This window comes from Micromonospora sp. WMMD729, assembly GCF_049315225.1.
Classification (GTDB): domain Bacteria; phylum Actinomycetota; class Actinomycetes; order Mycobacteriales; family Micromonosporaceae; genus Micromonospora.
In genome coordinates, this window is record NZ_CP186059.1 from 6,404,635 (window position 1) to 6,462,165 (window position 57,531).

The 57,531-nt window shown below is 71.3% G+C and carries 52 protein-coding genes (2 of these 52 cut by a window edge); 27 read left to right on the forward strand and 25 right to left on the reverse strand.

Features of this window, described 5'->3' with window-relative positions; all coding sequences use genetic code 11:
* From ACN263_RS29595 to ACN263_RS29605, 3 genes are all read right to left on the reverse strand, one after another.
* A protein-coding gene (locus ACN263_RS29595) for an AIM24 family protein (protein WP_357131467.1) crosses the window boundary here: on the reverse strand, positions 1-161 show its 5' portion. It extends 562 nt beyond the left edge of the window; 161 of the gene's 723 nt are visible here — the first part of the coding sequence; it begins with the start codon at positions 159-161; its stop codon lies beyond the left edge, outside the window.
* Positions 162-264: 103 nt separating this feature from the next.
* Positions 265-612, reverse strand: a complete 348-nt coding sequence (locus ACN263_RS29600) for a metallopeptidase family protein (protein WP_422740871.1) — start codon at positions 610-612, stop codon at positions 265-267.
* Between the two features lie 256 nt (positions 613-868).
* Positions 869-1,300 carry an OsmC family protein gene (locus ACN263_RS29605; protein ID WP_422737488.1) on the reverse strand — a complete coding sequence of 144 codons (432 nt, stop codon included), beginning with the start codon at positions 1,298-1,300 and terminating at the stop codon, positions 869-871.
* A gap of 173 nt (positions 1,301-1,473) precedes the next feature.
* Between ACN263_RS29605 and ACN263_RS29610 the strand changes: the two genes are divergently transcribed.
* From ACN263_RS29610 to ACN263_RS29620, 3 genes are all read left to right on the forward strand, one after another.
* Positions 1,474-2,214 (forward strand): hypothetical protein, encoded by a 741-nt coding sequence (locus tag ACN263_RS29610; protein WP_422737489.1) that lies wholly within the window; start codon positions 1,474-1,476, stop codon positions 2,212-2,214.
* Between the two features lie 298 nt (positions 2,215-2,512).
* Entirely contained in the window at positions 2,513-3,334 is an 822-nt protein-coding gene (locus ACN263_RS29615) for an HAD family hydrolase (RefSeq protein ID WP_422737490.1), read from the forward strand.
* The gene (locus ACN263_RS29620; protein ID WP_422737491.1) at positions 3,334-4,146 is read left to right on the forward strand and encodes a Cof-type HAD-IIB family hydrolase; all 813 of its coding nucleotides are present in this window, start codon (positions 3,334-3,336) and stop codon (positions 4,144-4,146) included. Before ACN263_RS29615 ends, ACN263_RS29620 begins: the two co-directional genes overlap by 1 nt.
* Before the next feature lie 4 nt (positions 4,147-4,150).
* Here ACN263_RS29620 and ACN263_RS29625 read toward each other — a convergent pair whose 3' ends face one another.
* A complete protein-coding gene (locus ACN263_RS29625; RefSeq protein WP_422737492.1) occupies positions 4,151-4,753 on the reverse strand; it encodes a bacterial proteasome activator family protein in 603 nt (200 codons plus the stop codon).
* 83 nt (positions 4,754-4,836) lie between these two features.
* On the opposite strand from ACN263_RS29625, the gene ACN263_RS29630 reads away from it, so the two are divergent.
* Positions 4,837-5,634, forward strand: a complete 798-nt coding sequence (locus tag ACN263_RS29630) for an alpha/beta hydrolase family protein (RefSeq protein ID WP_422737493.1) — start codon at positions 4,837-4,839, stop codon at positions 5,632-5,634.
* An 80-nt stretch (positions 5,635-5,714) separates the two neighbouring features.
* Entirely contained in the window at positions 5,715-6,902 is a 1,188-nt protein-coding gene (locus ACN263_RS29635; protein WP_422737494.1) for an ABC transporter substrate-binding protein, read from the forward strand.
* Positions 6,903-6,977: 75 nt separating this feature from the next.
* Here ACN263_RS29635 and ddaH read toward each other — a convergent pair whose 3' ends face one another.
* Positions 6,978-7,811, reverse strand: a complete 834-nt coding sequence (gene ddaH / locus ACN263_RS29640) for a dimethylargininase (protein ID WP_422737495.1) — start codon at positions 7,809-7,811, stop codon at positions 6,978-6,980.
* 59 nt (positions 7,812-7,870) lie between these two features.
* Between ddaH and ACN263_RS29645 the strand changes: the two genes are divergently transcribed.
* Complete coding sequence (locus ACN263_RS29645; RefSeq protein ID WP_007453771.1) at positions 7,871-8,332, forward strand: Lrp/AsnC family transcriptional regulator; 462 nt, start codon at positions 7,871-7,873, stop codon at positions 8,330-8,332.
* Between the two features lie 60 nt (positions 8,333-8,392).
* Positions 8,393-9,355, forward strand: coding sequence for a zinc-binding dehydrogenase (locus ACN263_RS29650; RefSeq protein ID WP_422737496.1), 963 nt, complete (start codon positions 8,393-8,395; stop codon positions 9,353-9,355).
* Here ACN263_RS29650 and ACN263_RS29655 read toward each other — a convergent pair.
* The 3 genes from ACN263_RS29655 to mobA all read right to left on the reverse strand — a co-directional run bounded on the left by ACN263_RS29655 (position 9,352) and on the right by mobA (position 11,498).
* A complete protein-coding gene (locus ACN263_RS29655; protein WP_422737497.1) occupies positions 9,352-10,446 on the reverse strand; it encodes a T3SS (YopN, CesT) and YbjN peptide-binding chaperone 1 in 1,095 nt (364 codons plus the stop codon). The genes ACN263_RS29650 and ACN263_RS29655 overlap by 4 nt on opposite strands.
* A 120-nt stretch (positions 10,447-10,566) precedes the next feature.
* Entirely contained in the window at positions 10,567-10,830 is a 264-nt protein-coding gene (locus tag ACN263_RS29660) for a DUF6457 domain-containing protein (RefSeq protein WP_422737498.1), read from the reverse strand.
* Entirely contained in the window at positions 10,827-11,498 is a 672-nt protein-coding gene (mobA, locus tag ACN263_RS29665; protein ID WP_422737499.1) for a molybdenum cofactor guanylyltransferase, read from the reverse strand. The genes ACN263_RS29660 and mobA overlap by 4 nt, the downstream gene beginning before the upstream one ends.
* 169 nt (positions 11,499-11,667) lie before the next feature.
* On the opposite strand from mobA, the gene fdhD reads away from it, so the two are divergent.
* The gene (gene fdhD / locus ACN263_RS29670) at positions 11,668-12,546 is read left to right on the forward strand and encodes a formate dehydrogenase accessory sulfurtransferase FdhD (protein ID WP_422737500.1); all 879 of its coding nucleotides are present in this window, start codon (positions 11,668-11,670) and stop codon (positions 12,544-12,546) included.
* A gap of 90 nt (positions 12,547-12,636) precedes the next feature.
* On the opposite strand, the gene ACN263_RS29675 is transcribed toward fdhD, so the two are convergent.
* Positions 12,637-13,683 (reverse strand): DUF4192 domain-containing protein, encoded by a 1,047-nt coding sequence (locus ACN263_RS29675; protein ID WP_422737501.1) that lies wholly within the window; start codon positions 13,681-13,683, stop codon positions 12,637-12,639.
* 152 nt (positions 13,684-13,835) lie between these two features.
* On the opposite strand from ACN263_RS29675, the gene ACN263_RS29680 reads away from it, so the two are divergent.
* From ACN263_RS29680 to ACN263_RS29700, 5 genes are all read left to right on the forward strand, one after another.
* On the forward strand, positions 13,836-14,750 hold the full coding sequence (locus ACN263_RS29680; protein ID WP_422737502.1) for a fructosamine kinase family protein: 915 nt from the start codon (positions 13,836-13,838) through the stop codon (positions 14,748-14,750).
* Entirely contained in the window at positions 14,747-15,760 is a 1,014-nt protein-coding gene (gene moaA, locus ACN263_RS29685; RefSeq protein WP_422737503.1) for a GTP 3',8-cyclase MoaA, read from the forward strand. The genes ACN263_RS29680 and moaA overlap by 4 nt, the downstream gene beginning before the upstream one ends.
* 3 nt (positions 15,761-15,763) lie before the next feature.
* Complete coding sequence (locus ACN263_RS29690) at positions 15,764-16,018, forward strand: MoaD/ThiS family protein (RefSeq protein ID WP_422737504.1); 255 nt, start codon at positions 15,764-15,766, stop codon at positions 16,016-16,018.
* A gap of 13 nt (positions 16,019-16,031) precedes the next feature.
* Entirely contained in the window at positions 16,032-17,282 is a 1,251-nt protein-coding gene (locus ACN263_RS29695; protein ID WP_422737505.1) for a metallophosphoesterase, read from the forward strand.
* A 61-nt stretch (positions 17,283-17,343) separates the two neighbouring features.
* Positions 17,344-20,544: a UvrD-helicase domain-containing protein gene (locus ACN263_RS29700; RefSeq protein ID WP_422737506.1), complete on the forward strand. Its 3,201-nt coding sequence runs from the start codon at positions 17,344-17,346 to the stop codon at positions 20,542-20,544.
* Positions 20,545-20,694: 150 nt separating this feature from the next.
* On the opposite strand, the gene ACN263_RS29705 is transcribed toward ACN263_RS29700, so the two are convergent.
* Both ACN263_RS29705 and ACN263_RS29710 read right to left on the reverse strand, forming a co-directional pair.
* Positions 20,695-21,324 (reverse strand): prepilin peptidase, encoded by a 630-nt coding sequence (locus ACN263_RS29705; RefSeq protein WP_422737507.1) that lies wholly within the window; start codon positions 21,322-21,324, stop codon positions 20,695-20,697.
* Positions 21,325-21,334: 10 nt separating this feature from the next.
* The gene (locus ACN263_RS29710; protein ID WP_422737508.1) at positions 21,335-22,339 is read right to left on the reverse strand and encodes an EamA family transporter; all 1,005 of its coding nucleotides are present in this window, start codon (positions 22,337-22,339) and stop codon (positions 21,335-21,337) included.
* Between the two features lie 528 nt (positions 22,340-22,867).
* Between ACN263_RS29710 and ACN263_RS29715 the strand changes: the two genes are divergently transcribed.
* The 3 genes from ACN263_RS29715 (at position 22,868) to ACN263_RS29725 (ending at position 25,539) form a co-directional block, all read left to right on the forward strand.
* Positions 22,868-23,308, forward strand: a complete 441-nt coding sequence (locus tag ACN263_RS29715; protein ID WP_422740872.1) for an LppU/SCO3897 family protein — start codon at positions 22,868-22,870, stop codon at positions 23,306-23,308.
* A gap of 447 nt (positions 23,309-23,755) precedes the next feature.
* Positions 23,756-24,166: an LppU/SCO3897 family protein gene (locus ACN263_RS29720; RefSeq protein ID WP_422740873.1), complete on the forward strand. Its 411-nt coding sequence runs from the start codon at positions 23,756-23,758 to the stop codon at positions 24,164-24,166.
* A gap of 134 nt (positions 24,167-24,300) precedes the next feature.
* Positions 24,301-25,539 (forward strand): AAA family ATPase, encoded by a 1,239-nt coding sequence (locus tag ACN263_RS29725; RefSeq protein ID WP_422737509.1) that lies wholly within the window; start codon positions 24,301-24,303, stop codon positions 25,537-25,539.
* Between the two features lie 28 nt (positions 25,540-25,567).
* Here ACN263_RS29725 and ACN263_RS29730 read toward each other — a convergent pair whose 3' ends face one another.
* Positions 25,568-26,116: a GNAT family N-acetyltransferase gene (locus tag ACN263_RS29730; RefSeq protein ID WP_422737510.1), complete on the reverse strand. Its 549-nt coding sequence runs from the start codon at positions 26,114-26,116 to the stop codon at positions 25,568-25,570.
* Positions 26,117-26,250: 134 nt separating this feature from the next.
* On the opposite strand from ACN263_RS29730, the gene ACN263_RS29735 reads away from it, so the two are divergent.
* Both ACN263_RS29735 and ACN263_RS29740 read left to right on the forward strand, forming a co-directional pair.
* Entirely contained in the window at positions 26,251-26,796 is a 546-nt protein-coding gene (locus ACN263_RS29735) for a DoxX family protein (protein ID WP_422737511.1), read from the forward strand.
* A 215-nt stretch (positions 26,797-27,011) separates the two neighbouring features.
* Positions 27,012-28,457 (forward strand): glycosyltransferase 87 family protein, encoded by a 1,446-nt coding sequence (locus ACN263_RS29740; RefSeq protein WP_422737512.1) that lies wholly within the window; start codon positions 27,012-27,014, stop codon positions 28,455-28,457.
* 7 nt (positions 28,458-28,464) lie between these two features.
* Here ACN263_RS29740 and ACN263_RS29745 read toward each other — a convergent pair whose 3' ends face one another.
* From ACN263_RS29745 to ACN263_RS29765, 5 genes are all read right to left on the reverse strand, one after another.
* Entirely contained in the window at positions 28,465-28,893 is a 429-nt protein-coding gene (locus tag ACN263_RS29745) for a molybdenum cofactor biosynthesis protein MoaE (RefSeq protein ID WP_422737513.1), read from the reverse strand.
* Positions 28,890-30,146 carry a molybdopterin molybdotransferase MoeA gene (locus ACN263_RS29750; RefSeq protein WP_422737514.1) on the reverse strand — a complete coding sequence of 419 codons (1,257 nt, stop codon included), beginning with the start codon at positions 30,144-30,146 and terminating at the stop codon, positions 28,890-28,892. Before ACN263_RS29750 ends, ACN263_RS29745 begins: the two co-directional genes overlap by 4 nt.
* Positions 30,147-30,199: 53 nt before the next feature.
* Positions 30,200-30,670, reverse strand: a complete 471-nt coding sequence (locus ACN263_RS29755) for a MogA/MoaB family molybdenum cofactor biosynthesis protein (protein WP_422737515.1) — start codon at positions 30,668-30,670, stop codon at positions 30,200-30,202.
* Positions 30,667-31,158 carry a cyclic pyranopterin monophosphate synthase MoaC gene (gene moaC / locus ACN263_RS29760; RefSeq protein ID WP_422737516.1) on the reverse strand — a complete coding sequence of 164 codons (492 nt, stop codon included), beginning with the start codon at positions 31,156-31,158 and terminating at the stop codon, positions 30,667-30,669. The genes ACN263_RS29755 and moaC overlap by 4 nt, the downstream gene beginning before the upstream one ends.
* Positions 31,159-31,423: 265 nt before the next feature.
* Complete coding sequence (locus ACN263_RS29765; RefSeq protein WP_422737517.1) at positions 31,424-34,213, reverse strand: ATP-binding protein; 2,790 nt, start codon at positions 34,211-34,213, stop codon at positions 31,424-31,426.
* Between the two features lie 958 nt (positions 34,214-35,171).
* Here ACN263_RS29765 and ACN263_RS29770 point away from each other — a divergent pair.
* The 5 genes from ACN263_RS29770 (at position 35,172) to ACN263_RS29790 (ending at position 40,955) form a co-directional block, all read left to right on the forward strand.
* A complete protein-coding gene (locus ACN263_RS29770; protein WP_422737518.1) occupies positions 35,172-37,691 on the forward strand; it encodes a putative bifunctional diguanylate cyclase/phosphodiesterase in 2,520 nt (839 codons plus the stop codon).
* Positions 37,692-37,769: 78 nt separating this feature from the next.
* Positions 37,770-39,092 (forward strand): glycosyltransferase 87 family protein, encoded by a 1,323-nt coding sequence (locus ACN263_RS29775; protein ID WP_422737519.1) that lies wholly within the window; start codon positions 37,770-37,772, stop codon positions 39,090-39,092.
* Positions 39,093-39,133: 41 nt separating this feature from the next.
* Complete coding sequence (locus ACN263_RS29780; protein ID WP_422737520.1) at positions 39,134-39,766, forward strand: phosphoribosyltransferase; 633 nt, start codon at positions 39,134-39,136, stop codon at positions 39,764-39,766.
* A gap of 22 nt (positions 39,767-39,788) precedes the next feature.
* Positions 39,789-40,178: a zf-TFIIB domain-containing protein gene (locus tag ACN263_RS29785; RefSeq protein WP_422737521.1), complete on the forward strand. Its 390-nt coding sequence runs from the start codon at positions 39,789-39,791 to the stop codon at positions 40,176-40,178.
* Between the two features lie 99 nt (positions 40,179-40,277).
* On the forward strand, positions 40,278-40,955 hold the full coding sequence (locus tag ACN263_RS29790) for a maleylpyruvate isomerase N-terminal domain-containing protein (RefSeq protein ID WP_422737522.1): 678 nt from the start codon (positions 40,278-40,280) through the stop codon (positions 40,953-40,955).
* A gap of 15 nt (positions 40,956-40,970) precedes the next feature.
* Here ACN263_RS29790 and ACN263_RS29795 read toward each other — a convergent pair whose 3' ends face one another.
* Positions 40,971-45,053: a replicative DNA helicase gene (locus tag ACN263_RS29795; RefSeq protein ID WP_422740874.1), complete on the reverse strand. Its 4,083-nt coding sequence runs from the start codon at positions 45,051-45,053 to the stop codon at positions 40,971-40,973.
* 414 nt (positions 45,054-45,467) lie between these two features.
* On the opposite strand from ACN263_RS29795, the gene ACN263_RS29800 reads away from it, so the two are divergent.
* Positions 45,468-47,063: a hypothetical protein gene (locus ACN263_RS29800; RefSeq protein ID WP_422737523.1), complete on the forward strand. Its 1,596-nt coding sequence runs from the start codon at positions 45,468-45,470 to the stop codon at positions 47,061-47,063.
* An 85-nt stretch (positions 47,064-47,148) separates the two neighbouring features.
* Here the strand turns inward: ACN263_RS29800 and rplI are convergent, their stop codons facing one another.
* From rplI to rpsF, 4 genes are all read right to left on the reverse strand, one after another.
* Positions 47,149-47,595 carry a 50S ribosomal protein L9 gene (gene rplI, locus ACN263_RS29805; RefSeq protein WP_007453817.1) on the reverse strand — a complete coding sequence of 149 codons (447 nt, stop codon included), beginning with the start codon at positions 47,593-47,595 and terminating at the stop codon, positions 47,149-47,151.
* A 14-nt stretch (positions 47,596-47,609) separates the two neighbouring features.
* Positions 47,610-47,849, reverse strand: coding sequence for a 30S ribosomal protein S18 (rpsR, locus tag ACN263_RS29810; protein WP_007073789.1), 240 nt, complete (start codon positions 47,847-47,849; stop codon positions 47,610-47,612).
* A gap of 41 nt (positions 47,850-47,890) precedes the next feature.
* Complete coding sequence (locus tag ACN263_RS29815; protein ID WP_422737524.1) at positions 47,891-48,430, reverse strand: single-stranded DNA-binding protein; 540 nt, start codon at positions 48,428-48,430, stop codon at positions 47,891-47,893.
* Positions 48,431-48,520: 90 nt separating this feature from the next.
* A complete protein-coding gene (gene rpsF, locus ACN263_RS29820) occupies positions 48,521-48,811 on the reverse strand; it encodes a 30S ribosomal protein S6 (protein WP_007453836.1) in 291 nt (96 codons plus the stop codon).
* Positions 48,812-49,437: 626 nt separating this feature from the next.
* Between rpsF and ACN263_RS29825 the strand changes: the two genes are divergently transcribed.
* The 3 genes from ACN263_RS29825 to ACN263_RS29835 all read left to right on the forward strand — a co-directional run bounded on the left by ACN263_RS29825 (position 49,438) and on the right by ACN263_RS29835 (position 53,100).
* Positions 49,438-50,229 carry a deoxyribonuclease IV gene (locus ACN263_RS29825; RefSeq protein WP_422737525.1) on the forward strand — a complete coding sequence of 264 codons (792 nt, stop codon included), beginning with the start codon at positions 49,438-49,440 and terminating at the stop codon, positions 50,227-50,229.
* Positions 50,226-52,445, forward strand: a complete 2,220-nt coding sequence (locus ACN263_RS29830) for a hypothetical protein (protein WP_422737526.1) — start codon at positions 50,226-50,228, stop codon at positions 52,443-52,445. Before ACN263_RS29825 ends, ACN263_RS29830 begins: the two co-directional genes overlap by 4 nt.
* 181 nt (positions 52,446-52,626) lie before the next feature.
* The gene (locus ACN263_RS29835) at positions 52,627-53,100 is read left to right on the forward strand and encodes a hypothetical protein (protein ID WP_422737527.1); all 474 of its coding nucleotides are present in this window, start codon (positions 52,627-52,629) and stop codon (positions 53,098-53,100) included.
* Positions 53,101-53,155: 55 nt separating this feature from the next.
* Here ACN263_RS29835 and ACN263_RS29840 read toward each other — a convergent pair whose 3' ends face one another.
* From ACN263_RS29840 to ACN263_RS29850, 3 genes are all read right to left on the reverse strand, one after another.
* Entirely contained in the window at positions 53,156-54,664 is a 1,509-nt protein-coding gene (locus ACN263_RS29840; RefSeq protein WP_422737528.1) for a glycosyltransferase family 87 protein, read from the reverse strand.
* Between the two features lie 1,530 nt (positions 54,665-56,194).
* A complete protein-coding gene (locus ACN263_RS29845) occupies positions 56,195-57,061 on the reverse strand; it encodes an IS5 family transposase (protein ID WP_422737529.1) in 867 nt (288 codons plus the stop codon).
* Positions 57,062-57,262: 201 nt separating this feature from the next.
* Positions 57,263-57,531 carry the final stretch of a transglycosylase domain-containing protein gene (locus ACN263_RS29850; protein WP_422737530.1) on the reverse strand. 2,530 nt of this gene lie beyond the right edge of the window, so the window shows 269 of its 2,799 coding nt (coding positions 2,531-2,799); its start codon lies off the right edge, out of view; it ends in the stop codon at positions 57,263-57,265.

Sequence of the window (57,531 nt, forward strand, 5' to 3'; positions counted from 1 at the left end):
GCCTGGAACTGCACGTTGCCCTGGTAGGCGACCATCGAGCCGACCCGGGCCATCGCCTCGCCGTTGAGCTCGATCTTCAACATCTTGGAGTTCTGCAGACGCATGCCCGCCTGCGCCGACTCCTTCTCCAGATTCTCCGACGAGAACAGCTCGCTGCGCATGAAAGGTGCCTCCTGAAATGGTCGCGGTCGCTGCACCGACGGTAGGTGACCACGGCAACCAGGGGCGATCGGTTCAACGGTGCTCGCGCACGCGGCTCGCGCGTCAGCCCCAGCCCAGGTCGTGCAGCCGGTCGTCGTCGATGCCGAAGTGGTGGGCGATCTCGTGCACCACGGTCACCGCCACCTCGTCGACGACGTCCTCGTCGTTGTCGCAGATGCGCAGGATCGGGTGGCGGTAGATGAAGATCCGGTCCGGCAGTACGCCGGAGTAGTCCCAGCCCCGGTTGGTGAGCGCGTGCCCCTCGTAGAGGCCGAGCAGATCGGACTCGCCCGGTGGCGGGTCGTCCTCGACGAGGATCACCACGTTGTTCATCAGGCCGAGAAGTTCTTCGGGCACCTCGTCGAGGGCGTCAGCGACCAGTTCCTCGAAGCGCTCGCGGGTCATCTCCACCGGCACGACGTTCATTCTGCCCGACGCGGGACCGATCGGCCGGGTCGCGCACGGCGACCCGGGCCGGGGTCCACGGGTGCGGGTCGCCGGTCAGGGCGTGTGTCAACGTCATCGGTCGAGCCGAGGCGGAGTCCAGGCGGCGATCCGGCAAGGCGGAGATTGGCTCGGATACCGGTGTCGTATCCGGGCCAATCTCCGACGCGGCCGGTCGTCGTCTGGGCCCGTCGAAGGCCGGCCAGGGGCTTTGACAATCGCCCTAGGCGGCCAGGCGGGCGGTGAGGGTGATCTCGGCGCCCGGCGAGAGCAGGCGGGAGATCGGGCAGTTGGCCTTGGCGGCCTCGGCGAGCTTCTGGAAGTCCGCCTCGTCGACGCCGGGCACCTGGCCGACGGTCTCGAGGTCGATCCGGGTCACGCTGAACCCGGCGTCGGTCTTGTCCAGGTGGACCTTGGCGGTGGTCTCGACCGAGGTCGGCGTGGTGCCGGCGTCGGCGAGGGCCTTCGAGAACGCCATCGAGAAGCAGCCCGCGTGGGCGGCGGCGATCAACTCCTCCGGGTTGGTGCCCTCGCCCTCCTCGAAGCGCGACTTGAAGGAGTAGTTGCCGGACAGGCCGCCCTTACCGGTACGGACGGTGCCGGAACCCTCGGTGAGATTGCCCTGCCATTGTGCGGAAGCGGTACGGATAGGCATGTCCAGAACGCTAGCGGATACCTGACCCCCGAGCGACCGACCGGCACCGACGACCGCCCTGCGATTCCCGTCACCACGATCGGCGGTGGCCGTGGGCGGTGTCGACGGCAGCGCCACCACCACGGGCTGTGCCATGATGCGACGCAGGCCCGTGACCGGCGGAGGGATTGCCGATGCCCGAGGATCTGCCCGTTCCGCGCCAGGGCGACCCACCCGACGCGCCGGCCGTGATCGAGTGGGGCGCCGACGAGCCCACCCGGCCCCGCCGTTTCGGTAACCCGCTGGTCGGTCTGACCCGGGATCCTCGCCTGCCACTGCTGCTGGCCGGCCTCGGCGCGGTCGCCGGAGTCGCGTCGATGATCGGTGAGTGGGTGCTGACCACCATGCCCAGTGGCGGTCCCGACGGGCCCACCACGATCGAGGTGCGCGCCAGCGTGTCCGAGATCGGCGGGTACGGGGTCGCCTACCTCGCCGGCCTGCTCGCCCTGGCCTGCGCCGTGGCCCTGGCGCTGGGGGGCACGGCGGCGGTCCGGGCGAACGCGCGACTGGCCGGGCTCACGCTGTCCGGCGCGCTGCTGGCGTTACTGGTGGCCGCCACCGCGACGCTCGACAACGCCGGGGAACGGCAGCTCTTCTACGCGACCGAGGACGAGTTCCGGGTCGAGTACGGCCGCGGTCTCGTGCTGGCGTTCGTCACCTGCGTCCTCTTCGCCGCCGCACTGCGACTGGCGTGGGCCGTACCGACCGGTGCGCCCACGGAGCCGGCTGACGACGGCACCCGCGCCGACGTACCCGCGATGCGTTCCTGGCGCCGCCGTGCGGAGCCGGGCCCCCTCGACGACGGCCCACCCGCCCCAGCCGACCTGACGGTCCAGCCCACCACCCCCTTCGCCCGCCCCGAAAACCCCACCTAAGCCCCCCGCCCCACCCCGACCGCGCCCCGCGCCCGCCCCACCACCGCGCCGATCTTGCGGTTTCTGTCGTCACATAAGGCGCAAAAGCCCTCGAATCAGCAACCGAAAGTGCAAGATCGACGCCAGCGGGGGTGGGGCGCGGGTTGGACACCTTCAGGGCGCTGGGGGTTGGTGCCCGATTCGCCGGGAAGCCATGGTTGCGACCCATTCCGCGAGGTACGGTTGCTGCCCGCCGTCACGCCGGGTCTCGGCAAGGACCGCACGGCTGGCTGCGACGGCGGTGGGCGAAGGAGGAACGATGACCCGCCCGGGACTGCCCAAGCTGATCGCGACCGACCTCGACGGAACGCTCGTCCGCAGCGACGACACCGTCTCCGCGTACACCCACGGGGTGCTCGACCGGGTGCGGGCCGCCGGAATCCCGGTGGTCGGCGCCACCGGACGCGGCCCCCGCCTGACCGAGTTGACCCGCAACGACATCCGCGCCGCCGATTTCCTGGTGATGGCCGGCGGCGGGCGGGTGGTCGACCAGAGCGACCCGGCGGGCCCGGTGGTGCTCCGGGACGAGCGCCTGCCCGCCGAGGTGCTGGCCCGGTTGCTCGCCGACCTGGAGGCCGAGGTCGGCCCGCTGACCGTGATGGTCGAGGCGTCCGACGAGCACGACGCCCCGCTCTGGGGTGACTACCACCCCAGTTGGCCCTACCAGGACCGGTTCGAGGCGCGCAGCCGCGCCGAGTGCCTCTCCTGCGACGTGCTCAAGGCGTTCGCCAGGACCGCAGACCACCACGTGGACGAACTGCTGGCGGTGGCCCGGCGGATCGTCGACCCGCAGGTCGCCACGCTCACCCAGGCTGGGCTCGGGTTCATCGAGATCTGCCCGCCGGGGGTGGACAAGGCGACCGGGCTGACCGTCGTGGCGCAGACCCTCGGTGTCGACCCGGCCGACGTGCTGGTCTTCGGCGACATGCCCAACGACCTGCCGATGTTCGAGTGGGCCGGCTGGTCGCGGGTGGCGGTCGCCAACGCGCACCCGGAGGTCCGCGCGGTCGCCGACGAGGTGACCCTGCGTAATGACGACGACGGGGTGGCCGTGTACCTGGACCGACTACTGTCCCGGTGATGGGAGAGACGCCCCGGCTCATCGCCACGGACATCGACGGCACGCTGATCCGCGACGACCACACGGTCAGCCCGCACACCGCCGACGTGCTCGCGCGGATCTCCGCGCGAGGCACGCCGGTCGTGCTGGTCACCGGCCGCCCGGTCCGCTGGCTCAAGATGGTGTACGACCAGCTGGCCGAGCCGCTGCCGGCGGTCTGCGCCAACGGCGCCGTGGTCTACGACCCGTTCAACGACGAGGTGCTCCGGGCCGACCCGCTCGCGCCGCAGCACCTGGCGGAGGTGGCCCGGCGGTTGCGCGCCGAGGTGCCCGACATCAGCTTCGCCGTGGAGATCCTGGACAGCCGGGAGATGCGCCACGAGGCGCACTACCCGCTGCGCTGGGACGCCGACGCCGACGGCATCCGGCCGATCGAGACGCCGGAGGAACTGCTTTCCGTCCCGGCGGTGAAGCTCCTCGCCCGGGCCGGCGAGCAGGATCCGGACGTGTTCGCGGCGCTGATCTCCAACGCGCTGCGAGGGCTGGCCGAGGCGACCCACTCGTCGTCCTCCGGCCTGGTGGAGATCTCCGCGGCCGGGGTGACCAAGGCTGCCGGACTCGACTGGTACTGCGACCGGCTCGGCGTGGCCGCGGCGGATGTGCTCGCCTTCGGTGACATGCCGAACGACGTACCGATGCTGAGCTGGGCCGGACGCGGGGTGGCGGTGGCCAACGCGCACCCCGCCGTCCTCGCGGTCGCCGACGAGGTGACCGGTACGAACTCCGAGGACGGCGTGGCCGCGTACCTGGAGAAGGTCTTCGGGGTGGAGTGACCGGTCAGAGGTACTGGCCGGTGTTGTGACCCTCACCGCCGCCGGGCTGGCCGAGACCCGGCATGCCCGGGACGACCCCGCCGGGGCCGCTGGGCAGTGCCTGCCGGCCGCCGCGCATCTGCTCCAACTGGACCCGGGCGGCCATCTGCTGCGCGACCAGGGCGGCCTGGATGCCGTGGAACAGGCCCTCCAGCCAGCCGACGAGCTGGGCGTGCGCGATGCGCAGCTCACTCTCGCTGGGTGCCTTGTCCTCGGTGAAGGGCAGCGAGATCCGCTCCAACTCGTCGCGCAGCTCGGGTGCGAGTCCTTCCTTCAGCTCGACGATCGAGCGCTCGTGGATCTCCCGCATCCGGTGCCGGCTGGCGTCGTCCAGCGGAGCGGCCTTGACCTCCTCCAGCAGTTGCTTGATCATGCTGCCGATCCGCATCACCTTGGCCGGCTGCTCGACCAGGCGGGTCGGGTCCTCGCCGTGGCCCTCCTCGGTCTGCACGGTGCCGATCGGCCGGCCGTCCGGACCGACCACCACCACGGTGCCGGAGTGGCCGGAGTCATCGGGGCCGGGCTGGTCGTTCTGCTCAGCGGAGCGCGCTTCGGTCATGGGGTCCATCTTTACCCAGGAGCCGTGGCCCATGCCGCCCGGGACCAACTCCCTGTGCCGAACCACCCGGGTGGGCGCGCTACCGTCGCGCCATGCCTGCCGACCCCCGCGCCGTGCTGACCCGGCCCGCGCCCGCGCCGGACCGCACGGTGGCGTACGGCGACCATCCCGACCAGGTCGCCGACCTACGCCGCCCGGCCGGTTCCGGGCCGGCCCGACCGTTGGTCGTCGTGGTGCACGGGGGCTTCTGGCGGGCCGAGTACGACCGGCGGCACACCGGGCCGCTGGCCGCCGCGCTGGCGGCCGACGGGTATCCGGTGGCGCAGTTGGAGTACCGACGTACCGGGCAACCGGGCGGCGGCTGGCCGGGCACGTTGACCGACACCCTGGCCGGGATCGCGGCACTGCCGGAGCTGGCCGCGCGGGCGCTGCCCGACCGGGTGCGCCGGGCCGCGCCGATCCTGGTCGGTCATTCCGCCGGTGGCCACCTGGCCCTGTACGCGGCGGCCACCGCACCGTCGACGGTCGCGGGAGTGCTGGCCCTGGCACCGGTGGCCGACCTCGCCGAGGCGTACCGGCGGGACCTGGACTCCGGCGCGGTGGCCGCGCTGCTCGGCGGTGGTCCGGGGGACGTGCCGGACCGGTACGCGATGGTCGATCCACGATCATTGGTACCGGTACCGACACGGACAGTAGTGATGCATGGCTCACTCGACGAGCAGGTGCCGGTGTCGATGAGCCGGGATTTCGTGGCGACGGCTCGTAGCGCGGGATCCGATATCTCCCTTGTTGAGCTGCCCGGATGCGAACATTTCGGGCTGATCGATCCGGAGTCGTCGGCCTGGCCCCGGGTGCGGGATGTGTTGCGGTCCCTGCACGATGATCAATAGCCATTGACGCAGCGTCGCCGACCAGGTAGAACGCCGGAGGGGCGCTGTTCCGCCCTGCAACGCTTTTGGGAAGGAACTCGGTGTCGCAGATGAACCGCAGGCGGGCGCTCCAACTGTTGGCCGCGCTCGGTACGACCGGATTCGCCACCGCGTGTGGCTCCGACACCGCCGACCAGCCGACCGCCCCCAAGAGCCCGATCAAGATCGGTTTGATCGCACCGAAGGCCGGCGGCTTCAAGTCCATCGGTGACGACATCACCAACGGCTTCCAGCTCTTCCTCGACCTGCACAACCAGCAGTTGGGCGGGCACCCGGTCGAGCTGCTCACCGCCGACGAGGGCGAGACCGCCAAGACCGGCAAGGCCGCCGTCGACCAGCTCCTCAAGCAGAACGTGCTGGCGCTCACCGGCGTGGTCAACTCGTCGGTGATGGTGGGCATCCGCGACACCGTCGAGGAGGCCCGGGTCCCGCTGATCGGGTCGAACGCCTCGCCGAGCAGCCTGCAGAGCGTCGTCTACATCTGGCGTACGTCCTACGTGCTGGACGAGGCCGGCCGGGCACTCGGCCTCTACCTGCGCGACCAGCTACCGGCGAACGGCCGGATCGCGATCATCGTGCCGGAGAACGTGGGCAGTCCGGACGTCGTACGGGGGTTCAAGCAGGGCTTCGGCGTCACCGACCCGCGGATCTCCGACCCGGTGACCAACACCAACCCCACCCCGAACCCCGGCAAGACCACCTACGTGGCGGACATCGAGAAGGCACTGCGCAAGAAGCCGACCGCCGTCTTCTGCTTCTTCGCCGGCGCGGCCGGCGTGGAGTTCATCAAGCAGCTGCGCGACCAGTTCTCCGGGCCTGTCTACGCCCCCGGCTTCCTCACCGAGGGCACCGTGCTGGAGAGCCTGGACCGGGACGCGTTGGGCATCCAGACCGCCCTGAACTACTCGGCCGACCTCAACAACACGTCGAACCGGGTCTTCGCCTCGGCGTACCGCAAGAAGCACCAGAGCACGCCGACGACCTACGCGATGGCGTCGTACGACGCGGCGCAGGTGCTCGACCAGGCGATCCAGCTGACCGGCGGAACGCCCTCCCCGCAGCAGGTCAACCTGGCGCTGGGCAAGCTCGGCCAGATCGACAGCCCGCGCGGCATCTGGCAGTTCAACCAGCCACGTACGCCGCAGCAGAAGTGGTACCTGCGGGAGGTCCAGCGCGACGGTCAGATCATGTCGAACGTGCTGACCAACGAGCTGGCCACGCTGGGCTGACCGCCCCACCGGACGCAACAGGGGCCGGTCTCCCGAGCGGGAGGCCGGCCCCTGCCGTACGCGGCAGTGTTCGGGTCAGTGCCGCAGTTCGGCGATGCAGCACTTCACGCTGCCGCCGCCCTTCTTCAGCTCGGCCAACTCGACCGGGACCGGGGTGTAACCGGCGGCCTTGAGCTTGCCCGCCAGGCGGGTGGCCTCGCTGTTGAGCACCACGTTCGCGCCGTCGCTGACCAGGTTGAGTCCGAACGCCATGGCGTCCTCGTCGTCGGCGATCACCGCGTCCGGGAAGAGCTGCGTGAGGACCCGCTGACTGGCCGCGGAGAACGCGCCCGGGAAGTAGACGACGTTCGTGTCATCGAGGGCGGCGAGCGCCACGTCCAGGTGGTAGAACCGCGGGTCGATCAGCCGCAACGACACCACCGGCCGACCCAGCGCCTCCTGCGCCTCGGCGTGCGCCGGGATCTCGGTCCGGAAGCCGTGCCCGGCCAGGATGAGTCCGCCGTGCGCCTCCGGCAGGTACGCGAAGTCACCCTCGCCCTCGTTGGTCTCGCTCGGCGCGACGAACCGCCAGCCCTGCTGCTCGTAGAACGCGTGGTGCGCGGCCGCCTCGGCGGTCCGCTGCTCGTGCTTGAACCGCGCGCCGTAGACGCTGCCGTCGACCACGAAGGCACCGTTGGCCGCGAACACCATGTCCGGCAGCCCCGGCTCCGGCGTGAGCAGGTGCACCTCGTGGCCGAGACCGACGAGCGTCTCGCGCAGTCGGTCCCACTGCTTGACGGCCAGGTCCCGGTCCACCGGGGTGGTCACGTCCATCCACGGATTGATCGCGTACTCGACCGCGAAATGCTCGGGCGAGCACATGAGATATGTCCGCTTTCGCGGGACTCGCTGCTGGTTCACGGTCACCAAGAGTAGGTACCGTTGAACTTTGGTAACAGCCACAACCGTTGCTTCCCAGAGGCGGAACGTTGCAGATAGACGCCGTTGACCAGCGGATCATTGCGTTGCTCGTCGCCGACGCCCGAGCGTCGTACGCCGACATCGGCACCCGGGTGTCACTCTCCGCCCCGGCGGTCAAGCGCCGGGTCGACAGGCTGCGCGCAACCGGCGTCATCCGGGGATTCACCGCCGTCGTCGACCCGGCGGCCGTCGGCTGGACCACCGAGGCGTTCGTCGAGCTGTTCTGTGCCGGCCGGACTACCCCGGCGCAGATCGGCGTGGCCGCCCGCCGACACCCGGAGGTGGTCGGCGCGTACACCGTCTCCGGCGAGGCGGACGCGCTGGTGCACCTACGCGCCGCCGACATCGCCCACCTCGAGGCGGCCCTCGAACGGCTGCGCGCCGAGTCGTTCGTGACGTCCACCCGCAGCACCATCGTGCTGTCCCGGCTGGTCGAGTCCCCGGGCGTCGGCCCGTCCACCAGGGCTTGACCTCAAGTCTGGTTCAGGTGTTGGACTCGTGGCGGCCTGGCACGACACGAGGGGGACCGCATGCGGGCGATCTGGTTACGTGAGTTCGGCGGTCCCGGGGTACTGACGCCCGGCCCGGCACCCGACCCGACACCCGGCCCCGGCCAGGTGCTGATCGACGTCGCGCACGCGAACGTCACCTTCGTCGAGACGCAGCAACGCGCGGGGCGTCCCGGGCCGAACCGGTACGTCCCTCCGCTGATCCCCGGCAACGGGGTCGGCGGAGTGATCACCGCCGTCGGGCCGGACGTCGACCCGGTCCGCGTCGGGCAACGGGTGGTCACCGCCACCGGCGGCGCCGGCGGGTACGCCGAACGGGTCGTGGTGGACGCGTCCGCACCCGTCGAGGTGCCGGCCGGGTTGGCGCTGGACGCGGCCGTGGCGCTGCTCGCCGACGGTCGTACCGCCACCATGCTCGTCGAGGCGGTCGGCGTCCGTCCCGGTGACCGCGTGCTGGTCGAAGCGGCGGCGGGCGGGGTGGGGAGCATGCTCGTCCAGATCGCGACGCGGGCCGGCGCGCGCGTGATCGGCGTGGCCGGTGGACCGCGCAAGGTCGCCCTGCTGCCCGAACTGGGTGCCGAGGTGGCGGTCGACTACCTACAGCCGGACTGGGTCGATCGCGTCCGCGACGCGGTGGGCGGGGTCGACGTGGTCTTCGACGGCGTCGGCGGTGCGGTGGCCGAGGCGGCGTTCGAGCTGCTGACCCCGGGCGGCCGGATGATCAGTTACGGGTTGGCGAGCGGCGAGTGGTCCCCCGTGACACCGGAGACGGCCGCCGAACGCCGGATCACGCTGGTCCGGCCGGACGTGACGCCCGCGCGGCTGCGGGCGTACACCATCGGGGCGCTGGCGGCCGCGACGGCCGGGCAGCTCCGGCCGCTGATCGGCCAGCGCTTCCCGCTGGAATGCGCCGCCGACGCGCACGCCGCCATCGAGGCGCGCGCCACCGTCGGCAAGACCCTGTTGGACGTGGCCGTCAGCTAGAGATACATGCCGGTGCGGTGCTGGGAGTCGTCATCGCGGACCGACTTGTCGCCCTCGCCGAAGAAACGCTTGCCGCCGAACTCACCGTGCAGACGATCGTCCAACTCGTCGGCGAGACCGGTCATCACCTGCACCGCCAGCATGAGATGGGTGGCCTGGAAGTTGCGGCCGAAGACCGGGATGGAGGCCCAGACCGTGTCGTCGGCACAGTAGAGGCGACCGATCGGCATCCGGTTGGTCAGCTCCGACAGCTTGACGTAGAGCCGTTCGGTCGGCTCGACCTCGGTGAGGACCGGCGAGAAGACGTCCACCAGCGGCGGGTTGTCGCGCACCCGGACGAAGACCATCGCCGAGCCGGCCCGGATGGTGATGTCGCCGTCCGAGTCGATCTGCAACCGCTCGGCGTCGGACTTCAACATCGTCGACACCACGGTACGGACGCGTTCCGGCAGGTCCAGCACGTCGTCCCGGTCGGCGGCCGCCTCGGCCAGCGCCTCCTGAAGGTCCCCCTCCACGTCGGCGTCCGGCCCGAACTCGCTGCGCGCGGTCCCCAACGGCCCGACGGCCAACGGCTCCCCCTCGGCGTCGTGCACCAGGTAGACGAGGAAGGCCGGGTGCGGTGCGCCGTACACGTCGCGCAGCGTCCGGGACAGCAGCGGGGCGATCCGGTTGGCGTCCGCCACCGTCGCGTCCAACCCGAACGCGCCGCCGGAGCCGGCCACCACGCCGGGCGGGGACCAGCCGAGCGCCACCATGTCCGCCACGGCGGCGCGGTCCAGCCGGTAGCCCTGCGGCAGCGCCGCGTTGCCGACCGCCCGCGCGGAGAGCCCGCCGTCCTCGGTCGCGTCCACGCTGATCGAGTAGACGGCGTCGCCCGTACCGGAGGCGGTGGGGTCGAGGGTCAGTTCGAGGTGCGCGCCGGCCGGCAACTCCCGCAGCCGTAGGGCGAGCATCCGGGCGAACTCCTGCCACGCCTCCGTCACCTTGGCCCGCAGGTCCGTGGTGCTGGGGCCGTCGAGCAGGATCGACTCCGCCGGCTCGGATGTACCGCCGGGCTCCGCATCCGACGCCGAGGGGTGGTCAGCCGTCATGATCGCCTCCGTCCGTTCCGATCACCCTACCCACGGTCCACGGACGCCGAATCAGCCCGGACCGGGATCGGACACCCGCCGTCGTCCATGCGTCGTGACGCCCCGCACGCGGCGCGGCGGTCAGGAGGTGGGGTCGGCGAGTTCGGCGTCGAGTCCGACCGGCCAGTCGGCCGCGAGGGCGCTGAGCCGGGCCGCGGCGTCCGCCGGATCGGCACCGCGACCGACGGCCAGCCCCAGCAGGTACGCGGTGACCGGTGCCCCCGGTCGCACCACCTGGTGGGCGACGTCGCGGGCGAGGTCCAGCACCGCCGGCACCGGCACCTCGGCCGGATCGAGGCCCACCTCCGCGCAGGCCGCCGTGATCCAGTCGTCCAACACCGTCATCGCAGCAACTCCCTAGCCCGGCGTACGTCCTCGTCAGTGTCGCAGTCGAACCAGGGCGGTGGACCCGCGCCGGCCCACGGCACCTCCCGGACCACGAGCCGGGCCGTCAGCGCCCGTACCGCAGCGCCGGCCAGGCCGCCGTCCCGCTCGGCCGCCAGCCCGGCCAGCGCGGTCCGTAGCGCGTCGACCCGCCACACCCCGCACAGCGACTGCCGGCGGCCGTCCGCGTCGACGAAGCACACCCCGTCGACAGGTTCCGGGGCGCGGACAGCGCCGGCTCGCGGGCCGGACGGGCCGTCGGCTGGGGCGGCGAGCGCTGGACTCTCAGCGGCGGCGAGGTGGGTCAGCAGGTCGCCGATCGCCGCGCGGGTGAGCAGCGGCAGGTCGGCGGCGAGCAGCGCGACGACCGTCGTGTCGGGGTCGAGCAACGCCGACCCGGCCGCGGTCGCGGCGACCGGCCCACCGCCGGGCGGATCCTCCCGGGTCACCCGCACGTCGTCCGGCAGGCCGTCACCGGGACCGACCAGCACCCGGGGCGCGGCATCACCCACCGCCGCCAGGACCCGGTCGCGCATCGAACGGCCACCGACCGGGAGCGCGGGCTTGTCCACCCCACCCATCCGGCGGGCGGCCCCACCCGCGAGCACCACGGCGGCGTACGTCCCCACCCGGCCACGGTAGCCGTGTCGGCGCTCGACCGCCGGGCGCGGCGGGACGCCTGATGACCGGCGGCAGGGTGGCGCGCCCGATTTCCGGGACTCGACCCGCCGGGCGCGGCGGGACGCCTGATGACCGGCGGCCGTGCGGAGCGGCCGGGGCGAGGTGCAGGATGACGGGATGGGACGGGCGACTGACCGACGGGGCGTACTGCGGATCGACCTGAACGCGGCGGTCGACGGACGCGCGGCGGTCCGCCGGCCGGACACGCTCGCCGTGGAGGAGCCGCTGGAGATCCGGGTCGGCGCGGCCGGTCCGGGGCCGCGCAAACCGCTCGCCGTCACCATGCGTACCCCCGGCGACGACCTGGACCTGGCGATCGGCTTCCTGCTGACCGAGGGCCTGATCCGGTCGACCGACGACGTGCTGACCGCCCAGCTCTGCTCCGGTGTCGAGACTCCGAACACGTACAACGTGGTGGACGTGGTGCTCACCCCCGGGGTGCCGGAACCGACCACCGACCCGTCCCGGAACTTCTACACCACCAGCTCCTGCGGAGTCTGTGGCAAGGCCAGCATCGACGCGATCCGAACACGCTCGCTGTTCGACGTCACGGCGGACCCGATCGCCGTACCGGCCGCGCTCCTCGCCGAGCTACCCGACCGGTTGCGGGCGGCCCAGCGCGCCTTCGACCGCACCGGCGGGCTGCACGCGGCGGGGCTGTTCACCCCGGCCGGTGAGCTGGTGGTGCTCCGCGAGGACGTGGGCCGGCACAACGCCGTGGACAAGGTCATCGGTTGGGCGGTGCGGGAACGCCGACTGCCGTTGGCCGGGCACCTGCTGCTGGTGTCCGGACGGGCCAGTTTCGAGCTGACCCAGAAGGCGTGGATGGCGGGACTGCCGCTGCTGGCCGCCGTCTCCGCGCCGAGCACCCTCGCCGTCGAGCTGGCCGAGGAGGCGGGCATGACGCTCGTCGGCTTCCTGCGCGGCCAGACCATGAACGTGTACGCCGGCCCGCAGCGGATCACGGTCGAGCAGCCGGCCCGGCAGGACCGCTGATCGACACCACATCGCCGATGTCGGGCCATCCCGACGCCCGGACACCCCCACATCGCCGATCTGGGTGTCGATGAGCTGCGGCTCCTGGGGTCAACGGCGGCCACGGCGGCGTCGCTTGCGAGGGCGGACCACGCCGGGCATACCGACCGCGGGCCAGCCGTCCAGCTCGGAGGGGGGTACGCCGCGCCGGAGCAGGTCGTCCAGGAGCAGGGCGAGCGAGTAGTCGGGGTGCAGGCTCAGCGTGCGTTCCAACGCGACCGCCGCCAGCGCACCCTGCCCCGCCCGCCATGCCGCGAACGCCAGCAGCGCGCCGGGCGCGGCGGTCAACTCCGGCTCGGCCCGGCGCAGCACGTCGGTCCAGAGGTCGATGTCCCGGTCGCGGCCGTCGGTGCGTTCCCAGGCATGGTCGCGGACCGGCAGGTGACCGAGCAGCAGGCTGAGCCAGGCCACCTCGTCATCGTCGAGCCGCTCGCCGCGCCGCTGCCGGCGTTGCGCGTCCCGAACCGCGGCGACGCCGGCGGAGCGCACGGCCCGCCCGCCGAGGACGTCGCTGGCGGGCGCCTGCTCGATCAGCTCGACCAGTCGTCGTTCGGCCCGGGCGGTGGCGGCGTGCAGTGCCTCGCGGGCCGGGCCGGTCACCGGCGACACCTGCGCCACGAGAGCCGCCCGGTCGGGGAGTGCGACCTGACCGGCGAACACGGCCGACGCGGTCACCGCATTGGCCTGCGGGTCGTAGCGCCGACCCTCGGGTGGGCAGCAGTCCGCCTCGGTACACAGGTAGGACCACCACCGCCCGTCGGTCACCCGCAGCGCGTCGAGCACTTCCAGGCCGGCTGCCGTGAGGGCGGCGCGTACCGCGTCCACGCTCGGGGTCACCCGGTCGGGCGGGCCGTAGCCCACCACGGTGGCGGCCTGGGCGCCCTGCCGGTGGATCACGCCGGCCAGATGCCGGGCGCGGTCGACCAGGTCCGTGGAGGGATCGGGCAGGTCGGCGCGGGCGGCGAAGATGATCTGCCGGCCGCGCAGCGCCACCGCGACCACACTGTCGGCGGGGTGGAAGCCGAGCAGGTACGGCACGGCGGCGATCAGGTCGGCGGGCGAGCGGACGGAGAGCTTCGCACGTTCGGTCGAGGTCATGCAGGGAGGCTGCGCCCGAGCTGCGGCACCTTCCAGACCCTGTGGATGACACGCGGCTTATCCACAACTACGGAAAGTATTCATGCTGGTAGACGTCATTCGATGTGCTCACACGACACCACGCTGTCATGGGCAGCGGCTACCGTGCGCTGATGGACCTGGCGTACCTACGCGCGCACCCGGCACACCTGCCGACGTTCCGGACCCATCAGCGGCTCCGGGAGACGCCGGTCGCCGGGGGCGACATCTGCGCCGCCGCCCGGCTGACCCTGGACGACGGCCACTCGGTCTTCGCGAAGTCCTGGCCGGAGGGGGCCGACCGGCCAGCGCCCGAGGGCTTCTTCGCCGCCGAGGCCGCCGGGCTGCGTTGGCTGCGCGAGGCCGACGCGATCGGCGTACCCGAGGTGATCGTGGAGCTACCCGACCTGCTGGCGCTCGACTGGGTCGAGCCCGGCGAGCCCACGCCGCAGGCCGCCGACCGCTTCGGTCGGGAGTTGGCCGCCCTGCACCGGGCCGGCGCGCCCGCCTTCGGCGCACCCTGGGCGGGCTTCATCGGTGCGCTCGCCCAGGACAACACCCTCGACGACGGTCCCTGGTCGACGTGGTTCGCGCGGCGTCGACTCGTCCCCTACCTGCGCCTGTCCGTCGACGGCGGCGCGCTCACCAGCAGCGACGCCGCGCTCGTCGAGCGGGTGATCGCGGGGATCGACGAGTTCGGCGGGGACGAGCCGGCGGCCCGCGTCCACGGCGACCTGTGGCCGGGCAACGTGCTGTGGGGCACCGACGAGCGGGCCTGGCTGGTCGACCCGGCTGCGCACGGCGGCCACCGCGAGACCGACCTCGCCCAACTGGCGCTCTTCGGCGGGGTGGCGCACCTCGACCGGGTGCTGGCCGCGTACCGGGAGAGCTGGCCGCTGGCCGACGGTTGGCGCGACCGGGTGCCGCTGCATCAGCTGCATCTGCTGCTGGTGCACACCGCACTGTTCGGTGCCGGCTACCGCGATGCGGTTGTCCAGCTCGCCCGAGCCGCCCTGGGTGGCGTCGAGCGCGCTACGGTCGACCGGTGAGTGTCGACCGACGTACCGACGGCGTCCTCGTCGACCGGTACGGCCGTGTCGCGCGGGATCTGCGCGTGTCCCTCACCGACAAGTGCAACCTGCGGTGCACGTACTGCATGCCGGCCGAGGGGCTGCCCTGGTTGGCCGGCCCGCAGCTGCTCACCGACGACGAGATCGTCCGGCTGGTCCGGGTGGCCGTCGAACAGCTCGGTGTGACCGAGGTGCGGTTCACCGGCGGGGAACCGCTGATCCGGCCCGGGCTGGTCGGCATCGTGGGCGCGGTCGCCGCGCTCGATCCCCGCCCACGGATCTCGCTCACCACGAACGGCATCGGCCTGGACCGGCTGGCGCCCGCGCTGCGTACGGCTGGTCTGGACCGGGTGAACGTCTCGCTGGACACCCTGGACGCGGCCCGGTTCACGCAGCTCACCCGCCGTCCCCGCCTCGACGCGGTGCTGGCGGGGCTGGCCGGTGCGGCGGCCGCGGGTCTCGACCCCGTGAAAATCAACGCGGTGCTGATGCGCGGCGTCAACGAGGACGAGGCGCCGGCGCTCCTCCGCTTCGCGCTCGACCACGGCTACCACCTGCGGATCATCGAGCAGATGCCGTTGGACGCCCAGCACGGCTGGGACCGCAGCACGATGGTCACCGCCGAGGAGATCCTCGCCTCCCTGCGTACCCACTTCGACCTCAGCCCCGACCCGGCCGAGCGCGGCGCGGCGCCGGCCGAGACCTGGCTGGTCGACGGCGGCCCGGCCCGGGTCGGCGTGATCGCCAGCGTCACCCGGCCCTTCTGCGGCGACTGCGACCGCACCCGGCTGACCGCCGACGGCCAGGTCCGTGCCTGCCTGTTCGCCACCGAGGAGTCCGACCTGCGGTCGGCGCTGCGCGACGGCGCGACCGACAACGAGTTGGCGCGGCGGTGGCGTACCGCGATGTGGGGCAAGCGCGCCGGGCACGGCATCGACGACCCCACCTTCCTCCAGCCGACCCGGCCGATGTCCGCGATCGGAGGTTGAGTCGTGGAGCCGAGGCCGCTGACCGTCCGCTACTTCGCCGGGGCGCGGGCCGCCGCGGGCCGCGCCGAGGAGGTCACGCCCGCCGGTCGGTCTCTCGACGACCTGACCGCCGAACTGGCCCAGCGACACGGCGACCGGCTGGCCGCCGTGCTGCGGGTGGCCAGTTTTCTCGTGGACGGCGTCACCTGCCATGATCGTCGGGCACCCCTGCCGGGCGGGGCCACGATCGATGTCCTGCCCCCGTTCGCGGGCGGCTGAGGGGGGCGAACACATGTTGGCGGTTCTCGGGTTCCTGGGTGTCCTGGCGCTGGTCACCGGCCTGATCCACCTCTACCTGTGGAAGCGACTCGTCCGGGACACCACGACGCCGGGCCGCTGGCGTCGGATCGGCGGGATCGCCGCCCTCGTGCTGGCGTTGCTCGTACCGGCCACCCTGATCGGCACCCAGGCCGGCCTCTACTGGCTCGCGTGGCCGGGCTACCTGTGGCTGGCCGTGATGTTCTACCTGCTGGTCACGCTGGTCGTGCTGGAAGTGCCGATGCTGGTCACGCGACTGGTGCTGCGCCGCCGGGTGACCGCCGCCGAACCGACCGCCGCCGCCCCCGAGCCGGTACTGGTCGGGGCCGCCGGGTCCGCCGATCCGCCGGCCGCCGAGGCGGTCGCGGCACCCGACCACGACCCCGGCCGCCGCCTGCTGCTGGCCCGTGGGGCGGCCATCTTCGCCGGCCTCACCGCCACCGGCATCACGGGGTACGGCGTCCGCACGGCACTCGGCCCGCCGCACCTGGACCGGGTGCAGATCCCGCTCAGCAAGCTCCCGCGCAGCATGGACGGTCTGCGCATCGCCACCGTCTCCGACATCCACCTGGGCCCGCTGCGCGGCCGGGCGCACACCGAACGGATCGTCGCGGCGATCAACCGGCTCGACGCGGACCTGGTCGCGGTCGTCGGCGACCTGGTCGACGGCTCGGTCGCCGAGTTGGGCCCGGCCGCCGCGCCGCTGCGGAACCTGCGCTCCCGGTATGGCAACTTCTTCGTCACCGGCAACCACGAGTACTACTCGGGGGTCGAGGAGTGGGTCCAGGAGGTGGACCGGCTCGGCCTGCGGGTGCTGCAGAACCGTCGGCAGGAGATCCAGGCCCGGGGCGGTGTGCTCGACCTGGCCGGCGTCAACGACCTGGACGCGGATCCGGCGGGCACCGGCCTGGCCGCCGGCCCGGACTTCGACGCCGCCCTCGGCGACCGCGACCCGAGCCGCCCCGTCGTCCTGCTCGCACATCAGCCGCTCGCCGCCAGGCAGGCCGCCCGCTACGGCGTCGACCTGCAACTCTCCGGGCACACGCACGGTGGGCAGTTGATGCCGTTCAACCTGGCCGTACGCCTCCAGCAGCCGGTGGTCAGCGGGCTCGGCGAGGTGGACGGCACCAAGGTCTACGTGACCAACGGCGCCGGTTTCTGGGGCCCGCCGGTGCGGGTGGGCGCCGAGCCGCAGATCAGTCTCGTGGAGTTGCGCTCGGCATAGCGGACGTCACGTCCGCGCGTGGCGCAGGGCGGCCCGCGCGGCGGGCGTGACAGGATGCGGCGTGCCCCCGTTCAGCGCCGTACCCCCCGGTGGCCTCCCTCCCTTCGTCGCGGACCTGCACATCCACTCGAAGTACTCGCGCGCGTGCAGCCGCGACCTGACCCTGCCGACCCTCGGATGGTGGGCGCGGCGCAAGGGCATCGCCCTGCTCGGCACCGGCGACTTCACCCACCCCGCCTGGTACGACCACCTGGTGGATTCGCTGCGCCCGGCCGAGCCGGGGCTCTACCGGCTCAGCCCGGAGGCGGAGCGCGACATCGCCCGCCGGTTGCCGCCACGGCTCGCCGGTACGACCGACGCGGACGCGGTCCGGTTCATGCTGAGTGTGGAGATCTCCACGATCTACAAGCGGGACGACCGCACCCGCAAGGTGCACCACCTGATCTACCTGCCCGACCTGGCGGCGGTGGCCCGTTTCAACACCGCTCTCGGGCGGATCGGCAACCTCGGCTCCGACGGCCGACCGATCCTCGGCCTGGACTCGCGGGACCTGTTGGAGATCACCCTCGAAGCCAGCCCGGACGGCTATCTCGTGCCGGCGCACATCTGGACGCCGTGGTTCTCCGCGCTGGGCTCGAAGTCCGGCTTCGACGCGATCGCCGACTGCTACGCCGACCTGGCCGAGCACATCTTCGCCGTGGAGACCGGCCTCTCCTCCGACCCGGCGATGAACTGGCGGGTCGGCAGCCTGGACGGCTACCAACTGGTCTCCAACTCGGACGCGCACTCGCCGCCGGCGCTCGGGCGGGAGGCGACGGTGCTGACCGCCGAGCGGGACTACTTCGCCGTCCGGGAGGCCCTGCGTACCGGTGTCGGCCTGGCCGGCACCATCGAGTTCTTTCCCGAGGAGGGCAAGTACCACGCGGACGGGCACCGGCTGTGCGGGGTCAACTGGTCCCCGGAGCGGACCCGGGCGGCCGAGGGCCGCTGCCCCGAGTGCGGCAAGCCGCTCACCGTGGGTGTCCTCAGCCGCGTGGAGGAACTGGCCGACCGTCCCGAGGGGCACCGGCCGGCACACGCCCGGGACGTCACCCATCTGGTGCCGCTCGCCGAGATCCTTGGCGAGATCAACAAGGTGGGCCCCCGGTCGAAGAAGGTCGAGGGGCGACTCAACGAACTGCTCGCCGCGCTCGGCCCCGAGCTGGAGATCCTGACGACCACGCCGTTGGCAGACATCGCGCAGGCCGGTGGTGAGCTGCTCGCCGAGGGGATCGGGCGGCTGCGGCGAGGCGACGTACGCCGGGTACCGGGTTACGACGGCGAGTACGGGGTGATCACGCTGTTCGATCCGACGGAGCTGGGCAGGGGCGCGGGCACGGCACAGGAGACGCTGTTCGACGTACCCGTGTCGGTGCCGGCGCAGCGACGGCCGGCGGAGCCGGCGGCTCGCGCGACGGCCAAGCGCCCGGCGGCGGCCAAGGCCGAGCCGAAGCGCAAGTCGACCCCGCCTCCCGCACCACCGATCGCGCCGCCGCCGTCACCGCACGAACCGTTCGAGCCGATGCTCTCCGGCATGGAGGAGGTCGGCACCGGCCTGCTGGACCGCCTGGACGCGATGCAGCGGGTGGCGGCGTCCGCCCCCGGCGGGCCGCTGCTCATCGTGGCCGGACCGGGCACCGGCAAGACCCGGACGCTGACCCACCGGATCGCGTACCTCTGCGCGGAGCTGAACGTCTTTCCGGAGCACTGCCTGGCGATCACGTTCACCCGTCGCGCGGCCGAGGAGCTGCGGCACCGCCTCGACGGGCTGCTCGGTCCGGTCGCCGAGGACGTCACCGTGGGTACCTTCCACGCGCTGGGGTTGACCATCCTGCGGGAGAACGCCGACGCGGCGGGCCTGCCCGCCGGCTTCCGGATCGCCGACGACGCCGAGCGGGCGGCGGCCCGGTCGGAGGCCGGCGACGATGCCGCCGCTTACACGGCATTGCTGCGCAAGCAGGACCTGGTGGACCTGGACGAGTTGGTGACCCTGCCGGTGGAGCTGCTGCGGGCGGACCGGAAGCTGGTCGAGCGGTACCGGGACCGCTGGCGGTGGATCTTCGTCGACGAGTACCAGGACGTCGACGCGGTGCAGTACGAGCTGCTGCGGCTGCTCAGCCCCGCCGACGGCAACCTGTGCGCGATCGGTGACCCGGACCAGGCGATCTACTCCTTCCGGGGCGCCGACGTCGGCTACTTCCTGCGTTTCTCGCAGGACTTCACGGACGCCCGGTTGGTCCGACTGAACCGCAACTACCGCTCGTCGGCGCCGATCCTGGCCGCCGCCGTGCAGGCCATCGCGCCATCCTCGCTGGTCCAGGGACGGCGACTGGATCCGGCCCGGCTCGACCCGGAAGCCCCGCTGGTCGGTCGGTATCCGGCGTCGTCCGTGGCCGACGAGGCCGACTTCGTGGTCCGGACGGTCGACGAACTGGTCGGCGGGCTGTCGCACCGGTCGCTGGACTCGGGCCGGATCGACGGCCGCTCCACGACGTTGTCGTTCTCCGACATCGCCGTGCTGTACCGCACCGACGCGCAGGCCGCTCCGATCGTGGACGCGCTGACCCGGGCCAACATTCCGGTGCAGAAGCGCTCGCACGACCGCCTGCGGGACCGGCCCGGAGTGGCGGCCATCGCCCGCGAGCTGCGGCACGCCGACGGGCTGGCCGGGTCCCTGGCGGCCCGGGTGCGGCTGGCCGGTCAGGTGGTCGCCGAGCGGTTCGCGGTGCCCACGCTGGACGGCGGGGGCAGCGGGGTCCGCCCCGAGGACGTCCGCGCCGCGGTGGACCTGCTGACCCCGCTGGCCCATCGGTGCGGCGACGACGTGGAGGCGTTCCTGTCGCAGTTGGCCACCGGGGCCGAGGTGGACGCGCTCGACCCACGCGCGGAGGCGGTCACCCTGCTGACCCTGCACGCCGCGAAGGGTCTCGAGTTCCCGGTGGTCTTCCTGGTCGGTGCCGAGGACGGGCTGCTGCCGCTGCGCTGGCCCGGCGCGACGCCCGACGAGGACGCGGTCGCCGAGGAGCGCCGACTCTTCTTCGTCGGCCTGACCCGGGCCCAGGACCGGCTGTACGTCAGCCACGCCGCGCGGCGGACGCGGCACGGCGTGGAACGGGACTGTCCGCCCTCGCCGTTCCTCGCCGCGATCGACCCGGGCCTGTTCGAGCGGTTCGGCGAGACCGAACCCCGCCGCCCCAAGGACCGCCAACTCCGCCTGATCTGATCCCGCTGGGGAGCGCGGGGGCCAGCTGGCACGTTGAGCGTGATGACTCAGAGGCATCAAGATGACTCAGAGGCATCACGCTCTTTCGACAGGCGGCCGGGCCAGGTCCCAGCACGGGCGGCCGGCGCACGGCACGGGCGGGCCCCGACCTCAACCGAGGAGCACGCCGAGCCACGCGCCGGTGAGCAGGGCCGGACCGAGCGGGAGCAGGGTGTCGCGGCGTACCCGTCGCGTGGCGAGCAGCCCGAGCACCAGCCCACCCTGGAGCAGGTGCGCCAGCAGAAGCCCGGTGAGCAGGGCGTCCTGACCCAGCCAGCCGAGCGGCAGTCCGAGGACCGCGGCGAGCTTGACGTCCCCGAAGCCGAGCCGGGATCTCGGCAGCAGGGCGAGCAGCACGTGCGCCGCGCCGGCGAGAACCGCACCGACCACAGCACCGACCAGCCGCCCCGGAGTGCCGGCCAGCAACGCCGCCCCGGTCAGCCCGCCGAGTGCCAACGTGCCGGCGGCGACGACCAGCGCGTCGGGCAGCCGCAGGCACGCCAGGTCGACGAGGGCGAGCACCAACCCCACCACCGCCACCGCGACGAGGACCGGCAGCGCCGGGTCGTCGCGCCGCACGGTGGCGAGCCCCACGAACACCACGACCGCCAGTGGCGGACAGAGCCAGGCCGACCCGATCCGCCGGGCCGGCGGGTCGACGAACCGCCGGGCCAGCGAGGGTACGACGAGACCGACCAGCCCGCCGAGCAACGCCACCCCCACCAGCGCAGCCGCCGACATGGACCGGACGTTACCGGCGGCCCTCGGGCGGCGTGGCCCCCGAACGGGATCCCGCGCCCGGCCGTCGAGGACGTTCGGTGCTCACCACCAGGGCCACCCCGGCGACGATGACCGCCCCGCCGAGCAGCACCTGCGGCGTGATCGGCTCGGCCACGAGCAGCGCGCCGAGCGCCACCGCGACCGCCGGGTTCACGTACGCGTACGTCGACACCAGCGAGATCGGCGCGTTCTGCAGCAGCCAGACGTACGCGGTGAAGGCCACCAGCGAACCGGCCACCATGAGGTAGCCCAGCGCCAGCCAGGACCGGGCGCTGACCGTCGACGGGTGGAAGTCCCGCAGCTCGCCCCGGCCGGCGGCGACCACGGCCAGCGCCAGCGCGCCGGCCGCCATCTCGTACACGGTCGCCACGAACGGGTCGGCGGGCATCCGGATCCGTCCCGACAGGAACGACCCGACCGACCAGGCGGCGGCCCCCGCCACCACCGTCAGCGCGCCGACAAGCGGCACCGCCTTCGCGCTGCCGGCGGGCAACACCAGCAGCACCAGACCGGCGAAGCCCACGGTGACCCCGGCGAACGTCCAGAGCGGCGGCCGGTCGCCGGTGGCCGACCGCAGCAGCACCACGAGCAGCGGCACGGTCGCCACCAGCAGGGCGGCGACGCCGGAGGGCAGCGCCACGCCGGGCGGTCCGGACTCGGCGAGCACGACCAGGCCGTTGCCGCCGGCGAGCAGGAGCACACCGACCAGCGCGGCAGAGCCGAGCTGTCGACGCCCCACGCGGAGGGCGCCCGGCCCTCGGCGCAGCCGCAGCACCACCGCGAGCACCAGGCCCGCCACTGCGAACCGCAGGGCGGCGGACAGCAGCGGCGGCACCGTCTCCACCGTGATCCGGATGGCCAGGTAGGTGGAGCCCCACAGCAGGTAGACCACGATCAACGCGGTCCAGACCAGGCTCGGGGCGGTGTCGGCGCGGCGGCCGGATGCGGCGGCGGCGCTCGGTGGAGATGAGCTCATCGGTGGACCACGCTACGGTGACCTCGGAGTCGGCGTCGCGCATTGGTGGCCGGCCTCTCACCACTTGCGCAGGAGGGCGGCATGACGAACTACGGACCACCGGGTGAGGGCTACGGACGCCCGTGGCGTGGGCAGCGGCCCGACGAGACGCCCAACCGGCCGCCGCAGCAGCCCTATCCGCCGGCTGCGGAGCCCTACCCGCCGACGGTCCAGCCCTACCCGGTGGCGTCGCAGCGACCCGGCCCCTACGGCGACGGCCCGTACGGCGGCGCACCAGCGGCGCCCCACGGCGGCGGCCAGTACGGCGGCGGAGCAGGCGGACAGTACGGCGGCGGCACCGGCGGGCAGTACGGCGGTGGAGCAGGCGGGCAGTACGGCGGCGACGCGGGCGGACAGTACGGCGGTGCGGCCTCGGGGCCGTACGGCGGCGGGTACCCGGCCGACCGCAACCCGGGCTACGGCCCGGCGTCCTACCGGCCCGACGATGACGATCCCGTACCCGCGCCTCCGAAGCGGGGGCGGGGACCGCTGGTCGCGGTACTGGCCGTCGTGGTGCTGCTGCTGGTGGCCGGCGGCGGCGCGTACTGGTTCCTGCGGGGGTCGGACGATCCGGCGCCGACGACGGCCGCGCCGACCGGTTCCGCCGGTGCGGCAGAGCCCAGCGCCGCCGCGAACGAGCCGGACGAGCCGGTACCGAGCGCCGCCGCGCCCGAGTCGTCGGCCGACCCGCGGTTCGTCAAGGTCGGACAGTGTGTCCGCAACGACGGCGTGGCCGGGGGCAAGCCCAAGCTTCTGATCAGCGGCTGCGCCCCGAAGTCGTACGAGGTGCTGCGCCGGATCGACGGCGCGACCAGCGGTGAGCGCGACGCCGAGGCCAAGTGCGCCAAGGTGGAGGGCTACACGAACTGGTACTTCTTCGACAGCGAGCTGGACACCCTCGACTTCGTGCTCTGCCTGAAGCAGCGCTGACCACCCACCCCTGGGGATGACATGACGACCTACGGACCACCGGGTTCCGGGCAGCCGGACGACCCGTACCAGCGTCCGCCGACCGGTCCCGGCGGCCCGCCACCGGTCGATCCGACGCTCCCGCAGTGGGGACCACCACCACCCCAGCCCGGGCAGTGGGCGCCCCCGGAGCAGCCCTCGCAGTGGGCGCCCCCGGAGCAGCCCGCACAGTGGGGTGGCCCGGAGCAGCCGACGCAGTGGAACGCCCCGCCGCAGCCGACGCAGTGGAACGCCCCGCCGCAACCGGCGCAGTGGAACGCTCCGCCGCAGCAGCCGACGCAGTCGGACGTGCCGCCGGGGCCGTTCCCGCCCGCCCCCGGCCAGCCGGCGCCGCCGTGGGGGCCGCCGCCCGGCGCGTACCCGATGCCGCCGGCCGCTCCCGCGGGCCGGAGCGGCCGGAAGGTGGCCCTGATCGTGGGTCTGGTCGTGCTGCTTCTGCTCTGTCCCTGCCTCGGCCTCGCCGGCTGGGCGGCCTGGCGCATCGCCGACGCCGACAACGACACCACGCCCGCGCCGTCCGCGACCGCCCCCGTCGTCCCTCCCGGCCTGCCCAGCGATGCGCCGAGCCCGGTGCTGCCGTCGCCGGACGAGGAGGAGGAGTTCGCCAAGGGCGACTGCGTGGTCAACGACGGCACCGAGGCGGACGCGGAGCTGCGCAAGGTGCCGTGCGGCCCGAACACCTACCAGGTGCTGCTGCGGATCCCGGCGACCACCGACGGCGACCGCTGCCAGACGCTCGCGCCGCAGGCGACCGCGAACTACGTGCACGACAACTCAATCGACCTGTTCGACTACGTGCTCTGCCTGAAGAAGCGGTAGTCGATTCCCGAAACTAGGGCTGTCTAGCGTGGACGCTAGACAGCCCTAGTTTTGTATCGACGACCTCGACACGCCGGTAGCCTCATCTATCCATATCTAGCTTCGCAGCTAGAGGGCCCGATACTCTGCGATGCGTGGATCCGGTCCGCAACCCGTACGCCCCGGGCGCCGGCCAGCGCCCACCCGAACTCGCCGGGCGGGGGCGCGAGCTGGACGTGTTCGACATCGTGCTGGAACGCATCGCCCGCGGCCGGCCCGAGCGCAGCCTCATGCTCACCGGGCTGCGCGGCGTCGGCAAGACCGTCCTGCTCAACACCCTGCGATCCCAGGCGATCAACCGGCTGTGGGGCACCGGCAAGATCGAGGCGCGGCCGGACCAGTCACTGCGCCGCCCGGTCGCCGCCGCGCTGCACATGGCGGTCCGCGAACTCGCACCACGCCACCGCGCCCCCGACCGGATCGACGCCTTCCTCGGGGTGCTCAAGGCGTTCGCCCAGCGATCCGCGCCGGCCGGTCGCGGTGCCGCGCCGAAGCTGCGTGACCGGTGGCAACCCGGCATCGACGTACCGGCCGCCAGCGGTCGGGCCGACTCCGGCGACATCGAGATCGACCTGGTCGAACTGTTCACCGACGCCGCCGCCGTGGCCAGCGACGTGGGCACCGGCATCGCGCTCTTCATCGACGAGATGCAGGACGTCGGGCCGGAGGACGTCTCGGCACTCTGCGCCGCCTGCCACGAACTGTCCCAGCTCGGCGCCCCACTGATCGTCGTCGGCGCCGGGCTCCCGCACCTACCGGCGGTGCTCAGCGCCGCCAAGTCGTACTCGGAACGGCTGTTCCGCTACCAGCGCATCGACCGGCTCGACCGGATCGCCGCCGACCAGGCGCTCTGCGCACCGGCCGAGCGCGAGGAGGTGGAGTACGAGCAGAAGGCGCTCGACCTGCTCTACGAGAAGTCCGGCGGCTACCCGTACTTCGTCCAGGCGTACGGGAAGGCGACCTGGGACCATGCGCCACGGTCGCCGGTCACCGCGGCGGACGTCCGGGTCGCCGCGCCGGAGGCCGAGGCCGAACTGGCGGTCGGGTTCTTCGGCTCCCGGTTCGAGCGGGCCACCCCGGCCGAACGGGAGTACATGCGGGCGATGGCCACGCTGTCCCTGGTGGAGGGCGAGGCCGGCGACGCGGTCCGCGACGACATGGACGCCGCCGTGCCCACCGCCGAGATCGCCCGCGCCCTCGGCCGCAAGCCGGCCAGCCTCTCCCCGGCCCGGGACGCGCTGATCAAGAAGGGGCTCATCTACTCGGGCGAGCGGGGCACGGTGGCCTTCACCGTCCCACACTTCGGCCGCTACCTGCGCACCCAGCCGGCCTGACCGCGCTACCGCCGGCCGCGCCGGCGCGTCAGACCTGGGACCAGGGCGCGGGAAAGACCACCTCGCCGCGCGGCGGGGCGCCCTCCTCGCTGGTGGACGGCGGCAGCACCAACGCCTGCCACGGCTCGCCGAGACCGGCCCACGGGCTGCTCAGACCCAGCTCGGCGGCCGGTCCGAAGCCGAAGCGACGGTAGAAGGCCGGGTCGCCGAGCACCACGACCAGCCGCTCACCCAACTCGGTGGCGGCGTCCAGGGCGGCCTGCACCACCGCGCTGCCGTGCCCGACCCGCTGTCGGTGCGGCGCCACCGCCACCGGCCCGAGTGCCAGGGCCGGCGCCACGGCACCTCGTTCGGGGCGTACCCGCACCCGGGTGAGCAGCGCGTACCCGACGACCTCGCCGCCGTACTCGGCGACCATGGCCAGCTCGGGCAGCCAGGCGTCGGTGCCCCGCAGGTCGTCGACAAGTCCCACCTCCGGCGGCGTCTGCACCTCCGGGCGGGCGAACGCCGAGGCCAGCACCCGACGCACCGGACCGGCGTCGGCCGGGTCCTCGGGGCGGAGCCGTAGCGTCGTCACCCGCGCGACGTTACCCGTCACGCCCCGTCCATCAGCGATGGTCGCTCGATTCGGCGTGGCGCGCGGGCACGCCGACCGATCCGGATCCGACGGTTGCCCGGGTAGCAAACGCCGCGACGGGGTATGACTGATCCATGACGCCCGTACGTTCCCTCGCCCGCGCCATGTTGAGCGGCATCTTCGTGATCCAGGGCTACCGCAACCTCCGCAACCCGCACCGGCTGGCGGAGACCGCCAAGCCGGTGACCGACAAGGTCGCGCCGCTGTTGCGCAAGGCGCACCCGAACTTCCCCACCGACACGGAGTCGTTGATCCGGCTCAACGCGGCGACGCAGGTCGGGGCGGGCCTGATGCTCGCCACCGGGCGGTTCAGTCGGCCCGCCGCACTGGTCCTGGCCGGCACCCTGGTGCCGGTGACCATCGCCGGGCATCCGTTCTGGAAGAACGACGACCCGATCGCCAAGAACAACAACCAGATCCACACCCTCAAGAATCTCGGGCTCCTCGGCGGTCTCCTCCTCGCGGCCGTCGACACCGGCGGCAAGCCCGGCATGCGATGGCGTACGGGTCACCGCATCGGCCACTCTCGACGTTCCGTGCAGCGCGCCGTACGCACCGCCCGCCGCGAGGCACGGATCGCCGTCCGCTCGGCGGCGACCGCACGCCGGCTACCAGGCTGACCTGCCTCGATGCCTCTCGTTCGCACCCCCACCCCCCGCTAAGGCCGCGAATTACCTGAACCACCCGGTAGGCGTTAACGCGGTGGAAATGTCAAAAACATGTGTGGGATCGGACACGGTCGCATAACGCGGGAGGCACTGACGTGAGGCGCCGTTCTAGGCTCCGTGCAGGACCTGGAAGGCTAGGACGACCTTGGTACGGGGGTGGCCACGCCATGCCGACGACTGTCGGTAGACGGGCGGACCGCCTCGCCCCAGTTCAGCGCATGACCCGGGGGATCGATCGCAGGAATGTCGTACGGGGCGCCCTCGTGGTCGCCGTCGCCTACGCCGCATGGCTCGCCATCGGGGAGTTCGGGCGACCGTACAACTTCTTCGACATGAAGATCTACCACGGTGCGGTGGTGTGGTGGGCGAGCGGTCACGAGCTCTACGAGTTCATCGCGCCCGGCACCACGCTCGGCTTCACCTACCCGCCGTTCGCCGGGCTCGTCATGTTGCCGATGGCGCAGCTCCCGATCGGCGCGGCCGGAATGGTCAACGCCGTCGCCAGCATCGCCGCGCTGGCACTGGTGCTGGCCGGGCTGCTGCGGCCCATCGTGGACCGCTTGGCGTGGCCACTGTGGTTCACCGTGGCCCTGGCCGTTCCGCTCGCCGTCGCCATCGAGCCCAGCCGCGAGACCCTGGGCTACGGCCAGGTCAACCTCCTGCTGTTCGCGCTCATCATGGCGGACCTCATCGGGCTGCGCTGGCGCTCCCGCCGGGGCACCCACTACGCCGCGACCGACGGCCCGCTGCTGCGCTTCGTCTACGGTGGCGCCTGGGCGGGCACCGGCATCGGCCTGGCCACCGCCGTCAAGCTCACCCCGGCGCTGTTCATCGGCTACCTGCTGATCACCCGGCAGTGGCGGGCGGCGGCCACCGCGACCGGCACCGCGATCGGCGTGACCATCGGAACGTTCGCCATCGTCGGCGACGAGTCACGCACCTACTTCGGCAGCGTGCTCTGGCAGACCGAGCGGGTCGGCGCGGCCGACATGACGCCGAACCAGTCGCTCGCCGGCCTGCTGGCCCGCCTGTACGACTCGATCGAGACCCCCGGCCTGCTCTGGCTCGCCTTCTCGGTGCTGATCCTGGCGCTCGGCCTGTCCCGGGCGGCCAGTTCGCGTGCCGACGGCGACGAGTTGACCGCGTTCACGCTCGTCGGCCTGACCGCCAACGTGATCAGCCCGATCTCCTGGACGCACCACCTCGTCTGGGTGATCCCGGCGATCATCGTGCTGGCCGACGCCGCCGTACGCCGCCGCGAGGCGAGCAGGGGCCTCGCGCAGCGCACCGGCCAAGGGTCGGCGTTCGGTGGCCTGAGCGGCCTCAACGCCCTGCGCCCCCCGATCTGGTATCCGACGCTGACCGGGCTCCGGCACGGCGTCGCCGCGATCGGGCTCTACCTGCTGTTCCTGGTCTCCCCGATCTGGCCGTACGAGCACCAGTTGCCGGAGGTGTCGCACTACCAGGACGGCCTGTTCGGGGCGCTGATGGAGAACTCGCTGGCGCTGGCCCTGATCGTGCTGGTCGCCGCCCTGCCCTGGCGGCCCGGTGCCGAGCCGGCCTTCTACGGCGAACGACTCGCCCGGGCGGTCGTGGTCAACGGCCGTCGCTAGGGCATGGTCAGGGGCAGTTGACCCACTCCTCGGTACCGTCGGCGAAGACCTGCCGCTTCCAGATCGGCAACCGGGCCTTGGCCTCGTCGACCAGCCGGGCACACGCGGCGAAGGCCGCGGCGCGGTGCGCCGTGCTCACCGCGGCGACCAGCGCCACGTCACCGATGGCCAACGGGCCGACCCGGTGCGAGACCGCCACCGCGTACACGTCGGGGTCGGCCGCGATCTCGGCGGCGACCTCGCGCAGCACCTGCACGGCGCTCGGGTGCCCCTCGTAGTCCAGGCTCACCACCGCACGCCCGTGGTCGTGGTCGCGGACGACGCCCTGGAAGGAGACGACGGCACCGGCCCGCCGGTCGGAGACCGCCGCCTCGTGGGCGGCGAGGTCCAGGGGCCGGTCGGTGACCTCGACGACGGTGATCGCCGGCGCGGTCACGACGCCCGCTCCCCGGGCAGCAGCGGCAGCGGCACGATCGGCACCCGGTCGCCCGGCGCGCCGCTGGTGCCGGGCCGGATGACGGCGAACCCGTCGGCGCCCGCGAGGCCGCGCAGCATCGCCGAGCCGACATGCCGCACCGGGTACGCCGTGCCGGCGGCCCGGTCCAGCCGAACCAGCGCCAGATGGGTGTGGTCGCCGCGACCGGGCACCGCCTCGGCCAGGGTCGCCTGCGGCAACACCGGCATCGAACGACCCGTAAGGCCGGCCAGCAGCGGCGCGACCAGGGACACCAGCGCGACGATGGCGGACTGCGGATTGCCCGGCAGACCGGCGACGAACCGGACCCGTCCGTCCGGATCGACCAGCCGGGCCAGCAACATCGGGAAGCCCGGCCGGACCGCCACCGTGTTGACCACGTAGTCGGCGCCGAGCGCCTCCAGGGTCGGGTGCAGATGGTCGACCGGACCGTGCATCGTGCCGCCGGTGGTGCAGACCAGGTCGGCGTTGGTCAGCGCCGCCCGCAACGCCGCCACGTGCGCGGGCAGCGTGTCGGCCACCGGTCCCACCACGTCCGAGGGCCGGACCTGGCAGCCGTACCGCCGCAGCCACGCCGGCACCGCCGGGCCCAACGCGTCCCGCACCCGGCCCGCCCCGGGCGGACCAGCGGTCAGCAGCTCGTCACCGAAGACCAGCAGCGCGGCGCGCGGCGCGCGCCGGACCCGCAGCGTGTCGTGCCCGCAGGACGCGGCCAGGCCGATCACCGCCGGGTCGACCGGCGTGCCGACGGGCAGGAGCTCCTCATCGGCGTACGCCTCCTCGCCCGGCTGCCGCCACTCCGGCGTCCGCCGGGGCGTGCCGCTGACCAGGCCGTCGGCGACGGTGGACTCCTCGACGCGCAGCACGGCGCTGGCGCCCGCCGGAACCATGGCCCCGGTCGCGATCTCGACGGTCGTGCCGTCGTCGGTGAGCGGTGCGGGAGTGTTACCGGCCAGCACCCGGCCGACGATCCGCCACGGCCCGTCGCCCCGGACGGCCCAGCCGTCCACGCTGGAGGTCGGGAACGCGGGCAGGTCGGTGCGGGTGGTCAGGGGCTCGGCCAGGGTCAGCCCATCGGTGTCGACAAGTGGCCGGGCTACGGCGGGCAGTGCGGCGGCAAGGCCCACCGCGTACACCCGGGACCGCGCCTCCTCCCACCCGGCCGGCGGGGGCGCGGCCACCTGGTCCGCCGTTGGTGTGGTTTCCGTTCGCACCGACCGAGCCTATCGGCACCGACCGACGCGTGGCGGGGCCTGGGACGACCGGCTCAGTGGTCACCGCCACGCAACTGGTCGACAGTGTGGTTGAGGATCGGCCCGAGCACGGCCAGCCCGTCGCGGGCGCCGCCCGTCGAGCCGGGCAGGTTGACCACCAGCATCCGGCCGGCCACCCCGGCCAGCCCCCGGGACAGCACCGAGGTGGGCACCCGCTCTCGACTGTGTGACCGGATCGCCTCGGCGATGCCGGGAATCTCGTAGTCCAGCAGCGCCCGGGTCACGTCCGGCGTGCGGTCGGACGGCGTGACGCCGGTGCCACCGCTGGTCACCACCACGTCGACACCGTCGGCGTGGGCGTCCCGCAGCGCGTCGCCGACGGGCTCGCCGTCGGGCACCACCACCGGATCGTCCACCTGACAGCCCAACTCGCGCAGACCCGCGACGAGCAGCGGCCCGCTGGTGTCGGCGTACACGCCGGCCGCCGCCCGATTGGACGCCACGATCACCCGGGCCCGGATCACGGCCGGTCCTCCGGTCGGACCCACTCGCCGGTCTTGCCGCCCTCCTTGCGGAGCACCCGGACCGCCTCCACCGAGGCCGCCGGGTCGACCGCCTTGACCATGTCGATGAGCGCGAGGCCGGCGACCGCCACGGCGGTCAGCGCCTCCATCTCGACTCCGGTCCGGTCGGCCGTGCGGGCGGTAGCGGTGATCTCCACGGTGTCGGTCGTCAGTCGCAGGTCGACGGTGACGCCGTGCAGGGCGATCGGGTGGCAGAGCGGGATCAGCTCCGGAGTGCGCTTGGCCCCCATGATGCCGGCGAGCCGGCCCACCGCCAGCGCGTCACCCTTGGGCAACCCGTCACGGTGTAGCAGGTCGATGACCTCTGCCGTGGTGCGCAGACGGCCCGCGGCGACGGCCAGCCGACCGGTCACCGACTTGGCGGAGACATCGACCATGCGGGCCGCGCCGGTCCGGTCGACGTGGCTGAGCTGCGCGGGTTCGGTCACGGCCGTGAGCCTATCGGTGCGGTACGACGCGTGGGCGCGCGGAAGGGGCGACGGCCCAGCAGCGCGCCGGGTGCGACGGCGCGTCCACCGGGCCATCACCCCTTCCTGGCCGGACCCGCCACCGGCGTCGCTGGGGGGTGACCCGGTGGCGGGCGTGTCTCGACGACCTGGTTCTGCCCAGGGGCAGAACCTCCCCCGTTCGTCGATACGTGTGAGAAGCTACCGAGCCCGGCGATAAGAAATCGATAAGCGATGTTCGAGCAGGTCAGCGACCTGCTTCGGCGTCCAGTTCGGCGAGCTTTCGCTCGACGTCGAGGCGTTCCGGCACGCCCATCCGACGGAAGATCGCGAGGGCCCGCTCCCAGTGCCGCCGGGCCTCGGCCGGATCGACGGGGGCGAAGTGCTCGGCCAGCCCGGCCAGTGCCCGCCCCTGCTCGTGCGGGTGCGCGATCCGGGTCGCCAGACGCAGGGCCTCGCGGTGCATCTCGGCTGCCTCATGGTCCCGCCCACGGGCTCGCAGTGTTTCGGCCAACTCGTTCAACGCCACGGCCTCAATGTGCCGTTCGCCGACCTCGGCAGCCAGAATCCGGGCCGACTCATGTTGCTGCTGCGCCTCGACCAGCCGCCCGAGACCGCGATAGGCGATGCCGAGATCGATGCGAACCTCAGCCTCGGCGTATCGGTGACCGGTGCGGTCACGCATCGCCAACGAGCCCATGAGGATCCGGATCGCCTGGGAGTGATCCCCCATCCGAGTGCGCGCCGAGCCGATGTGACTGAGCGCGTTGAGCATGTGGAACTCGTCGGAGTTGGTCCGTGCCCACGCCAGGTGTAGACGATGCAACCGTAACGCTTCCTCGTGGCGTCCCAGAGCCATGAGTGCCAGACCGAGGTTGGGCAGCAGTATCGGCGCTCCGGCGTTCCCGTACACCGTGTCGCGCAGGCATTCGAAGCCAAGTGTCACCGCCTCGTTGAGGTGGCCGCTCCAGAGATAGACGGCGGCGAGGTTGGCACGGCATCGCGCAGCACCCAGCACGTTCCCTGACCGGTGGAAGTGTTCGACCGCGCGGGACAGGTAGTCGAGAGTGTTCTGCTTGTCACCGGTACGAACGTATGCTGAGGCCAGGTAGTTGTTCATCAACCCCATGGCGTCGGCGTCTCCGGTCGCCTCTGCGGCGGCCAGTCCGTACCGATGGGCTCGGATGATGTCCTCGAAGTACCCGCGGATGTAGCAGAAACGCCAGAGGGAACGCGCGAGCCGCCAGGCGTGTTCGGGGAAGCCGGAATCCTGTGCTGCCGACACCATCGTCACCAGGTCGGTCCGTTCCGTCTCCAACCACTCGACGCCCGGCTCTCCGACGGACTCGAGTAACTCCGGGCGGCCGAACGGGAGGCGCGTGAACTGGGAGCCGATCACGCCCGGTTCGAGCGTCTCGGCGACCCGCAGCGTCGCTGCCAGCACGAAATCGAAGAGCTGTCGCAGAGCGGCCTGCCGATCGACGGCGGGGTCGATGTGCGAGCACAGTTCGACGGCGTACTGGCGCACGAGGTCATGCAGGCGATAGTGGGTCGAGTCCAGATCCTCCACCAGGTGCCGATCGGTGAGGTCGTCGAGCGCCACCTGCGCTTCCGCCACCGTCAGGCCGGTCAGCGCGGCGACCACGGGCGGGCTCAACCGACTGCCCGGGTACAGGCCCAGGAAGCGGAAGACGCGCTTGATCGACTCGGGAAGAGGCCCGTAGGAGGCAGCGAACGCGCTGGCGACCGTGCTGTTCTCCCCGCCCAGCCGGAGGAGAACCGAGGGGGTGCCGGCCATCTGTGCGGCCAGGTCCGCCAACCGCCAACCGCGGCGGTGGGCCAACCGGGCGCTGGCCAGCCGGATCGCCAGCGGGAGACGGCCACAGCGCCGGACCACCTCGACCGCCGCTTCCGGCTCGGCGTCGACCCGTTCCCGGCCGACGCTCAGGGCCAACAGCTCTACGCCCTCGTCGGAGGACATGACCGGCAGGGACTGCGACGCCCCGAGATCAGGATGGGCGAGCCGACGTCGCGACGTCACCAGCACGACGGCGGTCGGCTCGATCGGCAGAAGGGGGAGGATCTGGTCGCTGCTGGCCGCGTTGTCCAGAATGATCACCGACCTCCGCCGGGCCAGCTCGCGTCGCCAGAGTTCGGCCCTGTCCTCCAGGTCGACCGGCACCCGCTCGGGCGGCACCCCGAGCTGGCGAAGCAGGACAACCAGGGCTGACGCCGGCTCCATCGCGTCCTTGGCACCATGCCCGCGCAGGTCGACGTAGAGCCGGGCGTCCGGATACCTGTCACTCAGTCGACGGGCCAGATGCACGGCAAGCGTCGTCTTGCCGCTGCCGGCCATCCCGTCGATGACGTGCACGGCCGGAACGCGGTCCTCGACACGACGCGTCTCCGCGAGCAGCCGCGACACCACCGCCTCGCGACCGACGAAGTCGACGACCGACCGGGGCAGATGGTCCACCGGGTCGACTGCGGGCGACCGACCGGTCGTCGGGTCGCCCGTCGGCACGGGTGCGGTGGTGGTCGCCCGTCGCACCGTGCTCTCGCGCCGACCTGGAACATCCACGCGGTTTGGCGCTGCGGCGATCCTGCGCCGCAGCTCTTCGAGGTTGGCGCCCGGACTCACCCCCAACTCCGTGATCAGGTGCTTGCGGATCTCGTCGTACGCGACGAGCGCTTCGGCGTTGTCCCCGCGCTCGTGCAGGGCACGCATGAGGAGCAGGTACGTCGGCTCACGGAGCGGATGGCGCGCGACCACCTCCCGCAGCGACGGGATCGCCAGATCACCTCGACCGGAACGCAGGTGGACGTCGGCGAGCAGTTCCACCGACAACAGTCGCTCTTCCTCGACCGCGACCGTACGGGCTTTCAGGACCGGGCCGAGCGGAACACCGGCGAGCATGGGGCCCGACCACCTGGCCAGGGCACGGCTCAGCAGCTGACCGGCCTGCTCCAGGTCGCCCGCCACCAGCGCCTGTCGACCCGAACTCGACTCCGACTCGAAGCAGAAAACGTCAATCATGTGTGGCTGCGCGTCGAGTCGGTAGCCGTTCCGCTGCCGCACGATAGCTCCGCACCCGGGCTGCAACGCGTCAAAGCCTCGGCGCAGATTAGCGGCGTACGTCCGCACATTCGCCACCGCGGATCGCGGCGGACGGTCGGCCCATAGCTCGTCGACGAGTTCGTCCACGCTCACCAGTTGGCCGGGTTGCACCGCGAGCATTGCGAAGATTGCCTGCTGTTTGGGAGTGCCCGTGCGCAGGGTGCCGCTTGGAAGTTGCGCCGAAAGGCCGCCCAGAAGCCGAATCTCCACCGTCCCCTACTCCAGCCGTCACCGGGTATTCAATCAGTCACGCAACGAAGCCTACGATCCGGCACGCTCGGCGGCGGGGTGGGCCGTGAGGGACCGTCGCTCGCGGACGGTTCCCGGGCGGCGGCACGTCGCAGCGTGTGACCAGCAAGTTGCACCCCGGCAAACCCTTGAAGGTGGACGCTCGGGGCCCGTTGGATGAGACCGAAAGCCCGATCGACAATTCACCCGTCGAGCGCCCTCCTGATGAACTCCGACTGACCCGTCTTCGCTCCTGACCAAACTTCGGATGAGGCATCCCGGGGAGAGGCTTCATCCTGGTGGGAATAGCGTGAACACAATCTTCGAGCAATACCGTTAGCTGGGGAACCGACACGGGGGGTCATATCTGCAAGCGGTGACCGCACTCCGTCCAAGACAGGTGGACAGACCGTGACAAAAGCATGCCAGCTTGACTAATATTGCGCATAGCGACATTTATTCTAACTTAATTGCCCATCCGCCTCTTAGGCTGCCTTTCGTAGGAAGATCCCCGGTCCTCGGGTAGATCGACCCGGCAGTCGAGAGGAGCAGCGCGATGCGCGGCAGCGAGTGGGACTGAACGGTTTGACGGAGGACGTCGTCGATTCCGGGCGGTAGGCTGCGACGGAGTCAGTCCTCCGGGGGTGATGTGACCCTTCCTCAGCGACGAGAGATTGAGACCGATCAGCGGCTACGGCTGCTCGTCGGTCTCGTCGTCGTCGCGGCGGCGGTCATCATGGCCACGTCGCTTCCGTCCGCCGTACGCTACGGAACGACCGCCACCTCGAACGACATCGCCCTGATCGTGGTGCTCACCGCGACGATCACGCTGGGCAACCTGGTCAAGGCGCGGGTACGGATCCGATCCACCACCCATTCGATCAGCTGGACCGAGACCGCGATCGTCGTCGGCCTCGCGATCGTCCCAGCACCGGTGGTGGTGCTCTGCACCGCTGCGGGCATCGCGCTCACCCCTCGCCGTGCCTTGCCGATCAAGCTCGCGTTCAGCGTCGGAAAGAACGTCCTGGTGGCCTGGGGGGCCGGCATCGCTCTGGCGATGACGGGCTGGACCTGGCCTCCCGAGGGAACCATCGCGCTGATCGCGCCCCTGGCCCTGGCCTACCTCGTCGCCGCCCTCGTCGACGACGTACTGGCCATACCGGTGATCGCGCTGGCCTCGGGGACGAGAATCTCCCGACAGTTCCGGAGCAACCTCGACCTCCGGCTCGCCGGCTTCGCCGTCCGGTTCATCGTGGCGGTCTGCACACTGCTGATCCTCGACGCCAACCTCAAACTCCTGCTGGCCGTCCCGCCGCTCGTGCTCAGCCTGCACCTCGCCTACTCGACGAGGATTCGAACCCGCACCGAGCAGCAGGCGTGGCAGCGACTCGCCCGCACCACCGACGCGCTCAACGTCGTGGACCTGGACAAGGTGCTGACCACCGCCGTCACCCAGGCCGCCGAACTCTTCTCCGCCGACGAGGTCGAGATCGAGCTGCACGACGGTGGCCGTACCGTCCGGGGCGCCACCGGCGGCATCACCTTCGACGGGCCCACCGACACGCCCACCGAGGTGGACGGCACCGTCGTGCCCACCCCGCTGGAGGGCCACGACCGCTCCGTCGACGTCGGCGTCCTGCGCCTGCGCTTCCGTGGCCCGGTGCAGCTGTCCGAGCGGGAGCAGTACACGCTGCGTACCTTCGCCTCCGCGCTCTGCACGGCGGTCCGCAACGCACAGGCGTACGCCGAGCTGGCCCGGGTGGCCGACGAGCACGCGTACGCCGCCGCGCACGACGCGCTCACCGGCCTCGCGAACCGGCGGCACCTGCTCGATCAGGGCACCGAGCAGCTCAGCGCCCGGCACGCCGACGGGGTGACCGCGCTGGTGTTGATCGACCTCAACCACTTCAAGGAAGTGAACGACACCCTCGGCCACGCCGCCGGTGATCAGGTTCTGGTCCAGGTCGCCGACCGGCTGCGCGGCGTCGCCCAGTCGAGTGACCTGGTGGCCCGCCTCGGCGGCGACGAGTTCGCCGTACTCCTGCGCGGGCTACCGGCCCCGGCGGTGGCCGCCCACCGCGCCGAGACGCTGCTGGCCGCCCTGCACGAGCCGTTCGAGCTGGACGGGATGCGGATCAGCGTCGAGGCCAGCGGCGGGATCTCCGTGGCCCCCGCCAGCGGCGGCATGCCCGAACTGCTGCGCCGCGCGGACGTGGCGATGTACCAGGCGAAGCGGGCCGGGCAGCGGATCTCCACGTACGCCCCGACCCGGGACACCGCCGACCTGAACCGCCTCACCCTCGGCGGTGACCTGCCGCGCGCGGTCGCCGACCACGAGTTCATCGTCAACTTCCAACCCATCGTCGACCTGGGCACCGGCGAGGTGACCAGCGCCGAGGCCCTGGCCCGCTGGCACCACCCCACCCACGGGCTGATCGACCCGCTGCGCTTCCTGGAGGCGGTGGAGCGCTCGGGCATGCTGCCGGCCTTCGCCGAGGCGATCCTCGACCAGGCACTGATCGCCGCCGCCGACTGGCGCGACGCCGGCTTCGACGTACCGGTCGCGGTCAACGTCTCGCCGCGCAGCCTGCTCGACGCACGCTTCCCCGGCTCGGTGCTGGCCCGGCTACGGGCCCACGACCTCCCGCCCGAGCGGTTGGTGCTGGAGCTGACCGAGACGTTGACGCTCAGCCAACTCGACGTGGTCGACCGGGTGCTCAGCCGGCTCCGCGACGAGGGCGTCCGGTTGGCGCTCGACGACTTCGGCACCGGCTACTCGTCTCTCTCGCTGCTCTCCCGGATACCCGTGCACGAGCTGAAGATCGACCGCAGCTTCGTCACGACCATGGAGAGTTCGGCCGAGGCCGCCGCCGTCATCCGTTCCACCCTCGACCTGGGCCGCAGCCTCAACCTGGCGGTGGTCGCCGAAGGGGTGGAGAGCGAACCGCAGCGACGCGCCCTCTGGGAGCTGGGCTGCTCGGCCGGTCAGGGCCACCTGTTCGCCCGACCGATGCCGGCCGGGACACTGCTCGCCGCGTTGCAACGCGGCTCGGGCGGCCAGCCCGGAACCCTGGCGCGGCCACTGCACGACACGGGCGCGGTGATCCGCCTCAACCAGAGCCGCCGCCAGGCCGGCCGCTCCCGCCCCGACCGCCACCTCCCGGCCTGACCGGGCACCGGCGCCCCGACCAGGGCCGCAGCCGGACGGCCAACCGGGTGAGCAGCGAGATCTGCCAGACTGACGCCCGTGACCGCCGACGCCCCGACCGCCCGCCCCCAGCGCTGGCGGACACTCGACACCGCCGCCGGCGGACTCGCCCTCGACCTGGGTCTCTACGCCGTGTCGGCAGTCTTCGCGACGATCACCGCGGCCACCTCGACCCTCCTGCCGCACCGGGCCTGGGGTGCCGTCGCCGCCACCGGGTACCTGGTCGCGACGCTGGCGGTGGTCGTCCAACTCCTGGTCCGCCGACGCAGCCCACGGCTGGCCGGACTCGCCGCCCGCTGGGTGGTGACCGGCTTCGCCTGGGTGACCACCGCCCTCGTCCCCGTGCTCTGGCAGAGCATCGAACGGGCCACCGGACGCACCGACCGGGCGCAGGAAGAAGTCCTGGTCGTCGAGCAGGCCGGCAGCCGCCTGCTCGACCACGGCACGCCGTACCTCGGTCGGGACGCGATCGCCGCCCTGCCGCCCGGTGAACAACTGCTCGGCTACACGCCGTACCAGCCGGGCATGGCGATGTTCGGCCTGCCCCGGGCTCTCGTCGACGGATGGTGGACCGACGCCCGCGTCTGGTTCACGCTGGGCACCGCACTGGCGCTCGCCCTGGCCGTGGCCGCCCTGCGCGCCGCACCCGCCACCCTCGACGCCACGCACCGCCGCGACGCCGCGCTGCTGCGAGGCGTACAGGCCGCCACCGTCCTCCCCGTCTGCGCGCTGACCCTGGCGACCGGCGGCGACGACCTACCCGTACTCGCGCTCTGCCTGCTGGCCCTCGCCCTCGCCGCCGCCGGCCGGCCGGGTGGGGCCGGCCTCGCGGTCGGGCTGGCCGGCGCGCTGAAACTGTTCGCCTGGCCGATCGCCCTGGTCCTGATCGTCTGGGGTCTGACCCGGCGAGCCGGCGCGCGGGTCGCGGCCGGCGCGATCGGGCTACCCGTCCTCGCACTGCTCCCGGCACTGCTCGTCGACCGCGCCGCCCTCACCGAGAACGTGCTGCGCTTCCCGCTCGGGCACGGCCTGGTCACCAGCCCGGCACAGTCCCCGTTCCCCGGCCAACTGATCGCCGCCGCCCTGCCCGGAGGCCGGCTGATCGCCGCCGCGCTGCTGGTCGCGGCCGGTGCGGCCATCGCCGTCCGGCTCGCCCGCCGCCCGCCCGGCACCGCCGCGACCACCGCCGCGATCTGTGGGTACGGCCTACTCGCCGCCATCGCCCTCATGCCCTCCACCCGCTTCGGTTACCTGCTCTATCCGGTGGCCCTGCTCGTCTGGGCCCCCGCCCTGCACCGCCCGGAGACCACACCGGCCGCCCCGACGCCCGAGCACCTGCCCGGTCGGGCCACATCGGCCTAACCGGCGGGCACAACGACGCCACACGGCGTACACCTGAAGACATGACCACCTACCGCGACCGCGCCGAGGCGGGCCGGGTGCTCGCCGACCGGCTCACCGCCCTGGTCGGCGACCCGGACGCCGTCGTCCTCGGCCTGGTCCGCGGCGGCGTACCGGTGGCCCGGGTCGTCGCCGAACGGCTCGGCGTCCCCCTCGACGTGCTGGTCGTCCGCAAGCTCGGCATGCCCTGGGCGCGCGAGGTCGCCTTCGGCGCGCTCGGTCCCGGCGGCGTGCAGGTGCTCAACGACGCGATCGCCAGCCGGCTCAGCAGCGACGACATCGCCGAGGTCAGCCGGCGCGAGCAGACCGAGCTGGAGCGCCGCGAACGGCTCTACCGGGGCGGTCGCCCACCGCTTGACCTCACCGACCGGGTCGCGGTGATCGTCGACGACGGTCTGGCCACCGGCGCGACCGCCCGAGCGGCCGTCGAGGTCGCCCGCCGGCTCGGCGCCCGCCGGGTGGTGGTGGCCGTGCCGGTCGGCGCGCAGGAGGCGTACGAGCTGCTGGCCGCCGAGGCCGACCAGGTCATCTGCGCCCAACGCCCGCCCGATTTCGGCTCGGTCAGCGTCTACTACGACGACTTCCACGAGGTCTCCGACGACGAAGTCATCGAGGCGCTCACAGCAATCGCTTAGGTCGACCAGGTACCGTCGGGTGATGAGTGACCTCATCTGTCCCAAGTGTCGCGGTGAGATGCGCCAGTACGAGCGCAGCGGCGTCGTCATCGACCAGTGTGGCGAGTGCCGGGGAATCTTCCTCGACCGTGGCGAGCTCGAGAAGCTGTTCGAGGCAGAGGCCAACTGGAGTCGCCAGCAGGCCGGGCCGACCGCGCCGGCACCGCAGCCGGGCGGTTACGCGCCGCCTCCGCCCCCGCCGCCCGCCCAGCACCAGCCCGGTTACGGCGCTGTCCCGCCACCGCCGCCTCCACCGCCCGCGCACGGCTACCCGCCGGCGCCCGCCTACGGCTACCAGCAGCAGCACCACGGCTACCACGGTCACTACCGGCACAAGAAGCGCAAGAGCTTCCTCGACGAGATGTTCGGCTGAACCTGGCCGAGACTCCCGCCCGGGTCGATCCGGTGTCGACCCGGGCGACGTCGCTGCCCGCGATTGGCCGGCGCGGCGGTCCGTGCGAGGCTGCACCGCATGACCGTCACCCGGCACGACGAGGCCCTCGCCGAGGCGTACGACGGCATCACCGCGGTGGTGGACGCTCTCGACGACGCTGACCTGCAACGGGCCACCCGATGCCAGGGCTGGCTGGTCGCCGACCTGCTCCTGCACGTGCTCGGTGACGCCCAGCGGGCCCTGGTGGCTCTGGCCAGCCCGGTCGATGGTCCCGCCGACGTGGACGACCTCTCCTACTGGCGCGGTTTCCCGGGCGGCGACGAGCAGGCCGCCCGGCACGCCTGGTGGATCCGGCGATCGGCGTCCGCCTTCGACCGACCGACCGCCATCGTCCAGCTGTGGCGGGACACCGCCCCGGCGGCGGTTCGCGCCGCCGGATTCGCGGACCCCGACGGGTACGTGACCACGCAGGGTCATGTGCTGCGGGTACCCGATTTCCTGTCCACCCTGACCACCGAGGCCGTGGTGCACCACCTGGACCTCATCCCGGAACTGCCGGACGCGCCGCCACCCGGACCCAGGGCGACGAGCGTGGCGGTGTCCACGATGGATGGGCTGATGAGCGACGACGCGGTCCGCCCGGCCGGCTGGGACGACCGGGAGTTCCTCTTGAAGGCGACCGGCCGCCTCTCCCTCACCGATCGGGACCGGCTGGAGTTGGGCGAGGCGGCAGGCTGGTTCCCCCTGCTGGGGTGACCGGTCCCGATCAGGTCAGCCGATCGCCATGTCGACGAAGCGGGACAGATGCAGCTGGGCCGCGACCGTCACCGTGTCGGTTGGTCCATTTCGGTGCTTAGCAACAATAAAATCCGCTTCCCCGGCCCGCGGTGACTCCTTGTCGTAGTAGTCGTCGCGGTGCAGAAGAATAACGACGTCGGCGTCCTGCTCAATCGAGTTGTGGGTGGCAATGCCGTTCGCCACGAAGTTGTGCTTACCGAGCACTGTCGCGTCGAACACCTCCTGCTCACCGATCGGCTCGATGGACACGATCGAGTCCCAGAAGATGTCGTTGGTCGCGTGCAGATCGAGGTCGGCGGAGTCGAGCACCGCGGCAATCGCTGCGAGCCGAGAGCGGCTGGGCGCGCGCTTCCAGAGGGCACTGCCGCAGAACTGAGTGCCGATGGCCTTCGCGAACTCCCGGTGGGACATCCCCTGCTCGGCCAGGATCTCCTTGACCCTGGACCAGACCTCGCGGGGAACCGTGTCGACGTTGGTGTTGCTCTCCGTCGACTCCAACACGCCAAGGAGAGCAGCACAGCCCTCCGACCGCTGTCCGTGAACGCCGATCTCGCGCAGGAACCTCAACTGGTCATCCCGGCCGGAGATGTCGAGCGTGTACTGAGGACGGTGGCCTACCACCGGCACGGCACGGAGGCGGGCGGTGATGCCGTACCTCAGCAGCAGTCTGGAGATGTCCTCCAGCATTCGCCGACTGGTGGACGAGAAGTAGACCCGTCCGCCGCGGCCTGAACTGTTCACGGTGACTGATCCGTCAGTGGCCCATATATGCCGCAGGAAGGTCGTCACCTGCTCTTTGGGAAGTCCGAAGACTGAGGACGGGACGAACTTCTCGTGCGAGCGCAGACCGAAGAGGCCCAAGCCGTCCAACCATTCCGCTATCGGGTTACGTCGACCTCGGGCCAGCCGGAAGGGTGCAGGCAGCCGCAGCGTGGTCACCCTCGCCGACGCATAGTCGTCACGCAGCGCGGTAATGCCGAAGTGTTTCGCCGCCTCCGTCACCGCCTGCAGGTTCAGCTCGTCCCGGCTTGCGTAGCGAATCGGCTGACGTCGCACGAAGGAGCCGTCGCCCAGCAGGTGCGCCAGCATGACGACCTCCGGATCGGCCCACGGGCGGATCGCCATCGGGGGTGGCAGGTGTCGTGGCGTTGCGATCCGGTCTCCCGGTGCCAGTTCACCGAGCGGTACCCAGCCGGTGAAGGCGAGGAAGGGATGATTCGCCGTGGCGTCGATCTGCTTTCCTGACGCCAGCGTCAACCGGAACACCTCGCGCGTGCCGCTCGGGAAGACGTGGGTCATGGTGCGGGGGGTGTAGCGAAGGCTCTCGTCCAGTGCCCAGACGGGAATGTCCTTCGTCCGGTTCGACAACAATTCGCCGAGCGTGATCTCCGCGTTGTTGTCCGCTCGAACGACCCGGGTGTCCGCAGTGAGACAACCCGATTCACGCAAGTCGGACAACTGTGGGCGCTTGTCGGTTCGCTGCTCGGGGCCACGGTTCAGCTGACTCACCGCGATGACCGGGCACTCGACCTCCTTGGCCAGCAGCTTGAGGCCACGAGACAGGTCGGCGACCTCCTGCTGGCGGCTCTCCGTACGCTTCGGCGAGGTCATCAGCTGGAGGTAGTCGACCACGATCATCTTGAGGTCGTGCCGCTGCTTGAGTCGGCGGGCCTTCGCGCGGATCTCCATCAGGTTCATGCTCGGCGTGTCGTCGACGAACAACGGCGCCTCGCTGATCTCACCCATGCAGCGGGCCAGTTTGGTCCAGTCGTCGTCGGAGAGCTGCCCGCTGCGCAGGACGTGCAGCGGCACCCGCGCCTCGGCCGAGAGCAGTCGCATGACGATCTCGACCTTGCTCATTTCCAGCGAGAAGATGGCGGCGGCCTGATTGGCCCGGATGGCCGCGTTTCGGGCAAAGTCCATGCTGGCCGTGCTGTTGTGGGTGGGAATCATCGCCCGGCTGGCCAGGTAGAGATGCTCGGGGTTGTCGACCGTGACACACCGGACCGGCACACTCGGGACCGGACGAACGTCAACGATGTACCGCGAGGTCGTCCGGACGTCGGAGGTGCTCCGGCGGCGTTCGACGTGCGCGTCCTGCTTGCGCTTGAGCCGGAAGATGACGTCGGGGGTGGAGAAGTTCAACGTGTACGCGACGGACGACTCGCTTGTGCGGCCGCGTACCGGCTTGGCGTTGACCGTGCAGCGGTAGCCGAGGCTGACGATGAGTTCGCGTACGTCCTCTGCCAGTCGCTTCGAGGTCGATGTGTACTGCAGGTTACCGGTGGGGGCGACGGTGCCGTCGGTGTCCATCAGGCCAGCCAACAGCGCCCGGCGCTGCGGCTCGGAGGCGCGTAGGTAGACATCAGGGATGTGCTTGTCCGCCGCTACCCCGACCTGACGCAACAACCCGAGAAACGAACCGTTGCGGTGCCGGCAGCCTGCGCACTTCCTGGTCGCCGGATTCTCCCGCAGCGCCCTGGTGGAAACGCCGCAGTCCACGCAGGTGCCGTTCCCCTGAGCAACCGGTGTGGGCCGTAGCAGGATGGTGTAGACCATCGGCCCACTGGGACGCACGGCGAAGCCGTCGGCCTCGACGTGCGTGAGCATGTCCGGATCGGCGGTGGTGAAGCGGCTGGCGCCGGTGTGCCCGTCCCCGAGCCATGCCCCCAAGGTGTAGGGCGGAACCAGCAGTTCGCGGTCCGGGAGTTGGAGAGGGGCGCAGTTCCGTACGGCATGGTTCAACCGTCGGTCGGCGGTTTCGGTACGCAGCGTGGCCGCGATCTCAGCAGTGGTGACGACGCCATCATGGTCGACCCGGCTGCCTGAGTTGACCTGCCGCTCGGCTCGTTCAAGAAGCGCTGTCACCAGGGGGGCAGCCGGGTAACCCGGCGCCGTCCAGTTTCTCGTCTTGCCGTTGCGGACGACGGGGCGGCTGATCCGGCCGGTCGACCCGACATCACGCGCGACCTTGTGCAGGACATGCCGGAACTCCGGTCCGACCTTCTCGAGTGTGTCGAAGAGGGTGATCGGCTGGTTTCCCGCGGCGCCGAGAGTTTCGCGGGCCGCACGTAGGTTGGTCAGCGACGATTCGGGCCAGTGCCGCTTCTGCCGCGCCGGGCCCGGCCGCCGGCTCGCTCGGGTGGTCGTCTTCCACAGGTGCTCCGCGTCCGCCACGATGACGGTGCCGTCGGAGAACTCCACCTCGTAGCAGGGACGGTCGTGCATCACGTCGAAGGCGGTTGTGACGGTGGTAGGGGAGCCGTCCGCCGCCAGTAGTTGGTCGCCTGCCTTGACCTCACCCATCGTGGTCCAGCCGTCCGGGGTCGGCAGGGGGGTGTCGAGCGCAAGTGCCTTACCCAAGCCGGGCCGGCCCGCCACAATGATCAGCTGCCCAGCGTGGAGGCCGTTGAGCAGCCGGTCCAGGTCGCTGAAGCCGGTCGGCACGCCGGTCATCACGCCGCCCTGCGCGCCCACCGCCTCGATCTCGTCCAGCGTCGGCTGGAGCATGTCGGCCAGGACCGCGAAGTCCTCGCTGACCCGGCGTTCGGTGACGTCGTAGACGGCCTGCTGGGCGAGGTCGACGATGTCGTCGACGTCCCGGCTGCCGCCGCTGGCGGTGCCGTAACCCAGTTGCACGATCTTGGTGCCGGCCTCGACGAGCCTGCGCAGCACGGCGCGCTCGCTGACGATCCGCGCGTAGTACGCGGCGTTCGCCGCGGTGGGCACGCTGGCGATGAGGGTGTGCAGGTACGGTGCGCCGCCGATGCGGACGAGGTCCCCGGAGTCGGCGAGCGCCGCCGCCACGGTGATCGAGTCCGCCGGCTCACCCCGGCCGTAGATGTCGAGGATGGTGTCGAAGATGGTGGCGTGCACCGGCCGGTAGAAGTCGTTGGTCTTGAGGATCTCGACGACGTCGGCGATCGCGTCCTTGGAGAGCAACATGCCACCGAGGACGCACTGCTCGGCGGCGACATCCTGGGGTGGCGTCTTGTCGAACCCGCCGTCCCGCTGCACGGGTGGCTGTCCGTTGCCGGACCGTGCCTCCGCCCGCATGTCGTCGGTGACCGACACCGGTCCCCCCTCCACTGCGTCGGATCTGTCCCAGCTCTACCGCCGAGGTACGACAGTTCTCCCGACCGAGCCGGTCGATCGGGGGCCATCGCGCCGGCGGTCGAGGGCCAACCATACGGACCCCGAGGTCAGCGACTCAACAAGCACGGTGGACGAGCCTCGGGACAACCTGTGGATGCCGGTGGACGAGCATGTGCGCAGCGTGTGCACAGCCTGTGGACAACCGCTGGGGAATTCTCGGGCGCAGGCCCTTGACCTGGCAAAATGCGGTCCCCACCCTGTGGAGGAGAATATTTCGGTCGGTTCTTTTACACGATCTTCCCGTACTATCTCCAGCGAACGGCTACACCTGGACAGCGGATCACGCTTTGGGTTCAGAAGGGTCACACTCCGGCCGTGAGTTACCGGGACTGGGGACGCGGGGAGGGCACCCCGCGGGAGCGTCCGCCGACCGCCTCGTGGGGTCAACCTGCGCTGCCCGCTCCGGTCGACCCGTACGACGAGGACGTGCCCTACCGCACCTCCAGTCGGCGGCGGGCGCGCGACCGTGGGCAGGACGAACCGGTCGACGCCTACCTGCCGCGGTGGGCGCTGGAGTCGGGGGTTCAGCGGGCCGACGGCGGTGGCCGGCACGCCGCGCCCGACGAAGACGAGGTCGAGATCGAGGTCGAGCGCCCGAGTTCGGGTGCCGGTTGGCGCGGTGCCGAGGCGACCGGCCGACGCCGAGCCGACGCGGGTGGTCGGCGTGAGCAGCCGGCGATCGGCGCGAGTGGTTGGCGCGAGCAACCGGCGATCGGCGCGGGTGGTCGGCGTGAGCAACCGGCGATCGGCGCGGGTCCTGATTCGGACCACACCCGGGAGTGGACGCTCGACCGTCCCCAGGAGCAGGGGTACGCGGGCCGTCGGCGCGCCGACTCGGCGGCGGAGGAGCCGGTGTCCGGGGCGGCCTCCGACCGTCGTCCCCGTCGCGCACCGGCCGGTCGTCCGCAGGTGATCTGGTCCGGTGGGGACCTGACGGCCGACTCGGCCGAGACGGTGTCCCGTCCGGAGGTGAGCCGACCGACGCGGCGCAGCCGGCGCGCGACGGAGGAGTCGTGGACGCGTCCGGCGGCCGACCCGTGGGAGCGCGGAGCGGAGCAGGCGGCCGAGCCCGATCCGTCGTACGCGCCCGCGGTGGACCCGTGGGACGCGTCGGGTGTGCACGCGTGGCCGACGCCGGGCTCGGACGGCACGGACCTGAGCGAGCAGTGGTCTTCGGGGGAGAGCGTCGGTGGTTGGGAGCGGTCGGACCGCACCGGCCAGTGGGAGCGGTCCGCGGTCGAGGACGACCAGTGGGACCGGACGCTGCCGCCCCGCTCGGATCGGCTGACGGAGGGATGGCCGAGTCGGGACAGCGGGTTCTGGCCCGGCACCCGGTTGTCGGGTGACGATCCGCGCTGGATGGACACGACGACGTCGGCGCCCCGGTCGCCGGTGGTGGGTTACACGGCTCCACGGCCGCGCAGTGCCCCCGTACCCCCTGCTGGCGCCCGGCGTCGGGCGGACCGGCCGCCGGTCGGTACGGCGTCGGTGCGCAGGCGGGTCGAGTCGGTGGCGACGGGTGGTTGGGCGCGTCGTCTGGAGGACGACCTGCTCGACCCGGACCCCGGCGGGTCGGTCCGGCCGTTGCTCTACACCACTGCCTGCTACCTGGTGCCGGCGATGCTGATCTTCCTGTGGTTGCTGACGCTCGACGCGCAGGCGCCCGCCGGGTGTGTCACCGACATCAGTGGAGGTGGCTGTGACTCGGCGCGGTCACGCGCGCTGGAGTCGCTGCTCGCCGGCTCGCCGCGGTTCGGGTTGGCGCTGGTGAGCAGCCTGGTGGTGGCGGCGCTGCTGCGCCGGGTCGGCACGACGTGGCGGTCGGCGACGATCGCGCTCGCGGCGGCCGTGGTCGGCGGTGGTCTTTCGACGGTGCTGATCAGTGCGGTGACGGGCCAACCGATCGGGTGAGGCGGGCCGCCGGGCCACGCTTGGCGGATGCGCGAGGGCCCGCACCGATTGCTCGGTGCGGGCCCTCGTCGTGTGGTGCGGGTCGTCAGCCCTGAACGACGTTCAGGTTGAACGACGCGGTGACCTCGGGGTGCAGCTTGATCTTCACCGGGTAGGTGCCGGTCGACTTGATGTGACCGGGCACCTCCAGCCGGCGACGGTCGAGGACCGGACCGCCGGCGCCCTTGACGGCGTCGACGATCTCGGCCGAGGTGACCGAGCCGAAGAGCCGACCGCCGTCGCCGGCGCGGGCCTTCAGGTTGACCTTGAGACCCTCGAGCTGGCCCTTGACCTCGTTGGCGTGGTCGAGGTCGCGGATCTCGCGGGCCGAGCGGGCCCGCTTGATGACCGTGACCTGCTTTTCCGCGCCCTTGGTCCAGGCGATCGCGAAGCCCTGCGGCAGCAGGTAGTTACGGCCGAAGCCGTCCTTGACCTCGACGATGTCGCCCGGGGCACCGAGGCCGGACACTTCCTGAGTCAGGATGATCTTCATATCGGTGCCTCCTCTCAGCGGGCCGTTGCGGTGTACGGCAGGAGCGCCATCTCGCGGGCGTTCTTGACCGCGCGGGCGATCTGCCGCTGCTGCTGCGAGGTCACGCCGGTGACCCGCCGAGCGCGGATCTTGCCGCGGTCGGAGATGAACTTGCGCAGCAGCGCCGTGTCCTTGTAATCGATGTAGGTGATCCCGTCCTTGTCGAGCGGGTTCACCTTCTTCTTCGGCTTGCGAAGTGCCGCAGCCTTGGCCATTGACCTTGCTCCTGGTTTGCGATCGCGGGCGCTCGGCGCCATTAGAACGGAGGCTCCTCGTCGAAGTTGCCGCCCGAACCGGCACGCGCGGGAGAGGGTGCGGCCGAAGCCCAGGGGTCGTCGAAGTTGCCTCCGCCGCCACCCTGGCCACCACCACCACCGCCGCCGCCACCGAAGCCGCCGCCACCGCCACCGGAGCGGGACATCTTCTGCACCTTCGCCGTGGCGTAGCGCAGCGATGGGCCGATCTCGTCGACCTCAAGCTCGATGACGGTGCGCTTCTCACCCTCGCGGGTCTCGTAGGACCGCTGACGCAGCCGGCCCGAGACGATCACGCGAGCGCCGCGCTGCAGCGACTCGGCGACGTGCTCGGCGGCCTGCCGCCACACGGTGCAGGCGAGGAACAGCGGCTCGCCGTCCTTCCACTCGCCCGACGCCTTGTCCATGAATCGGGGCGTCGAGGCGACACGGAACTTGGCGACCGCAGCCCCGGAGGGGGTGAACCGCAACTCGGGGTCATCGGTCAGATTGCCGATGACCGTGATGGTGGTGTCTCCTGCCATGACCATCTCCTCGCGCACTCAGCGTCTCGTCGTACAGGCTCTCAAAGCCGTACGACAGAGTCGCGGAGGCTGATCCGGGCGAACCGGGTTGAATACCGGACTGAATGCTTAGCGCATCTCCGGCCGGATGACCTTGGTGCGCAGCACGGACTCGTTCAGCCGGAGCTGACGGTCCAGCTCGGCCACGGCAGCAGGCGTGGCCTGCAGGTCGACGACGGCGTAGATGCCCTCGGCCTTTTTGTTGATCTCGAACGCGAGGCGCCGGCGGCCCCACACGTCCGTCTTCTCAACCGAGCCACCCGCGGTCCGAATCACGTTCAGGTACGTGTCGAGCGACGGGGCGACGGTGCGCTCCTCGAGGCTGGGGTCGAGGATCACCATGATCTCGTAATGACGCAAGACGTGCTCACCTCCTGTGGGCTAAGCGGCCACGGTCCTTCCGTGGCAGGAGGTCGTGCGTCGTTGCCCGCACGTGCCGGGGGAACCCGGCCGGACGCGGACAACCTGACCAGGATACCCGGTCCGGACGATCATGCCCGGGGCGGTCGGGCCGGCGTTCCGGGCAGGCCGACGGGGGCCCGCCAGCCGACCGTCACTGGTCGGTGGCGAGCCCCCGTCAACGAGGCCGCGGAGCGTCCCGTCCGCATTCCTTGGGTGGGACCTGGGGAGGAACGACCACACCGATGAGGTTGGACCGGAGACGCCCCGCGGAGCTTTATCGTGTTGTTATCTGACGATACAACGGCTCTCGTCCCGTGTCGGGGCAAAAGGCAGAAATTTCCGAGATTCTGCGACCGGTCCCACCTGGTGCGACGGGGTCTCCCCCGCGACGCCGGGCCGCGCCACGGGGGTGACCTCGCTGTCGGGCCGACGAACGACCCGGTGCCGTACCCGGGCGCCTCGTCGCGCCCGGCCCCGGGCCCCGCTCGTCGGGTCCCATCCCCTCAACGAGCGTCCGGCGGCCGGAGTGACGACATCGCCGGCCGTCACCGCGCCTGTCGTGGTCGCGACGTAGGCTCGCTGCCATGCGTATCGGAGCCCACGTCGATTCGACCGACCCGCTGGCGGAGGCGGCCGCACGGTCCGCCGACACCGTGCAGTTCTTCCTCTCCGACCCGCAGGGATGGAAGGCACCCAAGCCGCGCGAGGACGCCGAGCGGCTGCGCGCCGCCGAGGTCGACCTCTACGTGCACGCGCCGTACGTCATCAACGTGGCAACCCTCAACAACCGCATCCGGATCCCCAGCCGCAAACTGCTGGTCGGGCACGCGACCGCGGCGGCCGAGATCGGTGCCAAGGGCCTGATCGTCCACGGTGGGCACGTCAACGCCGGCGACGACCTGGCGGTCGGCTTCGACAACTGGCGCAAGACCTTCGCGTACGCGGCCGACTCCGGCGGGTTCGGCGTGCCGGTCCTCATCGAGAACACGGCCGGCGGAGACAACGCGTGCGCCCGCCGGCTGGACGCGCTGGCCCGGCTCTGGGACGCGATCGGCGACTACGAGGTCGGCTTCTGCCTGGACACCTGCCACGCGTACGCCGGGGGCGAGGAACTGCTCGGCCTCGTCGACCGGGTCAAGGCGATCACCGGCCGGATCGACCTGGTGCACGCCAACAACTCCAAGGGCGGGTTCAACTCCGGCCAGGACCGGCACGACAACCTCGACGGCGGGACGATCGATCCCGAGCTGGTGGTGGCGGTGATCCGCGCCGCCGGGGCGCCGGTGGTCGTCGAGACTCCGGGCGGCGTCGAGGGCCAGGCCGCCGACATCGATTTCCTGCGCCAGCAGCTCCCGACGGAGCGCCCGGCAGCATGACGACCGGACAGTCCAAGCCGGGAAAGGCGCAGCCCACGTCTACCGGCGACGACCCGATCCGACCGGCCGCGCCGTCCACCGGTGACACCGCCGCCACCTCGGCCGGGTCCACCACGAACGGCACGACCCGCAGGGGCTGGGGGAGAAACAGGGCTCCGAAGAGCTCCAGCGCGGCAACGAACTCCGCCGCGAAGAGCGACGCCGCGAAGAACGGCACCACGAAGAACGACGGCGACGGCGACGGCGACGGCGACAAGGCGGACACGCCCAAGGGCGACGCGGTCAAGGGCGACGCGGTCAAGGGCGACGCGGTCGTGGGCGACGCGGTCAAGGGCGACATCGGTACGACCAGCGCCGGCGCGAAGAAGGCCGACGCAACGGGTACGAAGGATGGCGACGCCACCGAGGGTGTCGAGGCCGACGGCGAGGCCAGGTCGGTCGAGCCCGACCGTTGGGAGGCGTTCGTCTCGGCGCCGGAGCCCCGGCCCAGCCGGCTCTACCGGGCGGCCCGCGCGGTGGGCCGGTCCCTGGTCCACGAGTGGAGCCTGGCGGCCCTTGCCGCGCTGGCGCTGGCCGTGCTGATGACCTGGCCGACGCTTCGCTACCCGCGCTACACCCTGCCGCAGGACACCTGGGACCCGAGCCTCCAGGCGTGGCAGATGGCCTGGTCCGGTCACATCCTGCTGGCCGACCCGACCCGCCTGTGGCAGTCGAACACGTTCTTCCCGGAGCTGTGGAGCTTCGCGTTCTCCGACACCCTGCTCGGCTACGCCCCGGCCGGGATGCTCGGCAGCGGCCCCGAGGACGCGGTGCTGCGCTACAACATCATGTTCGTGCTGGCGCACGCGCTCGCCACGTTCGGGGCGTACGCCCTGGCTCGGCAGCTCGGCGCCGGTCGGATCGGCGCCGCCGTCGCCGGGGTGGGCTACGCCTACGCGCCGTGGCTGCTCGCCCAGGCCGGGCACCTGCACGTGCTGTCCAACGGCGGCATCCCGCTGGCTCTCGCGATGCTCGCGCGGGGGCACGGCTGGTCGTTGCGGCACGGCTACCGGCCCGAACGACGGCACGACGGCTGGGTGTACGCCGGTTGGCTGGTGGCCGCCTGGCAGATCAGCCTCGGCTTCGGCATCGGTCTGCCGTTCGCCTACTTCCTGGCCGTCGCGGTGCTGGTCGCCACCGTGCTGTTCGGGGTGAAGTGGCTGCGGTCCGGCCGTACCCTGCCGTTCGGCCGCCGGCTGCTCGTGGCCGACATGGTCGGTGGGGTGTTCTTCGCCGGGGTGGGCGCGCTGATGGCGCTCCCGTACTTCCAGGTGACCGAGCTGCACCCGTACGCCGAGCGGACCGTCCGCGACATCTCCCTCTTCTCGCCGCCGGCGTCCGGGTTCGTGACCGCGCCCGCCGAGTCGCGGATCTGGGGTGCGTTGCACGAGGGCGCCCGGGACGCGCTGCCGTTCCACGCGGAGATGACACTGCTGCCGGGGTTCGTGCTCTACGCGTTGGCCTTCGGCGGGCTGTTCTTCTCCGTCTGGCGGCTGCGGCACCGGCTGTTCCTGCTCGTCGGGGTGCTGGTCACGATGGTGTTCGCGATGGGTACCCGCTTCTTCGACGGCACCTTCACCTACGTGCCGTTGTTCGAGCACGCGCCGGGCTGGAACGCCCTGCGTACCCCCGGTCGGTTGATGCTCTGGACGACGTTGCTGCTCGCGCTGCTCGCGGCGGGCGCGGTCACCGCCCTCACCGACCGGGTCCGGGAGCTGGCCGCGCAGCGGATCCCGTCCTGGCCCGGGCCGTGGCTGCGGATCGCCACGCTGCTGCCGCTGCTGCTGGTCACCGTCGAAGGACTGAACTCCACCCCGCATCCGGTGGTGCCGGCGCAGCCCGCCGCGATGCGCTCGGCACAGGGACCGCTGCTCGTGCTCCCCAGCGACCAGGGCCTCGACCAGCATGTGATGCTCTGGTCGACGGACGGATTCCCGGACGTGGCGAACGGCGGCAGCGGCTTCACGCCCCGGCAGCTCGACGACGTACGCCGGGTCAGCCAGTCGTTCCCCGACCAGATGAGCGTCGACTACCTGCGCACCCTCGGCGTACGCACGGTGGTGCTGCTCCGCGACGAGGTGCCCGGTACGCCCTGGGAGATCACCATCGACGCGCCGGTCGAATCGCTCGGCGTCACCCGTCAGGACGTCGGCGACGCGGTCGTCTATCGACTCTGACGCCTCTCGCTGCCTGCGGTTTGCCCGCCCGCCGGACCAGTGCCACGGCGTGGTCACCCAGCAGCCCGCCGATGGCGTCGGTATCACGGCGGCGGTACATCGTTGACGCCCGGTTCTACGTTGAGGCGATGAACGACGTCACGCGGGGAAAGGTGGGGCTTTGACCAGGGCTTCGTCATCAGTGCCCGCGAGAAGGCTGCTCGGCCTTCTCGCGGGCACGGCCCTGGCCGCGGCGAGTCTCGGCTGCGGCGCCCTTGACCAGGAGCAGGACGCCACGGACAAGGCCACGGCGGTGGTCCGCGAGAAGGCGGAACGGTCGCGGCAGGCGATGTCGAACGCGCTGGCCGACCCGTCCGCCCCGCGCCAGGAGGCGCTGCTCGGTGTGGTCGCCGAGTTGGTGGAGAGCGGGGAGCGCAACGGGTTCGTCTTCGGTCGCCGGTCCGAACCGGGTGATCGGATCTGGCTGGACGTGGCGTTCGACGGCACCGGCAACGCCGGAGGGCTCGCGCCCGCCGAGGTGACGGTGCGGCTCTGTGTACGGTTCAGCGGCACCCGCAGTGCACAGCCCCAGGTGACGATGTCGGACACCGCTTGCGACACCGGCCTCGACCGGAAACTCGCTCAGGCGGACACCACCGTGGGCCTACGGCAGTGATCGGTGCGGCTCCGGTCCGGCGAGCAGCACGGTACGGCACGCACACGCCACGGCGTCAGACCCGCACGTCCTCCTCGGTGACCGTCGTCGGGGTGTCGGAGCGTAGGCGGAAGCGGTCGATCCAGCCGACGTCAGGTGCGCCGTCGAGCACGCCGCCGTCCGGATCGTCGGCATAGGTGGCCCGTACCGCGTCCTGCTCGGGGTGCAGGATCTCCCGGATGACCAGGACGCAGAGGGTCACCACGGTCGCCAGCCGCAGCGTCGAGGCCAGCACGAACACGCCCTCCGGGAAGACCGGCCGGCTGGTGGCCGCACCGAGCAGCTCACCGTAGAAGGCCACGAAGTAGCAGACCTCGGCGAACTGCCAGGCCAGGAAGGCACCCCACTTCGGGCGGGCCAGCACGACCAGCGGCAGCATCCAGAGCACGAACTGCTGGGACCAGACCTTGCTGAAGATGAGGAACGCGGCGACCACCAGGAAGGCGAGCTGGGCAAGCCGCGGCCGGCGCGGGGCCCGCAGCGCCAGCACGGCCACGCCGAGGCAGGCCAGCCCGAAGAGGGCGTACGAAATGGTGTTCAGGGCCGGAATGTTGGTGTTCAACCATTCGAACGGACCCTGCTGGCCAGGGTCGTTGCCGACCTTGCCGTCCAGGTAGCGCCCGATGTACCAGAGCGTGCCCCAGTCGATCGGCCGAGTGGTGTTCAGCTCGAAGAACCGACCCCAGTTGTCCGGGTTGGCCCGGTAGGCGGGCAGGTTCACCAGCACCACGGCCACCGCCGCCGCGCCGAGCGAGGTGAGCGCGGCGCGGAGCCGGTTGGCCCGCAGCGCCAGGACGAGGATCGGCCCCAGCACGAACAGCGGCCAGAGTTTCGCCGCACCGGCCAACCCGAGCAGCACGCCGGCGACCACCGGTTGTCGCCGGGCCCAGGCCAGCAGACCGAACGCCGCCAGTCCGATGGCGAGCAGGTCCCAGTTGACGGTGGCGGTGAGCAGCAGCGCCGGGGCGAGCGCGAACAACGCGGCGTCCCAGGGTCGTCGGCGGCGCAGCGCGAGGATCACCGCGACGGTGGCCACGGCGAGCGCGCCCAGCACGAGCGCGTTGAGGTTGTAGAACCACTGGCCCTGGTTGATGCTCGGGTCGCCGTCGCCGATCGCGTGCACCGGCAGACCGAGGGCGCCCATGAAGTAGCCGGTCAGCACCGGGTACTCCACCGGGTGGTCCCGGTAGGGCACCTTGCCCTCGTTGAGGCCCTCGGCGTAGTAGAGGGCGAGCACGTCCGTGTAGCAGAACCGGGTGTACTGGACGTTGTTCTGCCAGGCGCCGTCCTGGCACGGGGATTTCTGCACCCAGTGCAGCGCGAGCGTGAGGCAGGCAAGCGCCAGGACGATCCGGACGGCGGTCCAGAACCGGCGTTCCTGCCCGGCCGGCCGATCCAGGGCCGTCGCGTGGTCGCCCAGCGGACCGCCGATGGCGCCGGAGAGGCCGCGGACGAACCCGTCGGAGCGGGACGGGTGGTCGGTGGTTCCGGCGTCGTCGATGCCGGGCGTCGACTGGGTGCTCATAGAAAGGCATCCTGCCGTACTCGCAGCGATGAGTCATGTACTCGTCTGCCCGCCGGGATCGCTCCGATCAGTGAATCGGCAGGCGGCGGTAACTTACCGTAATGCTGCCGGTCGGCGATGAGCCGCGAACAAGGGCGACCATCGGGGACTTTCAGCTTTGACATCTGGCTGGTTACCGAAGGGCCACAGCGCCTCAGAACGAGTGCAAACAGGACATTTGCAACTTACGCTTTCATGACGAAAGCGCCCCTGGACCGGCTCGGAGGCTGGGCCAGGGGCGTTTCGGACAAGGGTAGCGAAGTCACGAAGACTCTTCCCGCAGCCGTCTTTCGACGGCCATCACAACGCGCTGTTCTAATTTATCGGCCCGGACTACTTCGGTCGGTAATGCTGGTCAACCTTGTTGTTGCTAGGGTTGTAAGTGCAGTAGTAGTAAAGAGTAGAACTGTTCCTGTTAAGCCACTTGGCGTCATCCTGGCAAATACCACACTGCCCTGCGGTGTAACTTCGCAAAAATCGACTGTTCGGCTGCGCCGAAGTTGGAAGACTACACTCATTCGCCATGATCGAAATATTGTTCGCCCCCACACTCCGGGCGAAGCTGGCTTCAACTGCCGGACTAGCTAACGCGGCAGTTCCCGGTGCAAGAATCATTGCTCCAGTTGCCAGAGTCACCTGGAACGCTCGCACTAATTTCCTGCGCATGGCCCAATCCTCCCGTGGTCGGCCTTCCCCGCCAGATGGGAAGCACTCAATCGACGACCTGACTCGCCGATTGCGCCTCACCCAGCGCATTGACGCTAACGCAAGCCATGGCTCAAAGTCAACATCCAAGTTTGGCGATGTCTAGGGTAGAGCGCGACGTAAAGAAGTTCGAAGTATCGGTAACCATCCCCAGTAAAGCTTATATCGCCGGCATTCAAATCCAGCATGCCGCCCTCTCAGCTACTCTGCCGACCGTACAGCCTCATCATGCCCGAGGCTGCGAACAGCGGCCGGATCACCGAGCCTTCTAACGGGAGTTTCACCGCAATGGTTTGATCGGTTCGGCTCTTAGATCGGCCCGAACTAGGGCGATTGCTAGGCGCGGAATTTCCTCCACTCTAAGCCATCGCACCCGGCGAAATATCTTAGGAACCCACCATCGCCTGGTATTCGCCCACATAATGGATGCCCGACGGGCAAAATTTAAAGTCGGCCCACTTGGAATGGGCGAAGGGCATGCCTCTGCGATCCCTCGCCCTCGAACGCAAATTGCACCTAAATAATGGCTCCTATGGTATTCGGCAGCATAGTGGCAGGTATCCTTCAAGCTGCCGAATTCCGTCCCACCACCAGCCCTTCACCGACATTTTTCAACCCGAAATCCACGCGTGCAAGAACTACCGGAAGGCATGGCTGACCAGCTTAGAAATCGCTGGGGAACGGCTCCATATATTTTTGAAAAATCACTGATAGAGCGCATACGGAAGGTGCCCCGCCCGCCTTCCAGCGAACTGCCGCCGTCAGCGCCGTTCAAAAGCTGACCACTTAGTTGATGGCGGCGATGGTGAGGGTGGCTTCGTAGCGCACGGCGAGTTTGTCGTATCTGGTGGCCATGGCGCGGTGTTGTTTGAGTTGGTTGATGCCGCACTCGACGGCGTGGCGCAGGCGGTAGACGTCGGGGTCGAAGGCGGGCGGGCGTCCGCCTTGGGAGCCCTTGGCTTTGCGGTGCGCGTCCTGGTCGGCCTTGCTCAAGATGCACGCGCGGATGCCCCGGGATCGCAGGTGGGCACGGTTGGCCTTCGACGTGTACGCCTTGTCGGCCAACACCGTGTCGGGGCGGGTCCGTGGCCGGCCACCACCGGCTCGAGGAACGCGGATCTTGGCCAAGACGGGGATGAACTGGGGGCTGTCGCCGCGCTGCCCAGCGGTCACCACCAGAGCCATCAGCTTGCGGCCCTGCTCGCAGGCCAGATGGGTCTTGGTGGTCCAGCCGCCCCTCGATCGGCCAAGCCCGTGATCCGCCGGCTCGGCCTGCACACCACCAGCAGGCTCCTTCTGCGCCTGGCCGTCGCGGCGGGCTCCCGCCGCGTGCTGGTGGGCGCGGCTGATGGTCGAGTCCACGCTCACCGTCCAGTCGACCAACCCGGCGGCGTCCGCGCGGGCCTGCAACGAGGTGAGGATCCGCGCCCAGACACCGTCACGCTGCCACCGCCGAAACCATCGATACAAGGTCTGCCACGGCGGGTACTCCGCGGGCACGTCACGCCACGGCGATCCGGTTCGGACCCGCCACCGGATCCCGTCGATGATCAGTCTCATGGTCCATCTGCGCGGCCGAGCATGACCCGTTCCCGCAGGCAGCAACGGCTCCAACGCCGCCCACTGCACGTCGGTCAGGTCATGTCGCCTCACTGCCGTTACGCTCGGCACGAGGTCTCCGGTGTGAAGTTCTAGCTTGGTCGCTGAACCAACTACCGGAGACCTCTTCAATTAGCGACCACCGCCACGCCAACATCGACGCCCTACGAAACACGGCCTAGACGAGGCGCCTGGCCGGCTGCGGCTGTCGAGGGACGCGTCAGTGTTGGGTGGCCGGCGAGCGGGGCGGGGCGGTTAACGGTTCGGACCACCGGGCCCACCGGGACCGCCCGGGTTGTTACCTCCGGGGTTGCCGTCGTTACGGGGGCAGAACGGGTTGGTCAGTGGGTCACAGGGCTGGCCCCCCGGCTGCCCCGGCTGACCCCCCGGCGGCGGCGGTGGTGCCGCGGGCTCCTTGCCGTTGCCCTTGGTGACGTCGCCCTCGCCGGTGACGCTGGGCAGGGGGATCTCCTCCTGGCCCTTGAGCGCGGCGTTCATGAACTTCTCCCAGATAGGACCGGGCA

What these genes read in the sequence shown, in the direction of transcription:
- ACN263_RS29605 (WP_422737488.1), bottom strand. Translation starts at nt 1,300, where the DNA reads ATGCCTATCCGTACCGCTTCCGCACAATGGCAGGGCAATCTCACCGAG.
- ACN263_RS29610 (WP_422737489.1), top strand. Translation starts at nt 1,474, where the DNA reads ATGCCCGAGGATCTGCCCGTTCCGCGCCAGGGCGACCCACCCGACGCG.
- ACN263_RS29615 (WP_422737490.1), top strand. Translation starts at nt 2,513, where the DNA reads ATGACCCGCCCGGGACTGCCCAAGCTGATCGCGACCGACCTCGACGGA.
- ACN263_RS29620 (WP_422737491.1), top strand. Translation starts at nt 3,334, where the DNA reads ATGGGAGAGACGCCCCGGCTCATCGCCACGGACATCGACGGCACGCTG.
- ACN263_RS29625 (WP_422737492.1), bottom strand. Translation starts at nt 4,753, where the DNA reads ATGGACCCCATGACCGAAGCGCGCTCCGCTGAGCAGAACGACCAGCCC.
- ACN263_RS29630 (WP_422737493.1), top strand. Translation starts at nt 4,837, where the DNA reads ATGCCTGCCGACCCCCGCGCCGTGCTGACCCGGCCCGCGCCCGCGCCG.
- ACN263_RS29650 (WP_422737496.1), top strand. Translation starts at nt 8,393, where the DNA reads ATGCGGGCGATCTGGTTACGTGAGTTCGGCGGTCCCGGGGTACTGACG.
- ACN263_RS29655 (WP_422737497.1), bottom strand. Translation starts at nt 10,446, where the DNA reads ATGACGGCTGACCACCCCTCGGCGTCGGATGCGGAGCCCGGCGGTACA.
- ACN263_RS29660 (WP_422737498.1), bottom strand. Translation starts at nt 10,830, where the DNA reads ATGACGGTGTTGGACGACTGGATCACGGCGGCCTGCGCGGAGGTGGGC.
- fdhD (WP_422737500.1), top strand. Translation starts at nt 11,668, where the DNA reads ATGGGACGGGCGACTGACCGACGGGGCGTACTGCGGATCGACCTGAAC.
- ACN263_RS29675 (WP_422737501.1), bottom strand. Translation starts at nt 13,683, where the DNA reads ATGACCTCGACCGAACGTGCGAAGCTCTCCGTCCGCTCGCCCGCCGAC.
- ACN263_RS29680 (WP_422737502.1), top strand. Translation starts at nt 13,836, where the DNA reads ATGGACCTGGCGTACCTACGCGCGCACCCGGCACACCTGCCGACGTTC.
- ACN263_RS29695 (WP_422737505.1), top strand. Translation starts at nt 16,032, where the DNA reads ATGTTGGCGGTTCTCGGGTTCCTGGGTGTCCTGGCGCTGGTCACCGGC.
- ACN263_RS29705 (WP_422737507.1), bottom strand. Translation starts at nt 21,324, where the DNA reads ATGTCGGCGGCTGCGCTGGTGGGGGTGGCGTTGCTCGGCGGGCTGGTC.
- ACN263_RS29710 (WP_422737508.1), bottom strand. Translation starts at nt 22,339, where the DNA reads ATGAGCTCATCTCCACCGAGCGCCGCCGCCGCATCCGGCCGCCGCGCC.
- ACN263_RS29735 (WP_422737511.1), top strand. Translation starts at nt 26,251, where the DNA reads ATGACGCCCGTACGTTCCCTCGCCCGCGCCATGTTGAGCGGCATCTTC.
- ACN263_RS29740 (WP_422737512.1), top strand. Translation starts at nt 27,012, where the DNA reads ATGCCGACGACTGTCGGTAGACGGGCGGACCGCCTCGCCCCAGTTCAG.
- ACN263_RS29765 (WP_422737517.1), bottom strand. Translation starts at nt 34,213, where the DNA reads ATGATTGACGTTTTCTGCTTCGAGTCGGAGTCGAGTTCGGGTCGACAG.
- ACN263_RS29780 (WP_422737520.1), top strand. Translation starts at nt 39,134, where the DNA reads ATGACCACCTACCGCGACCGCGCCGAGGCGGGCCGGGTGCTCGCCGAC.
- ACN263_RS29785 (WP_422737521.1), top strand. Translation starts at nt 39,789, where the DNA reads ATGAGTGACCTCATCTGTCCCAAGTGTCGCGGTGAGATGCGCCAGTAC.
- ACN263_RS29790 (WP_422737522.1), top strand. Translation starts at nt 40,278, where the DNA reads ATGACCGTCACCCGGCACGACGAGGCCCTCGCCGAGGCGTACGACGGC.
- ACN263_RS29795 (WP_422740874.1), bottom strand. Translation starts at nt 45,053, where the DNA reads ATGCGGGCGGAGGCACGGTCCGGCAACGGACAGCCACCCGTGCAGCGG.
- rplI (WP_007453817.1), bottom strand. Translation starts at nt 47,595, where the DNA reads ATGAAGATCATCCTGACTCAGGAAGTGTCCGGCCTCGGTGCCCCGGGC.
- rpsR (WP_007073789.1), bottom strand. Translation starts at nt 47,849, where the DNA reads ATGGCCAAGGCTGCGGCACTTCGCAAGCCGAAGAAGAAGGTGAACCCG.
- ACN263_RS29825 (WP_422737525.1), top strand. Translation starts at nt 49,438, where the DNA reads ATGCGTATCGGAGCCCACGTCGATTCGACCGACCCGCTGGCGGAGGCG.
- ACN263_RS29830 (WP_422737526.1), top strand. Translation starts at nt 50,226, where the DNA reads ATGACGACCGGACAGTCCAAGCCGGGAAAGGCGCAGCCCACGTCTACC.
- ACN263_RS29840 (WP_422737528.1), bottom strand. Translation starts at nt 54,664, where the DNA reads ATGAGCACCCAGTCGACGCCCGGCATCGACGACGCCGGAACCACCGAC.